The sequence below is a fragment of the Myxococcus faecalis genome (assembly GCF_050039385.1).
In the GTDB taxonomy this organism is placed as follows: Bacteria; Myxococcota; Myxococcia; order Myxococcales; family Myxococcaceae; genus Myxococcus; species Myxococcus fulvus.
The window spans coordinates 8,060,561-8,116,686 of the sequence record NZ_CP144336.1; the positions used below are offsets into that span (position 1 = coordinate 8,060,561).

Annotated in this window: 47 protein-coding genes and 1 pseudogene (2 of these 48 running past the window's edge); 32 read left to right on the forward strand and 16 right to left on the reverse strand. The window is 70.3% G+C overall.

Annotated features, from left to right (window positions below):
• Positions 1–570 carry the 5' portion of a hypothetical protein gene (locus tag VZQ01_RS32520; RefSeq protein ID WP_426745590.1) on the reverse strand. Its footprint begins 150 nt before the window's first position, so the window shows 570 of its 720 coding nt (coding positions 1–570); its start codon is at positions 568–570; its stop codon lies off the left edge, out of view.
• A 177-nt stretch (positions 571–747) separates the two neighbouring features.
• On the opposite strand from VZQ01_RS32520, the gene VZQ01_RS32525 reads away from it, so the two are divergent.
• Both VZQ01_RS32525 and VZQ01_RS32530 read left to right on the forward strand, forming a co-directional pair.
• Positions 748–1,422, forward strand: coding sequence for an SOS response-associated peptidase (locus tag VZQ01_RS32525; RefSeq protein WP_074955898.1), 675 nt, complete (start codon positions 748–750; stop codon positions 1,420–1,422).
• Positions 1,423–1,603: 181 nt separating this feature from the next.
• On the forward strand, positions 1,604–2,425 hold the full coding sequence (locus tag VZQ01_RS32530; protein WP_408889710.1) for an alpha/beta fold hydrolase: 822 nt from the start codon (positions 1,604–1,606) through the stop codon (positions 2,423–2,425).
• Positions 2,426–2,482: 57 nt separating this feature from the next.
• Here the strand turns inward: VZQ01_RS32530 and VZQ01_RS32535 are convergent, their stop codons facing one another.
• Positions 2,483–2,839, reverse strand: a complete 357-nt coding sequence (locus VZQ01_RS32535; protein ID WP_408889711.1) for a hypothetical protein — start codon at positions 2,837–2,839, stop codon at positions 2,483–2,485.
• A 438-nt stretch (positions 2,840–3,277) separates the two neighbouring features.
• On the opposite strand from VZQ01_RS32535, the gene VZQ01_RS32540 reads away from it, so the two are divergent.
• A complete protein-coding gene (locus VZQ01_RS32540) occupies positions 3,278–4,666 on the forward strand; it encodes a neprosin family prolyl endopeptidase (RefSeq protein ID WP_223745487.1) in 1,389 nt (462 codons plus the stop codon).
• A 57-nt stretch (positions 4,667–4,723) separates the two neighbouring features.
• On the opposite strand, the gene VZQ01_RS32545 is transcribed toward VZQ01_RS32540, so the two are convergent.
• Positions 4,724–6,238: an Hsp70 family protein gene (locus VZQ01_RS32545; RefSeq protein ID WP_223745488.1), complete on the reverse strand. Its 1,515-nt coding sequence runs from the start codon at positions 6,236–6,238 to the stop codon at positions 4,724–4,726.
• A gap of 77 nt (positions 6,239–6,315) precedes the next feature.
• On the reverse strand, positions 6,316–6,888 hold the full coding sequence (locus tag VZQ01_RS32550; RefSeq protein ID WP_223782011.1) for a helix-turn-helix domain-containing protein: 573 nt from the start codon (positions 6,886–6,888) through the stop codon (positions 6,316–6,318).
• A gap of 47 nt (positions 6,889–6,935) precedes the next feature.
• On the opposite strand from VZQ01_RS32550, the gene VZQ01_RS32555 reads away from it, so the two are divergent.
• The 3 genes from VZQ01_RS32555 to VZQ01_RS32565 all read left to right on the forward strand — a co-directional run bounded on the left by VZQ01_RS32555 (position 6,936) and on the right by VZQ01_RS32565 (position 9,588).
• Positions 6,936–7,628, forward strand: coding sequence for an AzlC family ABC transporter permease (locus tag VZQ01_RS32555; protein WP_223745490.1), 693 nt, complete (start codon positions 6,936–6,938; stop codon positions 7,626–7,628).
• On the forward strand, positions 7,625–7,933 hold the full coding sequence (locus VZQ01_RS32560) for an AzlD domain-containing protein (RefSeq protein ID WP_141330903.1): 309 nt from the start codon (positions 7,625–7,627) through the stop codon (positions 7,931–7,933). The genes VZQ01_RS32555 and VZQ01_RS32560 overlap by 4 nt, the downstream gene beginning before the upstream one ends.
• Positions 7,934–8,193: 260 nt before the next feature.
• Complete coding sequence (locus VZQ01_RS32565; protein WP_426745591.1) at positions 8,194–9,588, forward strand: hypothetical protein; 1,395 nt, start codon at positions 8,194–8,196, stop codon at positions 9,586–9,588.
• 4 nt (positions 9,589–9,592) lie between these two features.
• Here the strand turns inward: VZQ01_RS32565 and VZQ01_RS43485 are convergent, their stop codons facing one another.
• Positions 9,593–10,210 carry a DUF6289 family protein gene (locus tag VZQ01_RS43485; protein ID WP_267700127.1) on the reverse strand — a complete coding sequence of 206 codons (618 nt, stop codon included), beginning with the start codon at positions 10,208–10,210 and terminating at the stop codon, positions 9,593–9,595.
• A 240-nt stretch (positions 10,211–10,450) separates the two neighbouring features.
• Here VZQ01_RS43485 and VZQ01_RS32570 point away from each other — a divergent pair, with 240 nt between their 5' ends.
• Entirely contained in the window at positions 10,451–11,542 is a 1,092-nt protein-coding gene (locus tag VZQ01_RS32570) for a response regulator transcription factor (protein WP_223745494.1), read from the forward strand.
• Positions 11,543–11,607: 65 nt separating this feature from the next.
• On the opposite strand, the gene VZQ01_RS32575 is transcribed toward VZQ01_RS32570, so the two are convergent.
• Positions 11,608–13,101 (reverse strand): sigma-54-dependent transcriptional regulator, encoded by a 1,494-nt coding sequence (locus VZQ01_RS32575; RefSeq protein ID WP_408889713.1) that lies wholly within the window; start codon positions 13,099–13,101, stop codon positions 11,608–11,610.
• 219 nt (positions 13,102–13,320) lie between these two features.
• Between VZQ01_RS32575 and VZQ01_RS32580 the strand changes: the two genes are divergently transcribed.
• The 14 genes and pseudogenes from VZQ01_RS32580 to VZQ01_RS32645 all read left to right on the forward strand — a co-directional run bounded on the left by VZQ01_RS32580 (position 13,321) and on the right by VZQ01_RS32645 (position 27,412).
• Positions 13,321–14,073 (forward strand): OmpA family protein, encoded by a 753-nt coding sequence (locus VZQ01_RS32580; RefSeq protein ID WP_141332153.1) that lies wholly within the window; start codon positions 13,321–13,323, stop codon positions 14,071–14,073.
• Between the two features lie 27 nt (positions 14,074–14,100).
• Positions 14,101–14,535: a chemotaxis protein CheW gene (locus VZQ01_RS32585; RefSeq protein WP_046715198.1), complete on the forward strand. Its 435-nt coding sequence runs from the start codon at positions 14,101–14,103 to the stop codon at positions 14,533–14,535.
• Between the two features lie 3 nt (positions 14,536–14,538).
• The gene (locus VZQ01_RS32590) at positions 14,539–14,910 is read left to right on the forward strand and encodes a protein CrdC (RefSeq protein WP_223745496.1); all 372 of its coding nucleotides are present in this window, start codon (positions 14,539–14,541) and stop codon (positions 14,908–14,910) included.
• Complete coding sequence (locus tag VZQ01_RS32595; protein WP_223745497.1) at positions 14,907–16,697, forward strand: methyl-accepting chemotaxis protein; 1,791 nt, start codon at positions 14,907–14,909, stop codon at positions 16,695–16,697. The genes VZQ01_RS32590 and VZQ01_RS32595 overlap by 4 nt, the downstream gene beginning before the upstream one ends.
• On the forward strand, positions 16,694–18,514 hold the full coding sequence (locus VZQ01_RS32600) for a methyl-accepting chemotaxis protein (RefSeq protein WP_267700129.1): 1,821 nt from the start codon (positions 16,694–16,696) through the stop codon (positions 18,512–18,514). The genes VZQ01_RS32595 and VZQ01_RS32600 overlap by 4 nt, the downstream gene beginning before the upstream one ends.
• A gap of 44 nt (positions 18,515–18,558) precedes the next feature.
• Positions 18,559–18,729 (forward strand): annotated as a pseudogene (locus VZQ01_RS32605) (Hpt domain-containing protein); the annotation flags it as partial.
• A 1,071-nt stretch (positions 18,730–19,800) separates the two neighbouring features.
• Positions 19,801–21,483, forward strand: coding sequence for a hybrid sensor histidine kinase/response regulator (locus VZQ01_RS32610; RefSeq protein WP_223745858.1), 1,683 nt, complete (start codon positions 19,801–19,803; stop codon positions 21,481–21,483).
• A gap of 79 nt (positions 21,484–21,562) precedes the next feature.
• Positions 21,563–22,618, forward strand: coding sequence for a chemotaxis-specific protein-glutamate methyltransferase CheB (gene cheB / locus VZQ01_RS32615; RefSeq protein WP_141332148.1), 1,056 nt, complete (start codon positions 21,563–21,565; stop codon positions 22,616–22,618).
• 67 nt (positions 22,619–22,685) lie between these two features.
• The gene (locus tag VZQ01_RS32620) at positions 22,686–23,885 is read left to right on the forward strand and encodes a CheR family methyltransferase (RefSeq protein WP_223784131.1); all 1,200 of its coding nucleotides are present in this window, start codon (positions 22,686–22,688) and stop codon (positions 23,883–23,885) included.
• Positions 23,886–23,944: 59 nt separating this feature from the next.
• The gene (locus VZQ01_RS32625) at positions 23,945–24,793 is read left to right on the forward strand and encodes a tetratricopeptide repeat protein (RefSeq protein WP_426745592.1); all 849 of its coding nucleotides are present in this window, start codon (positions 23,945–23,947) and stop codon (positions 24,791–24,793) included.
• The gene (locus VZQ01_RS32630; RefSeq protein ID WP_255316141.1) at positions 24,790–24,921 is read left to right on the forward strand and encodes a hypothetical protein; all 132 of its coding nucleotides are present in this window, start codon (positions 24,790–24,792) and stop codon (positions 24,919–24,921) included. Before VZQ01_RS32625 ends, VZQ01_RS32630 begins: the two co-directional genes overlap by 4 nt.
• 66 nt (positions 24,922–24,987) lie before the next feature.
• Positions 24,988–25,932 (forward strand): bifunctional UDP-sugar hydrolase/5'-nucleotidase, encoded by a 945-nt coding sequence (locus VZQ01_RS32635; RefSeq protein ID WP_426745593.1) that lies wholly within the window; start codon positions 24,988–24,990, stop codon positions 25,930–25,932.
• A gap of 109 nt (positions 25,933–26,041) precedes the next feature.
• Positions 26,042–26,311, forward strand: a complete 270-nt coding sequence (gene rpmE / locus VZQ01_RS32640; protein ID WP_141323673.1) for a 50S ribosomal protein L31 — start codon at positions 26,042–26,044, stop codon at positions 26,309–26,311.
• A gap of 219 nt (positions 26,312–26,530) precedes the next feature.
• Positions 26,531–27,412, forward strand: a complete 882-nt coding sequence (locus VZQ01_RS32645) for a DNA-methyltransferase (RefSeq protein WP_223784132.1) — start codon at positions 26,531–26,533, stop codon at positions 27,410–27,412.
• Positions 27,413–27,442: 30 nt separating this feature from the next.
• On the opposite strand, the gene VZQ01_RS32650 is transcribed toward VZQ01_RS32645, so the two are convergent.
• Positions 27,443–29,197 carry a M1 family metallopeptidase gene (locus VZQ01_RS32650; protein WP_426745594.1) on the reverse strand — a complete coding sequence of 585 codons (1,755 nt, stop codon included), beginning with the start codon at positions 29,195–29,197 and terminating at the stop codon, positions 27,443–27,445.
• A gap of 132 nt (positions 29,198–29,329) precedes the next feature.
• On the opposite strand from VZQ01_RS32650, the gene VZQ01_RS32655 reads away from it, so the two are divergent.
• Both VZQ01_RS32655 and VZQ01_RS32660 read left to right on the forward strand, forming a co-directional pair.
• On the forward strand, positions 29,330–31,720 hold the full coding sequence (locus tag VZQ01_RS32655; RefSeq protein ID WP_426745595.1) for a 3-hydroxyacyl-CoA dehydrogenase/enoyl-CoA hydratase family protein: 2,391 nt from the start codon (positions 29,330–29,332) through the stop codon (positions 31,718–31,720).
• A 77-nt stretch (positions 31,721–31,797) separates the two neighbouring features.
• Positions 31,798–32,970 (forward strand): thiolase family protein, encoded by a 1,173-nt coding sequence (locus VZQ01_RS32660; RefSeq protein ID WP_141323678.1) that lies wholly within the window; start codon positions 31,798–31,800, stop codon positions 32,968–32,970.
• Positions 32,971–33,041: 71 nt separating this feature from the next.
• On the opposite strand, the gene VZQ01_RS32665 is transcribed toward VZQ01_RS32660, so the two are convergent.
• The 4 genes from VZQ01_RS32665 to dgcN all read right to left on the reverse strand — a co-directional run bounded on the left by VZQ01_RS32665 (position 33,042) and on the right by dgcN (position 37,748).
• On the reverse strand, positions 33,042–33,578 hold the full coding sequence (locus VZQ01_RS32665; protein ID WP_141323680.1) for a hypothetical protein: 537 nt from the start codon (positions 33,576–33,578) through the stop codon (positions 33,042–33,044).
• Between the two features lie 221 nt (positions 33,579–33,799).
• Positions 33,800–35,647 (reverse strand): MutS-related protein, encoded by a 1,848-nt coding sequence (locus VZQ01_RS32670; RefSeq protein ID WP_426745596.1) that lies wholly within the window; start codon positions 35,645–35,647, stop codon positions 33,800–33,802.
• 91 nt (positions 35,648–35,738) lie between these two features.
• Positions 35,739–36,725, reverse strand: a complete 987-nt coding sequence (gene dgcA / locus VZQ01_RS32675; protein ID WP_426745597.1) for an N-acetyl-D-Glu racemase DgcA — start codon at positions 36,723–36,725, stop codon at positions 35,739–35,741.
• Between the two features lie 6 nt (positions 36,726–36,731).
• Positions 36,732–37,748, reverse strand: a complete 1,017-nt coding sequence (gene dgcN, locus VZQ01_RS32680) for an N-acetyltransferase DgcN (RefSeq protein WP_426745598.1) — start codon at positions 37,746–37,748, stop codon at positions 36,732–36,734.
• Between the two features lie 269 nt (positions 37,749–38,017).
• Here dgcN and VZQ01_RS32685 point away from each other — a divergent pair, with 269 nt between their 5' ends.
• The 3 genes from VZQ01_RS32685 to VZQ01_RS32695 all read left to right on the forward strand — a co-directional run bounded on the left by VZQ01_RS32685 (position 38,018) and on the right by VZQ01_RS32695 (position 40,593).
• Positions 38,018–39,049 (forward strand): vWA domain-containing protein, encoded by a 1,032-nt coding sequence (locus tag VZQ01_RS32685; protein WP_426745599.1) that lies wholly within the window; start codon positions 38,018–38,020, stop codon positions 39,047–39,049.
• Positions 39,050–39,202: 153 nt separating this feature from the next.
• Positions 39,203–39,976: a metallophosphoesterase family protein gene (locus VZQ01_RS32690; protein ID WP_426745600.1), complete on the forward strand. Its 774-nt coding sequence runs from the start codon at positions 39,203–39,205 to the stop codon at positions 39,974–39,976.
• Positions 39,976–40,593, forward strand: coding sequence for a hypothetical protein (locus tag VZQ01_RS32695; RefSeq protein ID WP_223745510.1), 618 nt, complete (start codon positions 39,976–39,978; stop codon positions 40,591–40,593). Before VZQ01_RS32690 ends, VZQ01_RS32695 begins: the two co-directional genes overlap by 1 nt.
• A 16-nt stretch (positions 40,594–40,609) precedes the next feature.
• Here the strand turns inward: VZQ01_RS32695 and VZQ01_RS32700 are convergent, their stop codons facing one another.
• A complete protein-coding gene (locus VZQ01_RS32700) occupies positions 40,610–42,544 on the reverse strand; it encodes a sulfatase-like hydrolase/transferase (protein WP_426745601.1) in 1,935 nt (644 codons plus the stop codon).
• A gap of 135 nt (positions 42,545–42,679) precedes the next feature.
• Here VZQ01_RS32700 and VZQ01_RS32705 point away from each other — a divergent pair, with 135 nt between their 5' ends.
• Both VZQ01_RS32705 and VZQ01_RS32710 read left to right on the forward strand, forming a co-directional pair.
• Positions 42,680–43,588 carry a LysR family transcriptional regulator gene (locus VZQ01_RS32705; protein WP_223745512.1) on the forward strand — a complete coding sequence of 303 codons (909 nt, stop codon included), beginning with the start codon at positions 42,680–42,682 and terminating at the stop codon, positions 43,586–43,588.
• A gap of 107 nt (positions 43,589–43,695) precedes the next feature.
• The gene (locus tag VZQ01_RS32710; RefSeq protein ID WP_426745602.1) at positions 43,696–45,270 is read left to right on the forward strand and encodes an aromatic amino acid hydroxylase; all 1,575 of its coding nucleotides are present in this window, start codon (positions 43,696–43,698) and stop codon (positions 45,268–45,270) included.
• 614 nt (positions 45,271–45,884) lie between these two features.
• On the opposite strand, the gene mrpC is transcribed toward VZQ01_RS32710, so the two are convergent.
• From mrpC to VZQ01_RS32725, 3 genes are all read right to left on the reverse strand, one after another.
• A complete protein-coding gene (mrpC, locus tag VZQ01_RS32715) occupies positions 45,885–46,631 on the reverse strand; it encodes a Crp/Fnr family transcriptional regulator MrpC (protein ID WP_015351149.1) in 747 nt (248 codons plus the stop codon).
• A gap of 264 nt (positions 46,632–46,895) precedes the next feature.
• Entirely contained in the window at positions 46,896–48,347 is a 1,452-nt protein-coding gene (locus VZQ01_RS32720) for a sigma-54-dependent transcriptional regulator (protein ID WP_426745603.1), read from the reverse strand.
• A gap of 10 nt (positions 48,348–48,357) precedes the next feature.
• Positions 48,358–49,332, reverse strand: coding sequence for a sensor histidine kinase (locus VZQ01_RS32725; protein WP_426745604.1), 975 nt, complete (start codon positions 49,330–49,332; stop codon positions 48,358–48,360).
• A gap of 78 nt (positions 49,333–49,410) precedes the next feature.
• On the opposite strand from VZQ01_RS32725, the gene VZQ01_RS32730 reads away from it, so the two are divergent.
• The 4 genes from VZQ01_RS32730 to VZQ01_RS32745 all read left to right on the forward strand — a co-directional run bounded on the left by VZQ01_RS32730 (position 49,411) and on the right by VZQ01_RS32745 (position 54,579).
• Entirely contained in the window at positions 49,411–52,248 is a 2,838-nt protein-coding gene (locus VZQ01_RS32730) for a fused MFS/spermidine synthase (protein ID WP_491630666.1), read from the forward strand.
• Between the two features lie 162 nt (positions 52,249–52,410).
• A complete protein-coding gene (locus VZQ01_RS32735) occupies positions 52,411–52,668 on the forward strand; it encodes a hypothetical protein (RefSeq protein ID WP_046715176.1) in 258 nt (85 codons plus the stop codon).
• A gap of 151 nt (positions 52,669–52,819) precedes the next feature.
• Entirely contained in the window at positions 52,820–53,713 is an 894-nt protein-coding gene (locus VZQ01_RS32740) for a hypothetical protein (RefSeq protein WP_426745606.1), read from the forward strand.
• Between the two features lie 98 nt (positions 53,714–53,811).
• Positions 53,812–54,579, forward strand: coding sequence for a MerR family transcriptional regulator (locus VZQ01_RS32745; RefSeq protein WP_223783989.1), 768 nt, complete (start codon positions 53,812–53,814; stop codon positions 54,577–54,579).
• Positions 54,580–54,585: 6 nt separating this feature from the next.
• On the opposite strand, the gene VZQ01_RS32750 is transcribed toward VZQ01_RS32745, so the two are convergent.
• Positions 54,586–56,126, reverse strand: the 3' portion of a protein-coding gene (locus tag VZQ01_RS32750) for a YfhO family protein (protein ID WP_426745607.1). The gene runs 28 nt beyond the window's last position; 1,541 of the gene's 1,569 nt are visible here — the last part of the coding sequence; the start codon falls outside the window, past its right edge; the stop codon is at positions 54,586–54,588.

The window sequence follows — 56,126 nt, forward strand, 5'->3', positions numbered from 1 at the left end:
GCCGGTGATGTGCACGGAGGGCCAGTAGTAGAGGTCTCCCTCCTGGGCGTAGGGCAGCTCCAGCACCTGGACGATGCGCGCGAGGGTGGGCTCGCCCTTCGTCTCCTCCTGCTTCCAGAACGCCACCGCGTCCTCGTCGGGGCCGAAGCTGAAGCGCACGCTCTTGCCCTTCTCGTCCACCAGCCTGCCCAGCTCCGCGTAGTCACACGCCCGCGCGGCGGCGATGATGCGGGTGCGCATGCTCTCCACCGCGGGAGGCAGGGGCGGCTTCGGCGCGGCCTTCGTGGAGGCCTTCAGCTTCGCCGCGGAGCAGTCCGTGCCACCCGAGGCCCGCGCGAGCTCTCCTGCGTCACCCGGGCCCGCGTCAGGCGTGCCCGCGTCGGCCAGGTCCACCGCGTCCCCCGCCGTACCGGGAGCGACGGGAGGGGAGTCGGGGACGACAGGCTGGGAGGGGGCCACCGCCGAGGCGGGAGCCCCCGCGTCCACGGGCCCGGCGGGGGTGGCGGTGCGCTCGGTGCAGGCGACGAGCGAGGCGGCGACGCAGACGGACAGGCGGGTCAGGCGGGTCATGGCCCGCGTATGTAGTTCAAGCCCCCCGGCCCGTGTCGCCCCGATGCGCTTCTTCTGGTGACTCGAGGACGAACGTTCATTCCCGGGCCCCGCGCGCACCGCCGGACGGCGACCGAGCGCCGGTGCCACGCATGAGTTGCTTGGGTCCGCCTCCGGACGAGGTGATACTCCCCACCCATGTGCGGCCGTGTCACCGTTCGGACCTCTCCTGATCAGCTCGTGGTGGAGCTGGGCCTCGCCGGCATTCGCATGGCGGTGGACCGCCCCCGCTTCAACCTGGCGCCCACGCAGCTGATGCCCGTGGTGCCCAATGACGGAGCGCGGATGCTGGACGCCTTCCGCTGGGGGCTCATCCCCTCGTGGGCGAAGGACGCGAGCATCGGCAACAAGCTCATCAACGCGCGCGGGGAGACGGTGGCGGAGAAGCCCAGCTTCCGCAGCGCGCTCAAGCGTCGTCGGTGCCTGGTGCTGGTGGACGGCTGGTTCGAGTGGAAGCAGTCCACGAAGCCGAAGACGCCCTTCTACTTCCACCGCGCGGACGGCAAGCCCCTGGCGCTCGCGGGGCTGTGGGAGGAGTGGACGGCGCAGGACACCGGCGAGGTGCTGCGCACCTGCACCATCATCACCACCAGCCCCAACGCGTTGATGGCGCCCATCCACGACCGGATGCCCGTCATCCTGCCGCCCCCGGCCCAGGAGGTGTGGCTGCGCCCCGAGCCCCAGGAGTCCTCCGTCCTGCTGCCCCTGCTGGTGCCCGTGGCGGACGACGGCCTGGACGCCTACGAGGTGGCGCGCGTGGTCAACTCCCCCACGAACGACGTGCCGGCCTGCGTGGAGCGGGTGGCCGCGTAGCCGCGGGAAAATAAATCCCCTGTCGAAATGCGCGGGCCCCGTTCGTTCGCCTCCTGAAGTCGAACACATCGGAGGATTCGCGATGAAGGACCGGGGTCGGGAAGGTCTCAGCCGCCGTTTCATCCTGGGGGCCGGGGCCGCGTGTGTCGCGAGTCTTGGACTCTCTTGCCGGGGACACGCCATGAACACGAAGCCGCAGCAGGGTGGCTACGCCACCGTCGACGACCTGAAGGTCTATTTCGAGGTCCACGGAGGCTCGCTCGAAGGAGGCAAGACGCCCCTCGTCCTGCTGCCGGGCGGCATGCTGGCCATCGAGACGGCCTTCACGAAGGACCTGCTCCCGCGCTTCGCCCGGAGCCGCCCCGTCATCGCCATGGAGATGCAGGGGCATGGCCACACGGGAGACAGGCCGGGCCCCATCCAGCTGGAGCGCATGGTGAAGGACGTCGTGGGCGTGCTCGCGCACCTCGGCGTGAAGCGGGCCCACCTGCTGGGCCACAGCCTGGGCGGGATGATCGCCACGGGCGTGTGCGTCCACCATCCCGAGGTCGTGGCCAGCGCCACGCTCCTGAGCGTCACGTACACGCTCGAGGGCATGCTGCCCGAGCTGGTGAAGATGCAGCGAGACCCGACGCACGTGCCCTCGCCCGAGCTGATTCCGCTCCTTCCCACCGAGGCGGACTTCGTGTCGTGGAAGACGAACTTCGACAAGTACAACCCGGACCCGTCCAGCTTCGAGTCCGTGCTGGCCCGACTGAACACCCTGCTGACCGAGTGGAAGGGCTGGAGCACGGCGCAGCTCAACGGCATCCGCGCGCCGGTGCTGCTCGCGCTCGGCGACAACGACTTCACCCGCCTGGAGCACGCGGCGGAGATGTACCGCCTCATCCCCGGCTCGAAGCTGGCCGTGCTGCCCAACACCACGCACATGAACATCATCGAGCGCGGTGCCTGGCTGGAGCCCATGGTCCAGGAGCTCATTTCGCGCGCGGAAGGCGCCTGAGCGGAGGCGTCCGCCCGCGCCGCGCCGTCCCTGTCGACGCGCGGCGCGAGCCTGCGACTACTGGAGGTTCGGCGGCCCCGCGTCCGGAGTGCCCGAGTCCGACGCTCCCGCATCGGAGGTGCCGGCATCGGACGGGATGAAGATCGTCGTCTTGGAGCAGCCCCCGTCGCAGAAGCCGCAGTTGAGCTGCGAGCATCCCGTCGGAACGGCGACGCAACCCGTGGGAGGAGGGCACCCGTTCCCGCCCGTGCAGGTCCCCGTGCAGATGATGGTCCCCTCGCCTCCGGGAATCACGACGGGCGGCACGTTCGATGCCGAGTGCGAGGCGGTGGGAAACTCCACGCGGACGGAGAGGGTGGAGATTCTCTTCCCGTCCTCCTCGTGGTTTCGCGCGGCCCCGAGCGGCGTCAGCACCGCGCCCTCCAACTGCCGGGCGACGTCGGGCGGCGTGTTGTCGACGAAGGCGCACGCCGGTGCATCCGTGGACGCGGCGGCGTCTATTCGAGACGCCGCCTTGGGCTCGTCACCACAGGCCCAGAGTGCCGCCACCGCCAGGACCACCGCCACCACGACACGATGCAAGGGATTGAGAGAGGTCATGGTCCCGAGTCTGGCTGGGACGCCCCGTGCGGGCTGACGTCCTCGGGACGGATGTCCAAGCCCCGACACTCAGCCCCGGCTCGGACTCCAGTCCCGCGCCAATCTTCCCATCCCGCCGTTCCTCCTCCTGCGTGTCCGCACCTCCCCTCGTGAGACATGAAAGGCTCCAAACGAAGGATTCCATGACAGGCGTTCATTCCATGCCTCGCCACGAAACAGGCCGGGCATTGCACCAACCAAGAGGGGCATTGCATGAACGAGCAGCGAAGGTCGTCGCGTGGCTGGCGTCTGGGCTCGGTGTCGGGAGTGATGCTGGGCGCGCTGGCGTGCGGAGGTGTCGCGGAGCCCGAGGTCGCCGCCCCCGAGGCCACGGGAAGCACGGCGCTGGTTGAGCGCGTGCGGGACACGGCGGAGCTGGCCCGGATGAAGGCCTACGCCGAGTCGCTCTATGACGAGAAGGACGTGGTGCATCGCTTCACCAGTCGCGGCGGCGAGGCCATCGACTGCGTGCCGCTGTACGCGCAGCCCGCGCTGCGTCAGCCGGGCATGGAGAACCACCGAATCCAGCTGGCGCCGGGCACCGAGCCCATCGCGCGTCCGGAGCGGCCGGTGGCGCCGGGGGACTCGCTCGCGGCGAAGTGGCGCGCCGAGCCCGCGACGCTGGAGGGCCGCGCGGACGAGCTGGACGCCACGGGCGCGCGCAGGCGCTGCCCGGAAGGCAGCGTGCCCATCGTCAAGCTGACGCTCGACACGCTCAAGCGCTTCGAGTCGCTGGACGACTTCCGCCGCAAGATTCCCAGCCACCTGACGGGCAACGTCTCCGTGGAGACGGGCAAGCGGCGCTCCGAGCAGGCGCCCACGCCGTCCCTGCGCGCGGGCCCCACGGACCTGCACCAGTACGCGCACACGTCCCAGTGGGTGAACAACATGGGCGCGGAGGCCATCTTCAACCTGTGGAGCCCGTACACGGAGCTGAGCAGCGAGTTCAGCCTGTCGCAGATGTGGGTGGTGCGCGGCTCGGGCGCATCGCTGGAGACGGTGGAGGTCGGCTGGCAGCGCTACCGCGACCTCTACGGCGATGACCGCTCGCGCCTCTTCATCTACTTCACGCCGGACAACTACGGCAGCGGGGGTTGCTACAACCTGAGCTGTGGCGCGTTCGTGCAGACGAACACGTCCGTCTTCATCGGCGGAGGCTTCGACAACTACAGCGTCGCCGGCGGCGCCCAGTACGAGTTCAAGTTGATGTGGTTCAAGGACGGCACCACGGGCGCCTGGTGGCTGAAGTTCCAGGACACGTGGGTGGGCTACTACCCGCGCGCGCGCTTCGACGCGGCGGGCCTGGCGGACCGGGCGGACGTCATCGATTTCGGCGGCGAAATCATCGACAACCGCAACCTCAACCTCCACACGTCCACGGACATGGGCAGCGGCGCGTACCCGGGCGCGGGCTGGAGCCACGCCGCGTACACCCGCAACATCCTCTATGTGGACACGGGCAATGTCTATCGTGAGCCCACCTCGCTGAGCGCGTGGCGCAACGACAGCAACTGCTACGACATCAGCCAGTCCAGCAACCCGGGCGGCTGGGGCCGGTACTTCTACTTCGGCGGCCCCGGCTACAACGGCAACTGCACGTAGCCCACGTCGTCAGCGCCGGGTGGGAGGCGGGGACAGCTGCTCCCCGCCCGGGCTGGCTCAGGACGCGCGCTTGGGGGCGCGCAAATCGGTAATCGGCAGCGGGTGGCGGGTGCCCTGGGGCGAGACGAGGGCCGCGGCGAGGACGAAGTCCTGACCCATGCGCAGCTCCAGGGTGGTGGGCCCCTTGTGCGTGGTGCGCCAGTCCAGGTCGATGCGCACGGTGCCGAGCAGCTCTCGGTCCACGGTGGTGGTGTCGAGCGACTCGAACAGGGCGACGGAGATGGGGCCGGGGATGAGGGGCAGCTCCAGCGTCACGGACTTCGTCGCGGGCACGGGGGTGTTGGCGGGGATGACCTCGTGCTGGGCGCCGCCGGGCACCATGATGCCGATGGGCATGGGCACCACGTCCGACAGGCCCGTGATTCCGCGCGCCAGGTTGCGCCCGAGGATGGCCGCGCCCACCGCCACGCCCAGCTCCGGGTTGACCTCCTTGTCGGAGGACAGCCGCTTGAAGTGGGAGAAGCGCTGCCGGATGACGGGCATGCGCGTCTGGCCGCCCACCAGCACCAGCTCGTCGATGTGCTCCGCCTTGAGCCTGGCGCGCTCCAGCACGTCGTCGCACGCGGACGCGGTGCGCTCGATGAGCTGGAACACCATCTCCTCCAACTGCTTGCGCGTCAGCGTGTAGTCGAAGTCGATGAAGCCGCCGTCCTTCTGCGCGATGCAGGGGACGCGGAGCACCGTGGACTCGCGCGTGCTGAGCGCCATCTTCGCGGACTCGGCGGCGAAGACCAGCCGCTGCATCACCACCTGGTTGCCGCGCAGGTCCAACCCGTGCTGGCGCTGGAAGTCCGCCACCAGCAGCTCCACGATGCGCTCGTCGAAGTTGGCGCCGCCCAGGAACGCGTCGCCGCCCGTCGCGAGCACCTTCACCACCCGGTTCTGCACCGCCAGCAGCGTGGCGTCGAACGTGCCGCCGCCCAGGTCGAACACCATCACCGTCTGCTCGGGGTTGCGCAGGTTGGCGTAGTAGAGCGCCGCCGCCGTCGGCTCGTTGATGATGGCGCGCACGTTGAGGCCGCACATCTCGGCGGCCTGCCGCACCGCCTCGCGCTGGCGGATGCTCGCGTGCGCGGGCACCGTGAGCACGCACTCCTTGAAGGGCTCGCCGGCCGCGTGCGTGGCCAGGGTGAGGATCTGCTTGATGACCAGGTGGGTGACGTCCGTCAGCGACGTCTGCTTGCCGTACATCGTCACCGCGGTGTACCCGTCCGGCGCCTCCACCAGCTCGAAGGCGTACTTGTCCTTGTGCTGGGTGACGTACTCGGATTGGTAGCGTCGGCCCAGGAAGCGCTTGGCGCCGAACACGGTGTGCCGCGGGTCGTCGATGATCTGCCGCCGGGCCGCGTGGCCGACGATGGCCTTGTCCGCCGCGTGGAACCACACCACCGAGGGCAGCGTGAAGCTCTTGTCCGTCACCGGCACCAGCCGCAGCTTGCCCGCCTTGTCGAAGAAGGCCGCCGACGTGTTGGTGGTCCCGAAGTCGATTCCGAGGATGGGGGCCGTACTCATGCGCCCCGGAGTCTCCCATGTCTGGCCCGGCGGTTCAGCTCCGAGATTCCAGGGATTCGGAGTCGCGGTTCACCCGCCTACACGTGCTCCATCACCATGACGGCGACGGTGTGGGGGGCGAGGGCCTCGTAGAGGTGGGGCACGTCGCCGGGGAAGGTGGCGTAGTCGCCCGGGGCCAGCTCCACCGGGTGGTCCGAGGGGCCCGCGCGCAGCCGACCCTTGCTGACGATGAGGTGCTCGACGCTGCCGGGGATGTGGGCCTGGGCGTGGCGGGCGGAGCCGGGCTCCAGGGTGATGACGTAGAGGTCCCGTCGTGCGCCGGGCGGGCAGGCGGACAGCATGATGCCGGTGAAGTGGGCCTGCTCGGAGCGGATGGCGGCGCCCTCGCCCGCGCGGATGACGCGCACCTCGCGAGCGGGCGGGTCCACCAGCCGGCTGAAGGGCACCCCCAGCGCCACGGCCAGGGCCCAGAGCGTCTCGATGCTCGGGTTGCCGGCGCCCGACTCCAGCTGCGACAGCGTGGACTTGGAGATGTCCGCGCGGCGCGCGAGCTCCGACAGGGACATGTCCGCGCGCTCACGCTCCCGGCGCAGGGCGACGGCGATGGCGTCCAGCGGACGAGGGGGCTTGGGTGTTCGTTTTACCGGCATGGTCGTTCTTATTGACGAACGGGTGGCTTCTGTCCAGATTGAGATGCATGGCGAACGTGGACCGGGTGTTGGTGCGGGACGTGGGGGCGGTGGCGCTGGCGTCGGGCGTGGTGGGGGTGTCGTTCGGGGCGCTGGCGGTGGCGGCGGGGATGTCGGTGTGGATGGCGCTGTTCATGTCGGTGGTGGTGTTCGCGGGCGGCGCGCAGTTCGTGGTGGTGGGGATGGTGGCGGCGGGGGGCAGTCCGGCGGCGGCGGTGGTCGCGGGGCTGTTGCTCAACGCGCGGCATCTTCCCTTCGGGTTGGCGGTGGCGGACCTGTTGGGGAAGCGGTGGTCCACGCGGCTGCTGGGCGCGCACCTGATGGTGGACGAGTCGGTGGCCTTCGCCCTGTCCCAGCGGGAGCCGGGACGGCGTCGGGCGGCCTACTGGTTGTGCGGTGGCATGTTGTTCGTGGGGTGGAACACGGGCGTGGTGCTGGGCGGCTGGGCGGGGCGCGTGGTGGGCAGCTCCGAGTCGCTGGGGCTCGACGCGGCGTTCCCCGCGTGCATGGTCGCGCTGCTGTTGCCATCGCTGTTGCCGCCCCGGGAGCAGGACGCGGAGGCGGGCGCGAGGGAGCGGGCGGCGAAGGCGCGCCAGGTGGCGCTGGTGGGCGCGCTCATCGCGTTGGTGCTGACGCCGTGGCTGCCCATGGGGCTGCCGGTGATTCTGTCGATTCTCGCCGTGGGAGTGGCGCTGCGATGACCTTGCTGCCGATTCTGGTGCTGGCCCTGGGGACGTATGGCTTTCGCGTGGCGGGGCCGCTGTTGAGCGAGCGGCTGAAGCTGTCGGCGCGGGTGCAGGAGCGGATGGCGCTGGCGACCATCGCGATGCTGGCGGCGCTCGTGGCCACGTCGACGCTGCTGGCACAGGGAGGCCTCGCCGGGTGGGCCCGGCCGACGGGGGTGCTCGTCGGCGCGGTGCTCGCGTGTCTGCGGCTGCCCTTCATCGCGGTGGTGGTGGCCGCGGCGGCGACCGCGGCGGGGCTGCGCCTGCTCGGCGTGCCGTGAGCACGTCGAGCAGGGCCGAGGTCAGCCGTGCTCGAAGCGCGTGAGGTTCAGGGACAGGTGCTCTGGTTGTAGGTCTTGGGGTAGGGCGTCAGGCTGCCCTCGAAGACGGGCGCCGCGCCACAGACACTGTCTGGATGAAGGAGCGCGGCGCCGCGCGCAACGTCGAGGGCGGGATTCCTTCGGGCGCTGCGTGTATTTCTTCACGTCCCGGTCGGCGGATGTCGACGCACCGTGAGGCGTGATAACCGCGACGGATGCGAATGAATCAGCGGTGGCTCGAGGTGACGCTCCTGGCGACGGCGCTGTGTCTGTGTGCCTGCGGCTCCAGTGACTCGAAGGACGATGCGGGCAGCCCGGATGCCGGCGGTGGTGACGCGGGGACGCCGGACGCGGGCACCCCGGACGCGGGGCCCGAGGTGCCCGCCTTCGAGCAGGGGGACGGTGTCTCTCGCGAGTCCGCCGTGGTGGGGGGCGTCGACGTGGACCGCTACACGTGGACGGACTCGAAGGGGCGCCCGAGGACGTTGTCGCTGAAGCGGCAGACCGCCGCGGGCAATGGCGGGTACGCGGTCCAGATGACCTATCAGGTCGCCGCGGGCGCCGACTGGCGCACGGTGACGGTGGATGGCACGGGCGGCGGCGAGCGCGGCTTCGGCTACTTCGTGGGCCATGAGCTGTACCGCCAGTTCGACAACGGCGCGTCCGGCACCATCGCGGGGCTGAACGGCGAGGACGACTCGCCGCTCGGGTATGGCTTCGCGGTGCGGGGTGTCCCCTCGTCCATCCTCCCGGCGAGCACCTCCGCCAGCCACACCTTCACGACGACCTATCCGAAGTGGGGCACCCGGGTGGCCATGGCGGACGTCACCGCGGCGACGCCGGCCGCCACCGCGTCCCACCAGAAGTTCCTGGTGCCGCTCACCCTGCGCTGGGTCTTCCAGAAGGGCGTCGACTTCCCGCGCCTGGACATCCGGCTGGACCTGGGCGAGGCGACGGCGGGGCAGCTCTCGTTCGACATGCGAGGCCCCTACGGTGTCGTCGAGTTCGCGGACGCCGACCCGCAGGCGCCGCTGAGCAACGTGCAGTGGGGCGACACGCGCAACCACTTCACCACGCAGGCACCGGTGGCGGGTGTGCTGACCACCCAGGCGAACTGGACGTGGAACGAGCCCATCGGCGCCACGCGCAAGTACCACGCGCTGCTCGCGCGCCACTCGGGCACGGGCGTGTTGTACGAGCTGGGCCTGGTCGAGCTGAAGCTGGGCCAGGACGCGGGGCTGGTCTACGGCGGCTACAGCACCAACAACGGCGCGACGAAGGCCGCCACGGGGCGGGCGCTGCTGAGCGACGGCTTCTCCGCGGGCGAGTGGCCGTTCCAGTCCGCGCAGTACAGCGGGCTCAACGCGGCCACGGGCGTGACGGGCAAGAAGTTCGCCTGGGGCTCCAGCCCGTTCTACGGCTCGGCGTTCACCTCGGTGTACTTCAACAACGACTTCAGCACGGCCATCGACGCCTTCCCCGCGAGCAAGGCGCTGCTCTACCGGACGTGTCTGGTGATGGGCGTGTCCCCGTTCACCGACGCGAGCCGCAAGTCCTTGACGCGTCAGGTGGCGGAGAGCGCGTCGCCGAGCTGCGCGACGGCCGACCCGCTCTGAGCCGTCACTCCAGGGCCCCTGCCTCGCGCGGGCAGGGGGCCGTCACGCGCGTCTCATGGGGGGACGACACGCCCCAGGACGTCTGGGCACCGAGGCAATCCCTGCCGCGCCATCCCACCAGGAGGGTGCGGCCCTCGTCCGCGTAGAACTGGAGGCGCTCGCTCTGGCCGGACGCCAGGAGTGCTCGTCGCGGGGCGCGGGGGGCCTCGGGGGGCGCTTCCACGAGGAGCCGCTCGAACACCGAGCGATGGACGTTCCATTGCTGCGAGGGGTGCGGCTGACATTCCGGATGGAGGCGGATGCGCGCCCCTCCCACGGGCTCCGGCGCCCCCTCCACGCATTCCCCCGTCGCGGCGCTCTTCAGCTGGATGCCCCGGAACCCCGGAGGCGGAGGGGCGCCGGGTGTCTCGAACGGGGTGATGACCCATTGCTGCTCGAGACTGTCATCACAGCGCGCGGAGACCAGACGTCGCCCGCGAGCACCCAGACAGAAACTTCCATTCCGGATGCGCTCCCGGTGGGCCTGGGTTCCCCGCACCGGCTCGAATTCCCAGTCGAGCCCCGAGGCATGACAAGGCGCGGCGCTGACATTGCCGCCGGGAGTCCCGATGGCTGGCTTCATGCAGTATTGCTGTTGTTGTTGATGCAGGACTGTCAGGGGGCTCACATCCGCGGGGACAGACGCGCAGAGCGCCAAGGTCGCACTCCGGGCGACAACGCGAATCGTCACGCGACCACGGGGGTGATTGCGCACGGCTCCTCCACGAGGGACAGGGATTGCCGACAGGGTGCGTTGGCCCCGTCGGGCGCGTCTATCCCAGAAAAGTGGGGAATTCTTGTCTGGGCTGGATATTGTCAGGGAATGGTGACGCGTTCCCGGATGGAGCGAGAGTTGTTGGGCGCCTTGCGTGAGCTGTCCGAAGCGGAGCTCCCCTTGGGGGAGTTGTTCACGCGGCTGAATGTCTTGCTTCGCGAGCCCCTGGGAGTGGATGCGAGTTGTTGGCATGGCACGGACCCGGCGACGGGGCTGGTGACGTCGACGGTGATGGAGAACCTGGACCCGCGGGGGTTCGAGCGGGCGGCGTATCTGGAGTTGTGGGCGCCGGAGCCCTTGACGTTCGCGGGGCTGCGGGCGTCCGGGCAGCGGGTGGGCTCGTTGCGGAGGGCGGCGGGGGAGAAGCTCGACGAGAGCGCGCGCTACCGCGAGCTCATCGCGCCCTTCGGCTTCGGGGACGAGCTTCGGGTGAACTTCGACTTGCCCTCGGGGTGTTGGGGCGCGGCGACGTTCCTCCGCGCGACGGACCGGGGGCCCTACACGGAGCGGGAGCTGGGGATGATGGAGCGCTTCTCCGCGCACATCGGGCAGATGTTGTGGCGTTCGTACCAGGGCACGGTGCCGAAGGGGGAGGGGCAGCCGCTGCCGGGCATCGCGGTGCTGGGGCCCCGGGGGCAGTTGATGTCGGCGGACCCGAGGGCGGAGGCGGTGCTGGCGGAGCTCGCGGAGACGTCACCGTCGTCGACGGGGGTGCCGTCCGGGGTCATCACCGTGGCCGAGCATGCCCGGGGCCTGGGCGCGGCGGGGCGCAGGGACGTGCCGTCGCGCTCCAGGGTGAGGACGCGCACGGGGCAGTGGCTCACGCTGCATGCGTCCCTGCTGGAGGGGCGTCCGGACGGGCAGGTCGCCATCGTCGTGGCGCCCGCCACGCCCGCGGAGGTGTTGCCCATGGCCCTGATGAGCCTGGGGCTGACGGCCCGTGAGCAGGACGTGGCCATCCTGGTGGCCCAGGGGCACACCACGGACACCATCGCCCGGACGCTGGCCATCACCCCGGCGACGGTGCAGGACCACCTGAAGGCCATCTTCACCAAGGCCAGGGTCCGCAGCCGCCGCGAGTTCATCGCCCAGTTGGTGGGCATGTCCGCGGGGCCCCAAGGCGTCGCGCGAGGGGCTTGAGACAACAGTGTGTTTGAAAATGTTTCAGCATGGTGGCGCTGAAACATTTGTGACGACGCTTGGGGTTACGTCTCGGATTGGCCGCGCCGGAGGCCCAGGGCCTTCATCTTCTTGTAGAAGTGGCCCCGCTCCAGGTCCAGGAGCCGGGCGGCCTCCGTGACGTTGTCGTGGGTATGGGCCAGCACGTAGAGGATGATCTCCCGCTCGGCGTCCTCCACCTGCTCGCGGAAGGTCTTGTCCGCGCGAGGTCGGAAGCCCACCACGGTGGCCGGTGCCGACGTCGGGGGAGGGGGCGCCACCAGCGCGTGCGCGGGCGTGCTCGCCGCGGCCACCACGGCCGAGTCCAGCGTGGGCGCCGGCGCGGCCACCGTCTCCATCGGAGGCGGCACGACGCCGCGTCCCCGGGGCAGCAGCTCCAGCGCGTCCGCGCGCGTGACGACGGGGCCCTCGCACAGGATGGCCAGCCGCTCGACTAGGTTGCGCAGCTCGCGCACGTTGCCGGGGTAGTCGTAGGCGCTCATCACCGCCAGCGCGTCCGGGGACAGCGTCAACGGCCGCCGCCCGTTCTTCGCGCAGGCCTCGCGCAGGAAGGTGCCGATGAGGTCCGGCAGGTCCTCGCGCCGCTCACGCAGGGGCGGCGAGTGAATCTGCACGACGTTGATGCGGTAGTACAAGTCCTCGCGGAAGCGCCCCGCGCCAATCTCCTGCTCCAGGTTCTTGTTCGTCGCGGCGATGACGCGCACGTCCACCTTGAGCGTCTCCGCGCCGCCCACCCGCTCCAGCTCCCCCTCCTGGAGGACCCTGAGCAGCTTGGCCTGCATGGCCGGCGGCATGTCGCCAATCTCGTCGAGGAACAAGGTCCCCTCGTGCGCCAGCTCGAACTTGCCGCGGCGCACGCTCACCGCCCCCGTGAACGCGCCCTTCTCGTGGCCGAACAGCTCGCTCTCGATGAGCTCGTGCGGCACCGCCGCGCAGTTGAGCTTCACGAACGGCGACGCCTTGCGCCGCGAGTTCTGGTGCAGCGCCCGGGCGATGAGCTCCTTGCCCGTGCCGTTCTCACCGGTGATGAGCACCCGCCCCTCGGACGGCGCCGTGCGCTGGATGAGCGAGAAGATGCGCTGCATGGCCGGGCCGCTGCCCACCATGTCGTAGCGCCCCAGCTGCTCGCGCAGCTCGCGCAGCTCCTCCATCGCCGCCTGGTGCTTGAGCACGTTGCGCAGCGCGACCAGCAGCCGCTCCCGCGCGATGGGCTTCTCCAGGAAGTCGCGCGCCCCCAGCTGCGTCGCCTTCACCGCCGTGTCGATGGTGCCGTGCCCCGACATCATGATGACGGGCAGCTCGGGCCGCAGCTCCGTGAGCCGGGCGAGCGCCGTCAGCCCATCCATGTCCGGCATCTTCACGTCCATCAACACCGCGTCCACCGGCCGCGCGCTCACCACGTCGAGCGCCACCTGCCCGCTGGCCGCCAGATGTGTCTGATATCCCGCAAGCTGCAACGACTGGCTCAGGGTCAGCAGGATGTTCTTCTCGTCATCGACGATGAGCACGGATGCGGGCATGCGGGGCGCTCCCGGCCCGGGGACCACGTCACGCGGCCGCTCCCGGGCAACAGCGACAATCTCACGGAAAATATTTGGACATTCAAGGGTTTCGGGGCGCGGAGGGGTGTCTCGAAAGGGACAAAAGCTTTGACTCACCCCGGCGACTGAGACTACACGCGACCCGACTACCCGTCCCCTGCGGGTGCTTCTTTCGTTTCAATGATTTCGGGAGGAATGATGCGTCGGATTTCTCTGTGGGCGGGTCTCGGCCTCGCCATGGCCGTGCTGACCGGCTGCCCCCCCAGCTACCCCAACTGCAAGGACGACTCGACCTGCTCCGAGAAGGGCGAGGTCTGTGTCCAGGGCACGTGCCAGGAGTGCGCGACCGACGCCAACTGCAAGGAGGGCTTCTCCTGCCAGGGCAACAAGTGCGCGCCCAAGCCGCCCGAGTGCACCGTCGACAACCAGTGCGGTGACGGCCGCATCTGCGAGGCCGGCAAGTGCGCCGAGGCCCAGTGCAAGGACGACTCCTCGTGCCCGTCCGGTGGCAAGTGCCAGGGCGGCCGCTGCCAGGTCCCCACGGACACGTGCGCGTCCAACTCCGACTGCGGTGACGGCCAGGAGTGCAGCGCCGGCCGCTGCGTGACGGCCTCCGCGGACAAGTGCGACTGGAGCCCCATCCGCTTCGGCTTCAACGAGTCCTCGCTGGACTCCGAGGCCCAGCAGCGCCTGTCGGACCTGGCCAACTGCCTGAAGACGGGCCAGGCGGGCAAGCTGACCCTGGCGGGCCACGCCGACGAGCGCGGCACGGAGGAGTACAACCTCCAGCTCTCCAACCGCCGCGCGGCGGCCGTCAAGCGCTACCTGACGGACCTGGGCATCAAGTCCAACACCGTCACGACGGTGGGCTACGGTGAGACGCGCCCGGTGAACAACGCCTCCTCCGAAGAGGCGTGGAGCGAGAACCGCCGGGTCGAGTTCCAGCGCTAGTGGAGGCTGAGGTAGGCTTGGCGCCACATGGCCGTCCACGAGCCGGAAGCGCGTCAGTCCTATCTCGTCTTCGCCTGCGGTAGCAGCTGGTACGCGGTACCCGCGGACAGCGCGGCGGAGGTCGTCACCTTCCCCGAGCTCACGCGGGTACCGGGGGCTCCAGCCCACCTGCTGGGTGTGTTCGCCCACCGGGGAGAGGTCATCCCGGTGGTGGACATGGGCCTGCTGGTGGGCGGCGCCAGCCAGTCCTCGCGGCGGGCCGTCCTCGTGCGCCTGCCGCGCGGCACCCTCGCCCTGACGGCGACCACGGTGGCCGGCGTCTCCCCGGTGACGGGAGCGCTCGAGCCCCTGGGCTCCGCGGGCGTCCAGGTCCACCTGAGAGGCCCCGCCAAGAGCGGCCCCCGGGATGTGGCCGTCATCGACCCCGAAGGGCTCTTCGACCACCTCAGCCAGGGCGCCTGAGTCATGGCCCCGGCAGGCCCCGTGCGGGGCATGTTGTTGTGTCACGCGGGCCCGCATCGGCTCGCGTTCCTGGCCCATGAGGTGCTCTCCATCACCTCGCCGGGGGAGGAGGACGCGGCCTCGGCCCGGCTGGCCTTCCAGGCGTCCGCGGGCGCCCAGCGCGTGCTGGTGGCGACGTCGGGCGGGGCGGTGGGCGTGGACGCGCTCGAAATCGAGGCGGAGGCGCACCCGGTGCTGACCGCGCCGCCGGTGGCGGTGAGCGCGTCGGGTGGTTGTCTGCGCGGCTTCGTGCTGGCGCGCGGGGTGCTCTGGCCCTTGTTGGGGCTGGCGGACTTCGAGCGGTTCCTCCGGCGGCGGATGGGGGGCGCGGCGTGACGGGGCCTTCGGACGTGCGGGGGCTGGCGCTCTGGGTGGCGAGGCCGGTGATGCCGGCGAGCACGGTGGGCATCTGCCTGGCGCTCTTGCACGGGTTGCTGACGGATGCGCTGCCCCGGGAGGCGTGGCTGCGCTTCCTGGGGCTGGTGGTGGTGGTGACGGCGCTGTCCTTGTGGCTGGTGCGGCTCAACGCGCGGCGCTCGCTGCGGGTGCTGCACGCGGTGGGGGAGGGGGCGCTGCCCGCCTCCGCCGAGCACCTGCGCCAGGCGCTGCTGGAGGCCCGGGCCTTCCCCGACAGGGTCTTCTCCTTCGCGCTGCGCAGTTGGTTGTTGGGCGCGCTGGTGGTGGCGTTCATCTTCATCCCCTGGACGGACGCGTCGCTGGGGCTCGCGCCGCGAATCGTCCTGGTGGGCGCGTGTCTGGGCTCGCTGACGGCGCTGCTCATCTACCTGCTGGTGATTCGGCGCTGTCGTCGGGCGGTGGAGCTGGTGGCGGCCCGGGGGCTGTCCCCGCTGGACGTGGTGGCGGCGGCGCCCCCCCGGCGGCTGCACATGCGCCGGCACATGGTGCTCTTCACCGCCATCGCGGTGCTCACCCCCTCGCTCTTCATCCTCGACGCCACCGTCACCGGCACCTCGCGGGCCATGGACGAGGTGGTGCGCGCGAAGTCGCCCCAGGAGCGGGACATGGCGGTGCGGCGGGTGGACGACGAGCGGGGGTTGGCCGTCGCGGGGCTGGTGGCGGTGCTGGTGCTGTTGACGGCGCACCTGGGCGGCACCGTCATCGCGGGGCCCCTGCGCGCCATCACCGAGGAGGCCACCCGCATCGCCCAGGGAGACCTGCGGCCTCCGCGCGTCATCCCCGCGGAGGACGAGGTGTGGGCCACCTCGGCGGCCTTCGCGCAGATGCAGGCGCAGCTCGGCCAGGCACTCACCCAGCTGCGCCGCGCGGGCCTTCAGATATCCACCACCACCGAGCAGCTGGTGGCGACGTCCGGTGAGCAGGAGGCGGGCGCCGACGAGCAGGCCAGCTCGCTCAACGTGACGAGCGCGACGACGGAGGAGCTGGCGCGCTCGGCGCAGCAGATCGCCGGCAACGCGGAGTCGGTGTCCACCATCGCCGAGTCGACGTTCTCCGCCGCGCAGACGGGCCAGCGCGGCGCGGCGGCGTTCCTGGGCGCCATGCAGCGCATGAAGCAGGACAACCAGGCCATCGCGGACGCGGTGGTGCGGCTCAACAAGCGCGTGCAGCAGATTGGCAAGGTGGTGGAGTTCATCAACGAGATCGCCGACAAGTCGGACCTGCTGGCGCTCAACGCGGAGCTGGAGGGGACGAAGGCGGGCGAGGTGGGGCGGGGCTTCTCGCTGGTGGCCGCGGAGATGCGCAGGCTCGCGGAGAACGTCATCCGCTCCACGAAGGAGATTGAGGGCCTCATCGAGGAGATCCGCGACGCGACGAACGCGGCGGTGATGGCGACGGAAGCGGGGCTGAAGGCCATGGACGCGGGCACGGTGCTGGCGGCCGAGGTGGACGAGAGCCTGAGCCTCATCCTGGAACTGGCGCGGCAGACGTCCCACGCGGTGCGCAGCATCTCGCTGGCCACGCAGCAGCAGCAGACGGGCACCGACCAGCTCGCCGCGGCGATGGGGGACATCCTGCGCGTCACCGAGCAGAACTCGGCGGCCACCAAGCAGATGGCGGTGGCCAACGCGGACCTGTCCACGCTGGCGAGGGATTTGAAGCGCGTGGTGGAGCGCTTCCACGTGGTGGCCGGGGAGGACGCATGAGCCCGCGTGCGAGCTCCAGGCGGACGTCCTTCACCCGTCATCTGATGCTGCCCGTGCCGCTGACCAACCTGGTCGGCGTGGTGTTCGGGCTGCACTACGCGTGGCTCACGCTCTCCGACGCGCCGGGGATGGCGGGCCGGATGGAGCTGTTCGTCCGGTGGGCGTGCGGGATGGGGGCGGTGGCCATCATCCTGGGCGCGTGGGTGTCGCTCGCGCGGCTGCGCACGGTGCGGGCGCTGGAGCTCGGGCGGGTGGCTCCGACGCCGGAGGTCTTGAAGGCCGCGGTGACGGAGGTGACGCGCTGGCCGGACGAGGCGTTCCTGCGCTCGCTGGGGCTGTGGCTGTTCACCACGCCCCTGTTGGGCTTCGCGGTGTGGTGGACGGCGGGCGTGGACGCGGACGCGGCGCGGCGCATCGCCGGGTTGGGGCTCTTGTTCGGTCCGCTGACGGCGCTGCTGGTGCACTGCCTGGTCATCCTGCGCTCGCGCAAGGTGGTGCTGTGGCTGGCGGAGCTGGGCATGACGCACGGCCAGCTCATCGCGGCGATGCCGAGGCGGGCGGAGATTCGCGCGCGGCTGGTGGCGTTCGCCTTCATCTCCGTGGTGACGCCGGCGGTGTTGTCCGTGCAGCTCTCCTCTGCGCTGGGAGAGCGTGCGCTGCGGCAGCTCATGGCGCATGCTGCGCCGAGCGCGGAGCTGGCCTCGCGGCTTCGCGTGGAGGCGCTCGTGTCGGGCGGGCCGCTGGTGCTGCTCGTCTTCGCGCTGGCGCTGACCACCGCGTACCTGGGCGGCACGCTGCTGGGGCGGCCCCTGCGGGAGCTGTCGAGCGAGGCGCGGCGCATCGCCGAGGGAGACCTGGCCAGCCCTCGCGTGGTGCCGACGGAGGATGAAATCTGGGACGTGTCCGCGGCCTTCACCACCATGCGGACGCACCTGGCGGACGTGATGTCCCAGCTCCAGCGCGCCGGGGCGCAGATTTCGGCGACGACGGAGGAGATCCTCACCACCTCCGGACGCTACGAGGTGGGTGCGACGGAGCAGGCCAGCTCCCTGGACCAGACGAGCGCGACGACGGAGGAGCTGGCGCGCTCGGCGCGGCAGATCGCCGAGAACGCGGGCTCGGTGGCGCAGATTGCCCAGCGCACGCTGGGCGCGGCGCAGCAGGGCCAGCGCAGCGCGGAGTCCTTCCTGGGCTCGATGGAGCGCATGAAGCAGGACAACGTCGCCATCGCCTCCTCGGTGGTGCGGCTGAACAAGCGCGTGCAGCAGATCGGCAAGATTGTCGAGTTCATCAACGGCGTGGCGGACAAGTCCGACCTGCTGGCGCTGAACGCGGAGCTGGAGGGGACGAAGGCGGCGGAGGTGGGGCGGGGCTTCTCGCTGGTGGCCGCGGAGATGCGAAGGCTCGCGGAGAACGTGCTCGAGTCCACGAAGGAGATTGAAGGGCTCATCGAGGAGGTGCGCGAGGCCTCGGCCGCGGCGGTGTCCGCGACGGAGGGCGGCGTGCGCGCGGTGGAGTCCGGGACCACGCTGGCGCAGCAGGTGTCGGAGTCGCTGCGGCAGATCACGAAGCTGGCGGGGAAGACGTCGGACGCGGTGCGGAGCATCTCGCTGGCCACGCAGCAGCAGCAGACGGGCACCGACCAGCTCGCGGAGACGATGGCGGACATCCTGCGCATCACCCAGCAGAGCCTCAACGCCACCAAGCAGGTGAGCACCGCGAACACGGACCTGCTCGTGCTGGCGAGGGACCTGAGTGAGGTGGTGGAGCGCTTCCAGATTGGACAGGAGACGCTGCGAGGGGAGGAGGGCGGGTGAACCCGAGCGAGCGCCTGCTCAGGCAGTTCCGGGACCTGGTGACGGTGCGCCTGGAGCGCATCAACCGGGCACTCATGGAGCTGGAAGCAGGGGCGAGCCCGGATGCGGGACGGGGTGCGCTGCGCGAGCTGCACGGGCTCAAGGGCGAGGCCCGGATGATGGGCTTCGACGACATCAACGTGCTGGTGCACGAGATGGAGGAGCTCGTCCGCTGCGTGGAGCCCCGGCGCTATGCCTTGTCCGCGGACTCCGCGGATGCGCTCCTGAGCGCCGCTGACGCGGTGCTGTTGCTCTCGGGGGCGCAGCCGGGCGCGGCGTCCTCGCCCGAGGTGGTGCGGCTGGTGGGCTGGCTCCAGGCCTGTACCCGCGCGGAGACCCGGGACGGTCCGACGGGAGAGGGCGCGGGGGAGTCCTCGAGCGCGAGGGTCGATGGGGCCGAGTCGTTGGCGCGGACCGTCGCCGCCGCGTCGGGGGGCGGGGCGCCGCGTGGTGCGACTGGCGACGTCGGTGGTGAGGCCTCGGGTCCCCACTCCTCGTCTCGAAGTGACGATGACTCACGGAGCTGGGGGCACGCGGCCGACTCTTCCTCGCGAAGCGATGGGAGGGGGAGGAGTGGGGCAACTGCTGCCGACGCCGCGTCCCGAAATGACGGGAGCGGGAAGGAAGTGGCCGCTGCGGCCGATGCCGCAACCCGAAGTGACGGGCGAGAAAGAAGCGGGAGCTACGCTTCTGATGCCGCATCCCGAAGCGAAGGCGATGCGAGGAGCCATGCTCCTGCCGCCGATGCCGCGTCCCGAAGGGATGCCGATGCGCGGAGCCTAGCCCCGGCTTTCACCGTCGCGCCTCGCGGCGAGGCGCATGCTCTCGATGGGACCTCGCACGGCGAGGCGCGCGTTTCCGACGTCCCGTCCCGAAGCGGAGGCGCCGTCCCCGATGCGCCCCTCTGGCTGGAGGGCGGTGTCGCCGAAGGGCCTGCTCGCAGCGGGGTGCGCACGGCTCCCGGTGGCAATCCGCTCTGGCGGGTCTCAGGGACGGGGATGACCCGCGTGTCCACGGTGGCACCCTCCGAGCCTCCACTGCGCGGTGGCGCCCCACCTCCCACGGGAGGCATCTCGACCGTCGCGCAGAATCGCGGTTGGCCCTCCGCGCCACGTCCCGAGACGAGCCCCGCCCGCCCCTCAACAGGAGCGACTGGCGCGAGTCCCTCGCCCACGCCTGCCCCGGGCCCTCGCGTGGCCGCGCCAGGGCAGGGGACCTCGACGTCGCCCCGTCTGCCCGAGACGCGCATGGACGCGGTCCGCATCGACGTGGCCAGCCTGGACCTGTTGACCAGCGCGGTGACGAACCTGGCCCAGGTCGCCCGTCGCCGCGAGCGCGCCAACGCCCGCCGCCTGGCCCTGGCCCGGGAGCTGGGAAAGCTGGCCCGCGAGGCCGAGGACCTGGGCCCCGCCGCCGCCGCGCTGGTGGCCCGGCTGGGCACCGCCAAGGAGCTGGCCGCGGACCTCCATCGCGAGTCCAAGCTGCTCTCCAACGAAGAGCTCCGCGACCTGGGAATGGTCGTCGAGGAGGTCCAGGGCCTGCGCATGCTCCCCCTGTCCGTCCTCTTCGAGCCCTATCCGCGCATGGTGCGAGACCTGTCGCGCACGCTGGGCAAGGAGGTGGAGCTCGTCGTCGACGGCGAGGACACCCGCGCGGACCGGGCGGTGGTGGAGGCCTTGCGCGAGCCGCTGATGCACCTGGTGCGCAACGCCCTGGACCACGGCCTGGAGACGCGCGTGGACCGCGTCACCTCCGGCAAGCATCCCCGGGGCTGTCTCACCCTGCGCGCCGCGCGCGAGGGCAGCCGCATCATCCTGCGCGTCGAGGACGACGGCATGGGGCTGGACCCCGTGGAGCTGCGCCGCGTGGCCGTGCGCCGGGGTGTCCTGGACGAGAGCGCCGCCAACGCGCTGTCCGACGCCGCCACCCGCGAGCTCATCTTCCTGCCGGGCTTCACCTCCCGGGAGGTCGTCACGGACCTGTCGGGTCGGGGCGTGGGCCTGGACGCCGTGCGCGCCTCCATCCAGGGCCTGGGGGGCGACGTGGGCGTCGAGTCCGCGCCCGGCTGGGGCACCATCTTCGAGCTGCGCGTCCCCGTGTCCCTCACCGTCGCGCCGCTGCTCTTCGTCCAGGTGGGCACGGAGACGCTCGCCTTGAGCGCCACCCACGTCTCGCGCGCCCTCAAGGTGGAGCCCCTGCACCTGTGCGAGGTGGCGGGCCGGCCCGCGCTGCTTGTGGAGGGCCGCGTGCTGCCGCTGGCGTCCCTGGGCTCGCTGCTCGGCCTGTCCCCGGAGCGCGAGGTCCGGGAGGGGGAGCTCGTCCTGGTGGTCCGCAGCCAGAGCGGCGCCGCCGCCGTCGTCGTGGACCGCGTGCTCGAGGAGCGCGTCCAGGCCATCCTCCCCCTGCGCGGCGTGCTGGCCCGCTTCGGCCACCTCACGGGCGCGACCTCCCTGGCGGACGGCCGGCTCGCCATGGTGCTGTCGGCGGCCTACCTCACCGCCAGCGCCCACGGGACGTCCCCGCTGAAGCTGCCCCGCTCGTCGGCCCCGGAGACGGAGTCACGGCGCCGGCGCATCCTCGTCGTGGACGACTCCCCCCTCACCCGGGAGCTCATCTCCAACCTCCTGGAGGCGGTGGGATATGACACCGTCATGGCCGCCGACGGGGCGGACGCGCTGGACGTCCTGGAGGGCACCCCGGTGGACCTGGTGGTGACCGACCTGGAGATGCCGGGCATGGACGGCCTGGCGCTGACCCGCCGGCTGAAGGAACTTTCCGCCCGGCCCAGGCTGCCCGTCGTCATCCTCACCACCCGTGGTGGAGAGGAGGACCGGCGGCGTGGGCTGGCGGCGGGGGCGGACGCCTACGTCACCAAGGGGGACCTGGTGCGCCAGGACCTGGTGGATGTGGTGGGGCGACTGTTGTCCTGAGGGCCCCCGCTCAACCTCCTGAGGACAGGACGGAGCATTGGCTATACTCGGCGCCTCGCGCACGGGGTATGGACAGGGCATGGGCAAGAAAGTGTCGGTGCTGGTGGTCGATGACTCACTCATCTGCCGACAGCTCATCTGCGAGGCGTTGAGCAAGGACCCCGACATCGAGGTGGTCGGCTCGTGCGCGGACGGCAAGCAGGCCGTGGAGATGACCAAGGAGCTGCGGCCCCACGTCATCACCATGGACGTGGACATGCCCGTCATGGATGGGTTGACGGCCACCGAGCACATCATGGCCGAGTGCCCCACGCCCATCCTGGTGCTGACGGCGGACCCGCGCTCGCAGGCGCCGGAGCTGACGTACCGGGCGCTGGAGCTGGGCGCGCTCGCGCTGCAGATCAAGCCCGCCATCGACGCCGGCCCCGAGGCCTGGAACCTGGTGCGGGAGATCAAGCTGCTCTCCTCGGTGCGCGTCATCCGCCACCTGCGTCGTCCCCAGAAGGGCATCACCCCGCCCCGCGTGACGACGTCGGTGCTGCCCGCCGTGTCCATGGGCGTGGTGGTGGTGGCCGCGAGCACGGGCGGGCCGCAGGTGCTGTGCCGGATGCTGTCGGAGCTGCCGGCGGACTTCCCCGCGCCCATCGTCATCGTCCAGCACATCAACGCCGCCTTCGCCGAGTCGCTGGCGGGGTGGCTGGGCAACACCAGCCGACTCAAGGTGCGGCTGGCGCAGGACGGCGAGCCGTTGATGCCGGGCCACGTGCTCATCGCGCCGCCGGGGCAGCACACCATGATTCCCTTCCGGGGACGGGTGGCGCTCAAGGCGGGCGTGGAGCGCGACGGGCACATGCCCTCCGGGACGACGCTGCTGGAGAGCGCGGCCCGGACCTACGGCCGGCGCGCGGTGGGCCTGGTGCTGACGGGCATGGGCGCGGACGGCGCGGAGGGGCTCCTGGCCATCCGTCAGGCCGGAGGGCTGACGCTGGCGCAGAACGAGGAGTCCTGCGTGGTGTTCGGCATGCCGGGCGCGGCGGTGGAGCGCAAGGCGGTGGACCACCTCATCCACGGCGACGAGGTCGCGGCGACGCTGTCGCGGCTGGCGCGGGGTGAGTCGTTGGCCGTGGGGCGCTGAGCTGGCGGTGCGTGCTCCGAGCGCGCCATGGGCTTTCGTGCGCGCCTTCCTCACGGCGCGTACGGGCATGGCCTTGAGCGGGCCCCAGATTCGTCGGCTGGATGACCGGCTGGCGGAGCGGTGTCGCGGGCTGACGCCGCACCAGTACCTGGCGTTCCTCAAGTCGCCCACGGGCGCCGCGGAGCTGGAGGGGCTCATCTCCGCGGTGGTGGTGAACAAGACGGACCTCTTCCGGGACGAGGTGCAGCTCACCGACTTCCGCGAGCACGTGCTCGGGCCGCTGGTGGAGCGGGCGAGGGGAGGGCCCCTGCGGGTGTGGAGCGCGGGGTGCTCGACGGGCGAGGAGGTGGCCACGCTGCTCGTCCTGCTGGCCGAGGCGGGCGCGAGCCCCGGGAGCACCGTGCTGGGCACGGACATCTCGGAGGCGGCGCTGCGGCGCGCGCGTGGGCTCTCCTTCTCCGCGGAGCAGCTGCGTCGGGTGCCGCCCGCGCTCCGGGAGCGCTACTTCGTGTCGACGGGCTCGCGCCAGGCGCTGGTGGGCGGGCTTCGCGAGCGGGCCAGCTTCCAGGTCCACAACCTGATGGACGTGCCCTATCCCCGGGCCCCGGCCGAGCGCGGCTTCGACGTCATCTTCTGCCGCAACGTCCTCATCTACTTCACGGTGGAGTCCTTCCACCGGACCGTCGCCACGCTGGCGGAGAGCCTCGCGCCCGGGGGCACGCTGGTGCTGTCGTCCTCGGAGCCGCTGCTCCAGGTGCCGCCCACCCTGCGCGTGGTCCGCACGGAGTCGGCGTTCTTCCACGTCCGGAGCGACGCCGAGCGCCTGGCGCTCGTGGAGCCGACGCGAGGCCCGCCCGCCTCCGTCCCGACGGGACCTTCCAAGGGGCCCTCCCGGGGCACGGCGCCGTCCTCCTCGGCGACCCCGCTCGAGGCCCCTGCGCTGGCGCCCGCCTTCGCCGAGGCGGACCTGCTCTTCGCGTGCGTGCTGGACGGCGCCGCGTCGGGCGTGTCGGACGCGGTGGCGGAGCGGGACCTGCGCCAGTGCCTCCAGCTGGACCCCGACCATGCGGCCGCCCGCTACCTGCTGGCCCTGCTCTTGGAGCAGTGCCGCCGCCCCCTCGAGGCGGCCTCCGAGTACCGCCGCGCCCTGGTCGCCCTGGAGGAGGGCCGCGCCCGGCCGGTGCCCTTCTTCCTCAACCCCAGCCGCCTGCGGGTGGCGTGCGCGCACGCGGCCGGCCGCCTGGAGCCCCTGGGCGGGCCCCGCTAGCCGCCCCCTTGGCGAGAAGTCCGGACGACGCGCCGATTTGGCCCTAAGATGCCGGCCCCATGCGAAGGCTCGTCCTGTTCGCGCTGCTGGTAGCGCTCCCTGGCTGTTTCTATCCCGCGGACCGCGGCCGCGCCCTCGAGGCGAAGGTCGACCGGCTCGGCACCGACTCCGCGCAGATGCAGACGGAGTTGAAGGAGGCGCGCGCGCAGCTCGCCATCGTCCTGCCGAAGATCGACGAGAAGGTCGCCGAGGTCACCAAGGCCCTGGACGGCCTGGACACCGCCGCGCGCCGCAAGGACGCGGACATCGGCATCCAGCTCCAGAAGACGATGGAGGACCTGTCCCAGCTGCGCGGCCAGGTGGAGACCTACCTCCATAAAATCACCGAGCTGGAGACGGCGCTCGGCGCCCAGGACCAGAAGCTGCTCGCCATGCAGGGCGCCGCCGCCGTGAAGGAGGCCGAGGCCAAGAAGAAGGCCGAGGAGCTCCAGCGCCCCACCAACCCCAAGGACTTCCTCGCGCTCGCGCAGGAGCGCGCCAAGGCCGGCGAGCTGCTCGTGGCGCGCCAGCTCTTCAACGAGCTGATGAAGAAGTGGGCCAAGGACGCGCTCGTGGGCGAGGCCCACTACGGCCTGGGCGAGACGTACTTCTCCGAGTCCAAGTGCCGCGAGGCCCTCTTCGAGTACGGCAAGGTGGTGCAGGACCACCCGAAGACGCCCTCCGCGCCGGATGCGTACCTGCGCTCCTCCGAGTGCTTCGCCCAGCTCAAGATGAAGGACGAGTCGCGCCTGGCGCTCGAGGAGCTGGTGAAGAGCTACCCCAAGTCCGGCGCCGCCAAGACGGCCAAGGAGCGCATCGCCGAGCTGGACAAGGCGAAGGCGCCCGCGAAGAAGGGGGGCAAGAAGTGAGCCTCCGCCTGCCCGGGCTCGCCCTGCTGGCCGCGCTGCTGTTCCCGCTCGTCGCGGGGGCCGCGCCCAAGCAGCTCGTGCTCCTCTTCACCGGAGACAACGGGGGCGAAGTCGCCCCCTGTGGTTGACGACACAACCCGTCTGGCGGTCTGGCCAGAAGAAAAGTCACGATAGAGAAGGAGCGCGCGAAGGGCGTGCCGGTCCTCGTGTTGGACGCGGGCAACGCGCTCTTCAAGAGCCGGGACAGCGGTGAGGCCCCGGATGCCCGCGCGCGCGCCGAGCTGGTGTTCGCGCAGATGAACGCGCAGGGCACCACCGCCATGGCCGTGGGCACGCGCGATTTGTCGCTGGGCGTGGACTTCCTGCTCAAGCAGTCGCGCAAGTCGAAGCTGAAGCTTTTGTCCGCGAACCTCGCGGACGCGCAGGGCAAGCTGCTGTTCCCCGCGTCGATGGTGACGCAGGTGGGCGGCCTCAAGGTGGGCCTCGTGGGCGCCTCGCCCGCCACCGAGCGCCCGGAGCCCATGGAGCCCTTCGCCCAGGGCAAGGCCGCCTCGGTCCAGCGCCAGGGGCTGCCCGTGCTCCCCGCCGTCACCGCCGAGGTGAAGCGCCTGCGCGAGCAGAAGGTGGACCTGGTCATCCTGCTGGCCGCCGTGCCCTACAACGACCTGCTCCAACTCGCCGGTGAGCTGGAGGGCGTGGACTTCGTGATGCAGTCGCACGAGGGGCGGGGCTCCGGCATCGCCCAGCGCGTGGGGCTGACCACCGTGGTGCCTCCGGGGGAGCGGGGCCACCAGGTGGCGAAGCTGGAGCTGTCCATCGACGGCCCCGGTCGCTTCGTGGACGTCTCCGAGCGCGAGCGCACCCGCGACAGCCTGCGCATCGTCGAGACGAACCTCGCCCGGGCGAAGGAGCGGCTGGGACAGATGAAGGACGAGGCGCAGAAGCGGGCGCTCGAGGCCTCGGTCGCCAGCCTGGAGACCCGGCGCCAGTCCCTGGAGAAGACGTTGGCGGGCGGCGCAACGCCCTCGGCCCGGACGCATCTATTGTCGTACATCCAGCTCGGCAGCGACGTACCGGCGGACCCGGTCGTCCAGAAGGCGGTGGAACGTGTCGAGCCCCCGGGCTCGGCGGCCCACTGAGCCGCGCTGGTCTTGTGCCCCGGTCGGCGCGCCGTTATAAGCGCCGGCCATTACAGTGCCGGACCTCCCTGCCGTGGGCGGCTGGGGGCAAGGCACCCTGGAGAGCGTCATGAAGCCGGAAGTGCATCCCGTCTATCCGCCGTCCCGCATCACCTGCGCGTGCGGCAACATCGTCGAGACCCACTCCACCCGCGGCTCGTTCTCGGTGGAAATCTGCTCGAACTGCCACCCCTTCTTCACGGGCAAGTACAAGCTCGTGGACACGGCCGGCCGTATCGACCGCTTCCGCAAGAAGTACGCGGCGAACCCCACGGAGACCGCCGCCGCCGAGGGCGCCATCGCCGTCCCGGCCGCCAAGGGCAAGAAGGCCAAGGCCTGATTCCAGCCGTCGCGCGCTCGCCGCGTGACAGCCATTCGCAGCACCGTCGAGCAGGGTGTCGGAGGGCCTCACTGGAGGCGCTCCCGCCCTGCTCGAGTCGTTTCCACGGCAAGCCCCCCGGGTCAAATTTCAGGGTGCTACAGGCCAGAAATTAGACGTAGCACTCAAGTCACCGCACATTCCGCCGCGTCCCACGACGAAGAGTCCGACGGAGGCGTGATGTTGGCTGAAGCTGCTGCCCCTGACCTGAAGATTGTCCGGCGCTCCCTCAACGAGAGCGTGCACGCGAAGGGCGACGCCTGGACGCTCCTGCACGGGGACAGCCTGGAGCTCCTGAACCGGTTCGAGCCCCAGACGTTCGACATGATCTTCGCCGACCCGCCGTACTTCCTCTCCAACGGCGGCACCACCTGCAAGGGTGGCAAGCGCGTCTCGGTGAAGAAGGGCAACTGGGACGTGTCGCGCGGGGTGGAGGAGGACCACGCCTTCACCACGGCGTGGCTCGAGGCCTGCCAGCGGCTGCTCAAGCCCACCGGCACGCTCTGGGTCAGCGGCACCCAGCACGTCATCTTCAACGCCGGCTTCGCCATGCAGAAGCTCGGCTACAAGCTGCTCAACACCGTCACCTGGTTCAAGCCCAACGCCAGCCCGAACCTGGCCTGCCGCTACTTCACCCACTCGACGGAGCTGCTCATCTGGGCCTCGCCGAAGTCGGGCGGCAAGCTGCAGCACGTCTTCAACTACAAGAAGATGAAGTCGGACAACGGCGGCAAGCAGATGCGCGACGCGTGGGTGCTGCCGCCCTCCGGCGACGCGGAAGTCACGGACGACGGCGAGGGCCGGCTGTGGACGCTCACCGTCCCGCGCGGCGGTGAGGAGAAGGCCCACGGCAGCCACCCCACGCAGAAGCCGGTGGCCCTGCTGGAGCGCATCATCGAGGCGAGCACCCCCGAGGACGCGCTGATTCTCGACCCCTTCAACGGCAGCGGCACCACGGGCGTGGCGGCCCTCAAGCTGGGCCGCCGCTACGTGGGCATCGACATGGACGAGAAGTACCTGGACCTCTCCGAGAAGCGCCTGAAGGCGCAGTCGGCGAAGTAGTCCGTCGTCGTCCTCCTCCCCGCGCCTTCCTCAGGCGCGGGAGAGGATGAGCTCCACGCCCTGCCGGGCGATGGGGTGGTAGCGCTCCTGGTGCTGCTGGAAGAGCGAGCGCGCCAGCGACTTGTGCTCGCGCGACGCGCTGAGCACGCCGTACAGGGGCTTGAGGTACTTCATGCGGCCCACCTCGCCCAGGAAGACCTCGGTGCGCGCCACCGCCGGCTCCCAGCCCGCGCGCAGGGCCGCCACCAGCCACGCCACCAGCACCTCCGAGTTGCGGCTCTTCGTCAGCTCGAAGCGCTCGTCCAGCTGGCGGAACAAGTCCCGCGGCGCGTCCGACGGCAGCCACTCCAGGAAGAGCTGCCACTCCGCGGGCGTCCAGTCCTTCACCTCGTCCTTCGACGGCACGGTGCCGCGCAGGCGCAGGAGCGTCTCCAGCCGGCTGGAGCGAGGGGAGGGCGCGCCGCCGGGGATGCCGGGCCGCTGCAGGTACGCGTCCGCGTCCACCTTGGCCAGGGCCCCGGGCAGCTCGCGCTCGGTGAAGGCGATGAACTCCTCGGTGGTGAGCGCGCGGAAGCGGTACGTGGCCAGGTAGCGGCGCAGGAAGCCGTCGAACGTCTCGCGGCCCACCGCGTCCTCCAGCGCGCGCAGGAACAGGTAGCCCTTCTCGTACGGAATCTGGGAGAAGGCCTCGTCCGGGTCCACGCCCGTCAGGTGCGTGCGCAGCGCCGTCAGGTGCGGGTGCTCGCGGAAGTGGTGCATCGCCTCTTCCAGCGCGCGGCGCCCCAGCGCCCCGTGCAGCGCGGCCACCTCCTTGCCCGCCAGCGCCTCCAGGATGCGGCGCTCGGCGAACACGGTGAAGCCCTCGTTGAGCCAGAAGTGCTCCGCGGACGCGTTCGTCACGAGGTTGCCCGTCCACGAGTGCGCGAGCTCATGCGCCACCACGTTGACCAGGCTCTTGTCGCCGGCAATCAGCGTGGGCGTGAGGAACGTCAGCCTCGGGTTCTCCATGCCGCCGTACGGGAACGACGGAGGCATGGTGAGCAGGTCGAAGCGCTCCCAGTCGTACGGCCCGAAGAGCGACTCGGCGGCGCGCAGCATGTCGTCCACGCCGGAGAACTCCTCCGCCGCGTCCTCGAGCAGCTCCGGCTCCGCCCACACCCGCGAGCGCGGCCCCAGCTCCTTCGGCGCGAGGCTGCCCACCGCGAAGGCGAGCAGGTACGGGGGCACCGGCTGCGGCATCTCGTAGTGCTCCTCCGCCTCCACGCCGTGCTCCTCGCGGCCGACGAAGCTGGCGGCCATCACCGCCTTGAGCGCCTTGGGCACGCGCAGCGACGCGCGGTAGCGGATGCGGATGCGCGGCGTGTCCTGCAGCGGCACCAGGCTGCGCGCGTGGATGGCCTGGCACTGGCTGTAGAGGAACGGGTGCTGCCCGCCCGCCGTCTGCGAGGGCGTCAGCCACTGCAGCGCGCTCGCGGTGGGGGACGTGCGGTAGTGCACCGTGAGCTGGCGCACGCCCTGGGGCAGCTCCACGCGGAGCCTGCTCCCCAGGATCGGCTCGGGCGGCGCGAGCATGTAGGGCAAGGGGCGACCATTGCCGTCTACGACTCTGAGAATCTCCAGGTCCCGGGTGTCCAGGTCGAGGGGACCGGCGGACGCTTCCTTCAGCGTCAAGGTGGCCTCGGCGTGCAGCCTTCGCGTGCGGAAGTCGACGCGGGCCCTCCAGTCCAGGGTTTCCGTCTCGGGCTGCGTGCTGTCGTTGTACGAGTGCGGGTCGGGGCGAGCCATGGAGGTCCGGTTTGTAGTCCCTGGCGCGCCGGGTGGCGAGTGCTCCCACCCGCTGAACCGATTGACTTTCGGGTCAATCGCCTACATTTGTGCAGTCCCCTCCTTCCCACAAGAGCAAGGGAGCCTTCCCCAATGACGACGCGGATCCGCAAGGTAGCTGTGCTGGGCGCCGGAGTGATGGGCAGCGGCATCGCCGCCCATCTGGCCAACTCGGGCGTGCGCGCGCTCCTCCTGGACATCGTTCCGCCGAAGGCCGCACCGGGCGAGGACACCTCGACCAAGGCCTTCCGCAACAAGTTCGCCCTCGGGGCGCTGGCCAACATGCGCAAGCAGAAGCCCAGCCCCATCATGTCCGAGCAGGTGTTCACCGCCATCGAGGTGGGCAACTTCGAGGACGACCTGTCGCGCATCTCCGAGTGCGACTGGGTCATCGAGGTGGTGAAGGAGGACCTGGCCGTCAAGCAGGCGCTCTTCGCCAAGGTGGAGCAGCACGCCCGCAAGGACGCCATCATCTCCTCGAACACCTCCGGCATGTCGATTGTCGGGATGACCGAGGGCCGGGGCGAGGCCTTCAAGAAGAACTTCCTCGTCACGCACTTCTTCAACCCGGTCCGCTACATGAAGCTCCTGGAGCTCGTGGCGGGCAAGGACACGGACCCGGCCGTGATGAAGGCCATCCACCGCTTTGGCGAAGAGGTGCTCGGCAAGGGCATCGTCTACGGCAAGGACACCACCAACTTCATCGCGAACCGCATCGGCGTGTACGGGATGATGCGCACCATCGCGGCCATGGGCCCCGCGGAGCTGTCCATCGAGGAGGTGGACAAGATCTTCGGCCCGGCGATGGGGCGCCCCAAGTCGGCCGTGTTCCGCACCGCGGACATCGTCGGCCTGGACACCTTCGTCCACGTGTCGAAGAACTGTTACGACACGCTGACGCAGGACGAGGAGCGTGAGGTCTTCGCCATCCCCGGCTTCCTCCAGAAGATGGTGGAGAAGGGGATGCTGGGCGACAAGAGCGGCGGCGGCTTCTACAAGAAGGACAAGAGCTCCGGCGGGAAGGAGATCCTCGCGCTCGACCTGAAGACGCTCGAGTACCGCCCGCAGGGCAAGGTGCGCTTCGAGTCGCTGGGCGCCGCCCGCGAGGTGGAGAACGTCAAGGAGCGCGTCGCCGTCGTCATGAACGGCACGGACAAGGCCGCGAAGTTCGCCGAGCAGGTGACGCTGGACGTGCTGGCGTACACCAGCCGCCGCATCCCCGAGATCGCCGACGACGTGGTCAACGTGGACCGCGGCGTGCGCTGGGGCTTCGGGTGGGACCTGGGCCCCTTCGAGGTCTGGGACGCGTACGGCGTGAAGAAGGGCGTCGCGCGGATGAAGGAACTGGGCCTGAAGCCCGCGAAGTGGGTGGAGGACATGCTGGCCACGGGCCGCGAGTCCTTCTACGGCGTGGAGGGCGGCAAGGACACGTACTGGGACATCCCCACGAAGTCCGTGAAGGTGGTGCCGGAGAACGCGCGCACCCAGCGCGTGGAGTACCTCAAGCGCGGCAACAAGAAGGTCGCCGGCAACGACTCCGCCACCCTGTGGGACCTGGGCGACGGCGCCACGCTGCTGGAGTTCCACACGAAGATGAACTCCATCGATGACCAGATCATCGAGATGATGCACACGGCGCTGGACGAGACCGAGAAGAACTTCAAGGGTCTCGTCATCGGCAACGACGGCGCGAACTTCTCCGCGGGCGCGAACATCGTCGCGCTGGTGTGGGCGGCGAAGAGCGGCCAGTACGAGGACATCCGCAAGCTGGTGACGTCGTTCCAGGCGGCCAACCAGCGCATGCGCTACAGCCCGGTGCCGGTGGTGACGGCGCCCTTCAACCTCACGCTCGGCGGCGGCGCCGAGGTGACCATGGGCGGCAACGCGGTGCAGGCGAGCGCCGAGCTGTACATGGGCCTCGTCGAGGTGGGCGTGGGCCTCATCCCCGGCGGCGGCGGCAACATGCAGCTGCTCCGCAACGTCTACGGCGCGTACTCCACGGACAAGGACTTCGATCCGTTCCCCTTCCTCAAGAAGGTGTTCCTGTCCATCGGCACGGCGAAGGTCGCCACCAGCGCCGAGGAGGCGCGCGATGCGGGCTTCCTCTCGCAGGCGGACGGCATCAGCGCCAACCGCGACTTCCTCCTGTCGGACGCGAAGGCGCGCGTGCTGGGCATGGCGGACGCGGGCTTCCGCGCGCCGCGTCCCTCGCGCTTCCGGCTGGGCGGCCCCAGCGGCTACGCCACCATCGACATGATGCTGTACGACATGGAGATGAACGGGCAGGTCAGCGCGCACGACCGCAAGATCGGCCAGAAGCTGGCGCGCGTGCTCACCGGCGGCGACACCAGCACCTCGGCGCTGGTCACCGAGGAGAAGCTGCTCGAGTTGGAGGCCGAGGCCTTCCTGAGCCTGTGCGGCGAGGAGAAGACCCAGGACCGCCTGACGCACATGATCGAAAAGGGCAAGCCGCTGCGGAATTGACGGCCGGCCGGTACTCATTGGCGACGACATAAATTTCGCTGCATGCCCGGGTGTTACCCGGGCAAGGAGACATCAAGATGCCTGGTCGAGTCGTGATTGCCAGCGCGGTCCGCACGCCGTTCACCCGCGCGCACAAGGGAGAGTTCAAGGACACGCGGCCGGATACCCTGGCGGCCGTCGCCATCAAGGAGGCCGTGGCGCAGGTCCCCGGCCTGAAGCCGTCGGACGTCGAGGACGTCGTCCTGGGCTGTGCCATGCCGGAGGCTGAGCAGGGCATGAACGTGGCGCGTCAGGCCACGCTGCTGGCGGGTCTGCCGGTCGACGTCCCGGCGATGACCATCAACCGCTTCTGTTCGTCCGGGACGCAGGCCATCGCGCAGATTGCGGCGGCCATCCAGGCGGGCCACATCCAGGTGGGCATCGGTGGTGGCACCGAGTCCATGACGATGGTGCCCATGGGCGGCAACAAGGTCAGCGCCAACCCGGACATCATGGCGAACCACCCGGAGATCTACAGCTCCATGGGTGTGACGGCGGAGAACATCGCCTCGCGTCACAACGTGTCGCGTGCGGACTCCGACAAGTTCGCCGCCGAGAGCCAGCGCCGCGCGGCGACGGCGCGGGAGACGGGGAAGTTCAAGGAGGAGATTGTTCCGGTCACCACCACCGTCTACGACGAGGAGGGCAACGCGCAGACGGTGACGGTGTCGGTGGACACCATCCTGCGTCCGGAGACGACGGCCGAGGGCCTGGGCAAGCTGCGCCCGGCGTTCAACGCCAAGGGCGTGGTGACGGCCGGCAACGCGTCGCCGCTGACGGACGGCGCGGCGGCGGCGGTGGTGATGAGCGAGGAGAAGGCGAAGGAGCTGGGCGTCAAGCCGCTGGGCTACTTCGTGGACTTCGCCGTCGCGGGCGTGCCTCCGGAGGTCATGGGCATCGGCCCCGTGCCCGCGGTGCGCAAGCTCCTGGCGAAGAACAAGCTTGAGGTGAAGGACATCGACGTCTTCGAGCTGAACGAGGCCTTCGCTCCGCAGGCGCTGTACTGCATCCGTGAGCTAGGCATCCCGGAGGACAAGGTGAACCCGAACGGCGGCGCCATCGCCCTGGGTCACCCGCTGGGCGTGTCCGGTGCGCGGCTGGTCGCGACGATTCTGCGCGAGCTCAAGCGCCGCAACGGCCGCTACGGCGTCGTCACCATGTGCATCGGTGGCGGCATGGGCGCCGCGGCGCTCATCGAACTGGCGAAGTAATCGCCGCACGCTCCTGAAAGTTCACGGGCCCCGGGGAAGCGCTTCCCGGGGCCCGTTTTCGTTCGGAGACCTCAGAAGAGGCGGGTGATGACGAGGACGGACGGGCCCGCGACGGAGGTGACGCCCTGGGGCGTCGAGCATGCGAGAAAGTCCGTCTGGAGCAGGGTGGAGGTGACGACCACCGTGGCGCCCACGAAGCGGCCCTCGGTCACCGTGGACTCCGTTGCGATGACAACCTCTCCCAGGGGCGCGGCGCGCAGGAGGGCTCGACCCTGCCCCGTGCTGTAGGTCCCGTCGTTCCACTTCAGCGTGAGGGACAGGTTTCCGTTCTCGAGCAGGCCACACGAAAGTGGTGTCTGCGCGAACGTATCGAGACTCGCGGACACGAGCCCCAGGGGGAGCCCCGTGCAGGGGCCGTAGAGCGCCTTCGAGTCGACGGTGATGAGCCGAGGGGTGTTCGAGAGCCCGGGCGCGTAGTTGACCCTCAAGGTGCCCGGGCAGGTGAGGGCCACGGGCTGCGCACGGCTGGCCGGGGCCAGCAAGAGGGTCGCCATGAACAGGGTGGACAGGACCGCGTGGAGCGCGTGGTTCATCATCAGTTCCTCCATGGACCGTGGCTCGAGCGCCACGTGAGCCGATGATGGTCGGGCGCGGGAGCGGTCGTGCGATGGGCACGCGGAGGCGGAGCTCGTCCGACATGATTCGCGCCAGTGGGTGCTCAGCACCTCACGAAGGGATTGGACTCGAAGACAGGGGCCGGACGCAGGGCAGGCGGTGATGGCGAGCAGGGGCTGCGCGCCCGGAGAACGGGCGGCGGGGTGGAGCGGGCCTACTCCCGACGCTCGGGCGCCTCGGGGTCGTCCACGGGGACACCGGCGAGTCGCAGCACGCGCAGCGCGTTGGTGGTGTCCACCACGCCTTCCCGCAGCGTGTAGTCGAACACCATCTGTCCCTCCTCCAGGTGGTCCCTGAAGTGGACGTTGCGGACCTTCGCGTTCGTGGTCTCCTCGGCGAGCGAGGTGAGCGACAGGTCATGCGTCGTCACCGCGCCGCTGGCGCCCGTGGCGAGCAGCAGGCGCAGCACCTCGCGCGAGGCGAGCTGGCGCTCTCGCGTGTTGGTGCCCAGCAGGATTTCGTCGAGCAGGAACAGGGCCTGGCCGTTCGCCGCGCGCGCCGCGTCCAGCACGGCCTTGATGCGCTGCACCTCCGCGTAGAAGTACGAGACGCCGCGCTCCAGCGAGTCCTTCACCCGCATGCTGGTGAGCACATGCAGCGGTGACAGGCGGAACGACGCGGCGGACACGGGCGCTCCGGCGAGCGCCAGCACCACGTTGGCGCCCACAGCGCGCATCAGCGTCGTCTTCCCGCTCATGTTGGAGCCGGTGATGATCAACGCGTGCGCGGGGCCGGGGAGGGACACGTCGTTGGGCACGGGCGCGTCCAGCAGCGGGTGTCCCAGCTTCGTCGCCTCGACGATGGGGCCCTCCTTCACCAGCGTGGGCCAGGCGAATGCGGGGCGGTCATGCGCGAGCCCGGCGACACAGGACAGGGCCTCCAGCTCCGCGAGCGCCTCGAACCAGTGCCGCACGCGGGTGCCGTGCTTCTCGCGCCAGTTCTCCAGCGCGAACAGCGCGTGGATGTCCCAGAGGGTGAGCCAGTGCACGATGGGGTGGAACTGGTGCCGCTTGAACTCGATGAGCGAGAAGAGCTGGCTGAAGCGACGGAAGTGCGAGGACACCGGCGGCTCGCCCTGCTGTTGGAGGCCCGCCTGGAGCTGGCGCAGCAGGGGATGCTCGAAGCGCTGGCTCTCGATGCGCTCGAAGAGAGGGGCATACCGCGCGAAGCCCCGCTCGCCCTTCTCCACGTTGTCGTCCATCCGCTTGAGCGTCTTACGGGTGGCGGCGGCCAGCGCGAGCTGTGCGATGAGGCCCGCCCAGACGGATGCGCCGGGAATCACGCCCACCTCGCCCAGGATGAAGAGCGCGAGCGTCACGAAGGGCAGCACCACCGCCAGCGGGCGGGACCAGCGGATGGAGTCGAGCGAGGAGCCGGCTTCCGCCCACTGGATGAAGAGCGCGGGGTCCGCCTTCTCCTTGGCCACCGTGCGCGCGTCCACGCAGAGGTCCTGGCGGAAGTCCACGCGAGGGGCCAGCTCTTGAGCCGCGCCCTGACGGGCCTCGACGACCTCCAGCGGGGCGGGGGACGACAGCCACGCGGCGAGCCGCTCCTCGCCGGCGCGGGTGGCCGTCTCGTTGAGGAGCTGGAACAAGCTGCCCTGGCCGAAGACGTCCAGGTCCGGCGTGTAGAGGTGGGCGGGGGAGGCGAAGCGCTCACCCTGCTCGGTGAACTCGTGCCAGCCATGTCCCAGGCGCGCCAGACCCCGCTCGTTGAGCGTCACGTAGAGCCGCTGGCGCTCCTCGCGACGGAACACCTGGTGGTGCATGACGGCGAGGATGATGAAGACGACGACGAAGCCGAGCGCCCCCCACCACCACGTCTTCGGCAGGCGTCCGGTGAGGATGAGGCCCGAGATGATGGCCGCGGCGAGGACGGCCACGGTGCGCAGGTTGGCGTAGCGGGCGCTGATGCGGTCCAGGACGGACAGCTCCGCCTGGGCGGCGGCGCGGCGCTCGGTATACGTGTGGTGGGGACTCGGGCGGGTGGCGTTCACGGACACGGTGGCCGCGCATGCTGTGCTTCCGGCCCGCCCAGGGCAAGAGGCCCTTGTCGTCGGGTGCCATCGGGACGACGAAGCCCCACCCGGGCCTTCAGCCCCACAACTCCCGGGGCGGCCAGAACAGGGTGTTGCCCTCGAAGTGCAGGCCCGGCTCGCGGTCCTTGGCGAGCAGCAAGGGACCGTCCAGGTCCACCACCTCCGCGTCCTGGGCCACCAGGGCCGCGGGGGCCATGGAGAGGGACGTGGCCACCATGCAGCCCACCATGAGCTGCAGCCCGTGCCCTCGCGCGTCCCGGGCCAGGGCCAGTGCCTCGGTGAGCCCTCCCGTCTTGTCGAGCTTGATGTTGAGCGCGTCGTACTTGCCCACGAGCGCCGCCAGCCCGTGCCGGTCATGCGCGGACTCGTCAGCGCACACGGCCACCGGGCGCCTCAGGCCCCGCAGGGCCTCGTCGTCCGAGGCGGGCAGGGGCTGCTCCACCATCACCACCCCCAGCTTCGCGCACGCATCCAGCAGGCCGGGCAGCTCCGCGGGGCTCCAGCCCTCGTTGGCGTCCACGATGAGCCGGCTGGTCGGGGCTCCCTCGCGGATGGCCCTCAGACGCTCCAGGTCCTCGGTGCTCCCGCGTCCCAGCTTCACCTTGAGCAGCGGTCGGTGCGCGGACTTCACCGCGGCCCGGCCCATGGCCTCCGCCGTGTCCAGGCTCAGCGTGTACGCGGTGACGAGCGGCCGGGGCTCGGGCATCCCCAGCAGCGCCCAGACGGGCCTGCCGGTCCGCTTCGCCTCCAAGTCCCACAGGGCGCAGTCCAGCGCGTTGCGCGCGGCCTTGGGCTCGAGCACCTCGGAAACCTCCTCCCGGGACAGCCCTCCCTCGATGCGCGCCCGCGCGGCCTCCAGCGCCTTCAGGACACCCGGCACCGTTTCGCCATAGCGCGCATAGGGCACACACTCGCCGCGCCCCACGGCGCCGCCTTCCTCCAGCGTGACGACCACCACCTCGGCGCTCGTCTTCGAGCCCCGGGAGATGGTGAAGCTGCCGGCGATGGGCCAGCTCTCGTGTCGGACGGTGAGCTTGCGCATGGGCCTTCAGCTCCGAACGGGGAAGCGGCGAGAGAGCTCGTCGACGAGCAGCCCGACACCGGTGCGGATGGGGTCCACGCAGGGCAGCCCGTGCTCGCGCCCGGTGCGCTCCAGCAGCGCCAGGGCCTCGGCTTCGTCCAGGTGCTCGGTGTTGATGGCCAGCCCCGTGCACTGGATGGCGGGGTTGGTGAGCTGTCCCTCCAGCACGGTGCGCTCGATGACGGCTTGAATCGAGGGCAGCGCGTGCTGGACGCCACGCATCTTGGTGCGCGTGGGCTCGTGACAGACGATGAAGGCATCCGGCTGCGCGCCATGCAGCAGCCCCAGCGTCACGCCCGCGAACGAGGGATGGAACAGCGAACCCTGTCCCTCCACCAGGTCCCAGTGGTCCGCGTCGTTGGCGGGGGACAGCCACTCGGCCGCGCCCGCGACGAAGTCGGACACCACCGCGTCGATGGCCACGCCCCGACCCGAGATGAAGATGCCCGTCTGTCCCGTGGCCCGGAAGTCCGCCTTCAGGCCACGCGCCCGCATCTCCTTCTCCAGCGCGAGCACGGTGTATTTCTTTCCCACCGAGCAGTCCGTGCCCACCGTCAACAGGCGCAATCCCTGACGCTTGGTGCCCTTGCCCGTGGCGAAGTCCTGGTCGGGGATGCGCACGTCGTGCAGCGCGCGGCCGTTGCGTCGGGCCGCCTCGGCGACGGCGGGGAACGAGGACAGCCGCTTGTGCAACCCCGTGGCGACGTCCATCCCCGCGTCCAGTGCCTCCACCAGCTTGCTCACCCAGTGCTCCGGCAGCACTCCGCCCGCGTTGGCCACGCCGACGATGAGCGTCCGGGCGCCCTTGGCCTTCGCCTGCGCGATGTCCAGGTCCTCGAGGCCACAGTCCGCCTTGCAGCCCGGCAGCCGCAGCTGCCCCACGCACCAGTCCGGCCGCCAGTCGACGATGCCATGCGCCGTCTTCGCCGCGAGCTGGTCGGGGACATCCCCCAGGAACAACAGGTAGGGCTTCTGGATCTCCACCAAGGTCCTCCCCGGGCCCCAGGCAGGGGCTGTGGCGCGCTTTTCAGCACGGCCCCTCGAAGCCCGCAAGGACAACGCGGACCCCACCAGGATTGGCGTCGGAAAGGGCCCGGAACCACCCCTCACGTAGGCCCTTGCGGCGCCCCGAAAATGTCAGACCCACCCCGTATTCTTCCTCTCGTCACGGCACACGAGGGGAGCCAAGAATGAGCAAGTCCGTCGTCGATAATCGCGTCGAGATTGTCTTCAGCTTCGATACCACCGGCAGCATGTATCCCTGTCTCGCGCAGGTCCGAAAGAAGCTGCACGGCACGGTGTCCCGGCTGATGAAGGAGATTCCGGGCATCCGCATCGGCGTCATCGCGCACGGCGACTACTGCGACGCGCGCTCGACGTACGTGACGAAGATCCTCGACCTCACGGACGACGTGAACGCGGTGGTGCGGTTCGTGGACAAGGTGGGGCAGACGGGCGGCGGCGACGCGCCGGAGTGTTACGAGCTGGTGCTGCACGAGGCGCAATCCCTCTCATGGACCGCGGGCTACAAGCACGCCTTCGTGTTGATTGGCGATGACGTGCCGCACGCGCCCTCGGACAATCCGAAGCGGCTGGACTGGCGCAAGGAAGTGGACGCGCTGGGTAGGCTGGGCATCCCCGTGTACGGGGTCCAGGCCCTGGCGCGCCGCCACGCGACGCCGTTCTACCGGGAGCTTGCCCAGAAGTCGGGCGGCTTCCACCTGAGCCTGGACCAGTTCTCCCACGTCACCGACATGCTGCTGGCCGTCTGCTACAAGCAGGCGTCGGACGCCCAGCTCCAGGCCTACGAGGCGGAGGTCTCCCGCGAGGGTCGCATGAGCCGGAGCCTGAGCGGCCTGTTCAGCACCATGCTCGGGCGCGCGCCCACGTCCGTCTACGGCGAGGCGGACCTGCGCGCCGTGCCTCCCGGCCGCTTCCAGTCGCTGGAGGTGGACGCGGACATGCCCATCAAGACCTTCGTCCAGGAGAACGGCCTGGGCTTCAAGACGGGCCGGGGCTTCTACGAGTTCACCAAGACGGAGACCATCCAGGGCCACAAGGAGGTCATCCTCATGGACCGCAAGACGGGGGACTTCTTCAGCGGAGAGCGGGCGCGGGAGATGCTGGGCCTGCCGCCGGGAGAGACGGTGCGCATCCGCCCCGCGAGCCTGGAGAAGTACGTCGTCTTCGTGCAGAGCACCTCCGCCAACCGCAAGCTCGTGAAGGGCTCGCGCTTCCTCTACGAGGTGGAGGACTGGGACGGCGCCAAGGCGCTCGCGGCCTGAGTCCCGACGACAGGGGCAACGGCCCGGAGTGCGTGTTGCGATGACGGTGACTGTCGGTCAGGTGATGGTCGACATGAGCCATTGTGTCTTGGGGGCGGCCCGGGCGAATCCAAGGGTTGAAGAGGTGGCATCGGGTCGTTAGTTCCGAGGGTCGTGAGACCCTGGCTCCCATCGCTGCTGCTGCTCCTCTCGGGCTGTGGCGCGTTCGAGATGCACCCGTACGAGGTTCGCGGGGGCGAGCGGGACTCGAATGCGCGGGCCGTGGAGCGGCTCCAGCAGCGGATGAGCTCGGGGCCCTTCCGCTTCGCGGTGATTGGGGACATCGGCATCTTCCAGGGCTCCTCGGAAGCGGCGGTGCGGGACCTGGCGCGGCGGGACGTGGACTTCGCCGTGCAGATGGGGGACCTGACGGAGTTCGGCTCGGCGGACGAGTACAAGTGGGTGTCGAAGCTGCTCAGCGACGCGTCGGTCCCCACGATGGCGGTCATCGGCAACCACGACATGGTGGGTAAGGGGACGGAGCTGTTCCTGGCCCGCTTCGGTCCGACGTTCCTGTCCTTCGAACATGGCGGCAGCCGGTTCGTCCTCTTCGACTCGAACTCCCGCGAGTACGACTTCCCCGGCGACGTGCCTGACCTGGCCAGGCTCGGGCAGGCGCTCGCCGATGCTCCGCCGGACGGCCACCTCTTCACCTTCTCGCATGTGGCGCCCGGGCATCCGGACTTCGACCCGGTGCTGACCGGGCCCCTGGAGGAGCTCCAGTCGGAGCGGGGCGTGACGGTGTCCTTCCACGGCCACGCCCACCGCTTCCAGAGCGATGAGCGACAGGGCGTGCGCTACTTCGTCACCGACGCGCTCGACATCCGCAGCTACCTGCTGGTCTCCGTCGAGGGGCCGTCGGTGGATGTCGAACAGGTCTTCTTCTGATGTCGCGCTCCGGGCTCGCGGGAGGACTGCTGGCGTCGCTGCTCCTGGCGGCGTCCTCGGCGCGCGCGGAGGAGCAGGAGCTGCACGAGGACGTCTCCGAGTCGAAGGGGGCGCCGTGGTACGTGCCGGACCATGCGGCCGTGCAGTTCGCGGGCTCCATCGGGATGCTCGCGGCGGGGCCCGGGTGGGCGTTCCTGGACGAGCAGGTGGACCTGGAGGTGCTCGTGGGCTGGGCGCCGCAGGCGGTGGCGGGCTCGGACTTCGTGACGCTGACGCTCAAGGCGCAGTGGCATCCGTTCCGGGTGCGCCATGGGGAGTGGGACCTCCGTCCGCTCACCCTGGGCGCGGCGTTCAGCTACACGTTCGGCGATGACTTCTACCTGACGCTGCCGGACCGGTACGAGTCGGGCTACTACTGGTTCAAGACGGCGCTGCGTCCGGCGTTCCTGCTCGGAGGGGGCGTGGGGCGGCCGGCGAAGGTGCTCGGGTTCGAGCGGCTCGAGGGGTACTACGAGCTGGTCGCCACGGACTACCGCATCGTCCAGTTCCTCCGGAACCCGGACACCGTGAAGCTGGGCCTGTTCTCGCTCGCGCTCGGCGCCCGCGTCCGCTTCTGAGTCACGGACGCGTGCCTCAGCGTGGCGGCTGGGTCGCGGTTGCGGGAGCCCCCGTGGGGACGGGCCGGGGCGTGGGCTCGGAAGCTTCGCTCTGCGCGCCACCGCCGCGCAGCCTGCGGAGGATTCGCGGCGCCTCGGCCGCGAAGCGCTCCTGCGCATCTGGCAGCGGGCGGTCCCACAAGTCACTCAGCTCGGTGCCGGGCAGGCCCGCGCCGAAGCGCACCTTCAGCTCACGTCCGATGAGCGCGTAGCGAGGCTCCCAGCCGATGGTGGTGAGCAGGTAGCGCCGAGGGTCCGGACGGCTCATCGGAATCCCATCGCCCAGCTGCTCCGGCGCGTGCGTGTCCCCCAGCAGGTCGAACAGCGTGGGCACCAGGTCGATGTGGCCGGTGACGGCTTCGACCTTTCCGGGCGGCAGGCGCTCATCGAAGACGAGCATGGGCACATGCAGTTGCAGCTCGGTGACGTCGCTGGCGTGGCCCACGCGGCCGTGCTCGCGGAACTCCTCGCCATGGTCTCCGGTGAAGACGACCAGGGGGCGCGTGCCGCGCACGGCCTCCCACTGGGACAACAGCTCCTCCACCTTCGTGTCCACCTCGTAGGCGGAGTTCCACGCGCGGGCCTTGAGGTGCTCGGCGGGCACGCGCGCGGTGGCGAGGCCGCCCTTGCCGTCCCACGCGGGCGAGAACACCGCCGAGCGCGGCGGGTAGTCGTAGTCGAAGTGCGTGCCCGCGAAGAACACGAACGTGAACAGCGGCGTGTCCACGGGCGTGGAGCGCGCCAGGTCCAGCGCGTCCTTCACCATGGCCGCGTCGCGCAGGTGGCTCTTGCCCTCGTAGTCCGTGCGCAGGCCGCCCTGCACGTCGCGGAACACCGTGTCCTTCAGCCCCATCCAGTCCACCGAGGACGCGGCGAAGAAGGCCTGGCGATAGCCGTTCTCCCGCAGCGCGGGGAAGAGCAGGGGCGCGCGGCCCGCGCCCACCACCGCGTCACGGCGCTGGGCCTCCAGGCCGAAGAAGAGGCTGAAGACCGAGTAGTCCGTGGAGCTCGCCGCGCTGTGGTGGTGCAGGAAGCGCGTGCCGTGCTCCGCGCGCTTCCACAGGTGGGGCATGACGTCCGGACGGAAGAAGTCGTCGCGCAGGCTCTCGACGAGGATGAGCAGGATGTCGGGCTTGCGCGTGAAGCGCACGGTGGCGGGGTCGATGGTCGACGCGGGCACGCCGGCCTCGGGGCTCACGCCCAGGCGCAGGCCCGACGCGGGAGGCCGGCTCGTCAGCCGCATCAGCAGCGTGTTCATCCGCACGGGCGGCTGGAGGGGCAGGGTGGTGGCCGCGTGCAGCACCGCGCCACCATGGGCGAACACGAGCCACGCGCTCGTCAGGCGCTCCACCGCGGTGGTCAGCACGAGGACGGCGACCAGCCTCGCCACGTGCCGGGGCCGATGGACGCGGCGCAGGAACTGGACGCCCACCCAGACATCGAGCGACAGCACGGCCAGGGTGCCGACCGCGAGGAGCGCGAGTTCGTGCGGCGCGAGCCCCGTCTCCGCGAGCGCGCGAGGCTGCATGGCCACCGCGAGCACCAGGCCGTTGATGTGGAAGCCCAGCGAGGACAGCACGAGCGCGTCCACGCCCAGCATCGCCACGCCGAGCGCCACGGCGATGGGCAGGGCCACCGCGTAGCGCCGCCCGAGCAACATCAGCGGCAGCGTGGCGACGAAGGTGAGCAGCCCCAGGAACAGGGCCTGGATGACGCCGCCCGCCAGCAGCACGGGGCGCAGCGAGGCGGCCAGCCGCTCCACGGAGGCGAGCAGGGGGGCACCGAAGAACGCCAGCGCGAGCAACCCGTGCAGCGTGCACCACAGCAGCGCGGGGCCCAGCAGGGGCGTGGCGCCGGCCAGACGCTGGCGGAGCCCCTGGGCGGGGAGGGTGTCGGAAGGCGTCCGGGACATCGCGCCTTCTGCTAGCCCGCCCCCGGCGCATGTTCAAGCAGCGACGCGCGCCCGACTGCTTCCTCGCAGTGGAAGCGCGCCCGGCGTCTCCAGAGTCCTCGTGCCGCGTGTGGGAGGGGTGCCAGGATGGGGAGCATGCCGCCACGCAAGCTGGTGCGACATCTCGTCTGGCTGGAGTCCTTCACCGCCGCCGTGGAGGCGGGCAGCATCGAGTCCGCCGCCGAGCACCTGGGCGTGGCGCGCTCCGTGGTGAGCGAGCACATCCGCGCGCTGGAGATGGCGCTGGCGGACGGCGCCACGCTGCTCGAGCGCGGCCCCGGGCGTCGACTCCAGCTCACCGCCCGGGGGGAGCGGCTCTTCGCCGGCACCCAGACGCCCCTGCACCAGCTCGACATGAAGCGCCTGAAGGACCTCGCCAGCGCCGAGCCCGTGGTGCGCCTGGGGCTCAATCCCACGCTGTCCCTCTCGCTGCTCGGCAAGGTCGCCCAGAACGCGGCGGCCACGGGGCTCAAGCTGGTGCTCAGCTTCGGCGGGCCGCACGAGCTGACGCGCCAGGTGCAGACGCGCCAGCTGGACCTGGCCCTGGACTTCACGCCCCTGCCGCCACACGAGGGCGTGGAGTCGGAGTCGCTGCTGCGCATGCCCTTCGTCGTGCTCGCGGGCCCCGGGAGTTCGCTCGCGACAGCATCCACGGCCCGGCGCACGCTGCATGTGAGGGACCTGGCGGGCCAGCCCTTCGTCGACTGGCTGCGCGACGACCCCTACGGTGGCGCGAACAGCGCGCGCTTCGCGGAGCACGGTGTCGCGGTGCAGGAGGTCGCCCGTGTCGAGAGCTTCCTGCTCCTCTACGAGCTGCTGCGCGCGTTTCGCGCCTGCGCGATCACCCCCGACCTGCGCCCCATGCACCCGTTCCCAGAGGACATCCACGCCTGGCCCCTGAAGGAGGAGGAGCCCCAGGCCGTGGAGGTCGTGGCCCTCTGGCCCTCCGGCTCCCTCAGTCCCGGGGCCGCCAGCGTCCTCGACGGACTGCGTCAGCGCGTGTGAGTTCTCGTCGATAAAACGACGAAGGCGTCGGATTCTGTCGGTTTTCCGGAGCCGACTGCCGTCAGTATCCTCTCCTGATTGGAAGTTTTCACCAGGAGTACTCGGATATGACGCCAACGGAACTGACGATATCCCGCCTGCCCGCGCATCTGCGGCGCTACGTGGTGAGCCAGGACTACGACGCGTACACGCCGAGGGACCACGCGGTGTGGCGGCACATCCTGGGCAAGCTGCGCGGACATCTCTCCGAGCGGGCGCATCCGGTGTACCTGGAGGGCCTGTCGGCGACGGGCATCAACCTGGAGGCGATTCCCAGCCTCGACGAGATGAACGAGCGGCTGTCGCGGCTGGGCTGGGCGTGCGTGGGCGTGCGCGGGTTCATCCCGCCGGCGGTGTTCACGGAGCTCCAGTCGATGGGTGTGCTGGCCATCGCGTCGGACATCCGCACGCACGAGCACATCGGCTACACGCCCGCGCCGGACATCGTGCACGAGAGCGCGGGGCATGCGCCCATCATCGCGAACCGGCGCTACTCGGAGTACCTCAAGGCCTGCGGCCTGGTGGGGTTCAAGTCCATCGCGAGCCTGGAGGACCAGGCGGTGTTCGAGGCCATCCGGAACCTGTCGGTGGTGAAGGAGGACCCGGACGCGAGCGAGGACGAGGTGGCGCACGCGGAGGCGCGGCTGGCGGCGGCGAGCGCGAGCCGGCGCTACGTGAGCGAGAGCACGCGCGCCAGCCGCCTGTACTGGTGGACCGCGGAGTACGGCCTGGTGGGGGACCTGGAGCGGCCGCGAATCTACGGCGCGGGCATCCTGTCGAGCATCGGCGAGGCGGAGCATTGCCTGACGCCGGCGGTGCGCAAGCTGCCGCTCACGGTGGCGTGCGCGGACACGGAATACGACATCACGCGGATGCAGCCGCAGCTCTTCGTGGCGCGCGACTTCGAGCACCTGTTCGAGGTGCTCGCGGAGTTCGAGTCGACGCTGGCGTTCAAGCGCGGTGGGGACTTCGGGCTGGAGGTGGCGCGCGAGGCTCGCACGGTGAATCACCTGGTGCTGGCGGACGGGCGCGAGGTGACGGGGCGGGTGATGGAGTCGGTGCTCGCGCCGGGGCCGGTGGCGCCCGGGCTCACGTCCGCGCTGGTGCGGATGGAGGGGCCCATCATCGTCTCGCGCGGTGGCAAGGCGGCGGACGGGACGCGGCCGTGGAATGGCTCGGCGCTGGTGGCGTTCGGCGCGGGCGGGTTGCCGGAGCGCGGGCCGTTCAAGCTGTCGCTGTCGAGCGGGTTGGAACTGGAGGGCTTCGCCGCCGGTGGGGGCGAGGTGCTGGCGCTGCGCGCGCGGCTCGCGGGTCGGGTGTTGGAGGTGCCCGCGGTGACGAAGCTCTTCGTGAGCACGCACCTGCCCTCGGTGGCGGGTGGGCCCGCGGACCCGGCGACGTGGGACCGGTGGTTCGGCGAGCTGGAGGCGTTCGCGGAGGGCGACGGCGAGTCGAAGGCGCGCGAGCGCAAGTCGCTGGCGCTGCATCCGTCACTCGCGGCGCTCTACCGCGAGGTGCGCGGCTTGCGTGAGTCGGGGCGCGCGAAGCCGGAGCGTCTGGCGCAGATCGCCGCCGCCGCGACGGACTTCCAGGATGACTGGCTCCTGCGCGCCGAGGTCGAGGAGCTGAAGGCCCGCGCCTGAGTCGTGACGGGGCCGCAGGTGCAGAGGCGGTCCCGACGGACCCCCAGCACGCGCGTGGGGTTCGCGTGACGTGGCCTCTCGTGGCAGGCGCGAGTCCCACGCCGCAGGTCCCCTGTCGGCGGACGGTTCCGTGGGTCCACGCGGACAGACGGCTCGACTCGCGCGAGCGGCAAGTTTCTGGCCGCGCTCATCCCGTCGAGCGTTCGCTATCTCGCGCGGCGCGGGACGGATTGAACGAGTTGAACGGAGAGGTTCACTCGTCGGCGTTCGGTGGGCACCGGGCGTTTCGTCGAGTTCGTTCCCTCAGCCCCGCACCGGAGCGGGCTTCGTGGGTTCCACGACAGTGGAAATCACGCCCACATCGCGGCTTGTCTGATGGCCACGGACGTCCACTTTCGATCAACCCGGCCTCCGGATTGAACGAGTTGATCATCCGCGCATCCGGGAGCGCATGAAGTCGCCCGCACCGGAGAGCAGGGCCACGCCAGGCGAGCGCGCGGAGCGCATCAACCAGGGCACCCCAGAAAACGACGCGGGCCCGGCCACACGCGAAGCGCATGGTCAGGCCCGTCGTTGAACGCTGCTTCGTCACACCCGCGAGCGCGGGCCGTGGCTCACTTCTCCTTCGAGGCGATCTTGCGCAGGGCCTTCTGGTCGCGCACGCAGAGGATGCGGCCGACGTTGCCCAGTACGCCCTCGCGCTTCATCTCGTTGATGAGCGTGGACACGAACGAGCGCGAGGCGCCCACCAGGTCCGCCAGGTCCTGCTGCGTGATTCCGCGCAGGTCCGTCTCACCGCCGTGGGGGCAGCGCTCACCGTGCGCCTCCACCAGCGTCAGCAGGGTGTCCGCCAGACGCGCCGGGACCTCCTTGAAGGTCAGCCCCAGCACGCGCTTGCGCAGGGCACGCACGCGCTCGGCGTAGGCGCGAACCACGTCCACCGCCAGGGCCGGACGGGCCTCGAGCTGCGCGCGGAAGTCACGGCCCTCGATGCTCCACACCTCGGCCTCACCCGCCGCGATGGCCATCTCCTCGATGGGCGTCCCCTCGGGGCGGAACAGCTCGCCGAACAAGTCACCCGGGCGGAGGATGGACACCACCGAGCGGGTGCCGTTCTTCCCGATGCGCATCAGGCGCACGCGGCCGGACTTGAGCAGATAGACGCGGTCCGTGTTGTCGCCGGGGCGGTAGATGGTCGAGTTGTGCGGGAAGGACTCGACCTTGAAGTACCCCTTGAAGTCGATGGCCTCCTGCCCCGGAACGAGCTTGTTCGCGGTGACCATCATCCCGGAGCTGGTCGCCTGGAGCGGCGCCACGACGTTGGAACCGATAGGGCCGAGGGGGCGATTGAAACCGTGCATGGCATTCACTCCGTGGAAGGCAGTCGGGGGTAGAAGCGGCCGCCTGCTTCGGCGGCAACGGGGCTTTCCAGTTCCAAGAGACGTGCCAGCGGGGAATGAAGTGCTCCAGGGGGAACACATCCAAGAATGCCGGGTACTTAGCGCTAGAGGTCCGTAGCACCCACCCTTCTGTGTCCAAAACCTGAAACAGAACGTTCAAACAGTCTGATCAAGTTGAACGAAACGTTAAATCCACCAGGGCCTCTGTCGCGGCCCGGACAGTGTTCACGGGTCATCTTTCACGGGGAACCCCGGCCCTGAAGGGTTCTGTCCCTGTGAAAGATTGTACTTCTGCAGTTTGCGCTCGAGGGTCGGGCGACTGATTCCAAGAATCTGGCAGGTGCGACCCTTGTGCCCCTTGGTGACGGCCATCGCACGGGCGATCAGCATCCGCTCCGCCTCATCGAGCGTCGGAATCTGGCTGGCGTCGTCCACCGCGGGCGCGGCGAACATGAGGCTGTTGCTCGGGGGCCGTCCGTTGTCCGGTGAGGGCTGGGTGTCGAGTGACGGGAGATCATCCCCGCGGAGCACATCCCCTGGCGCGAGGACGACAGCGCGCGTGAGCACGTTCTCCAACTCGCGCACGTTGCCCCGCCACGGCAGCCGGGTGAGGCGCTCCATCACCTCGGTGGGCACGCGCGTGACGCGCTTGTGGACCTTCTCGTTGATGCGCTCGAGCAGGTGCTTGACGAGCAGCGGGATGTCCTCGCGCCGCTCGCGCAGCGGGGGAATCAGGAGGGTGATGACCTTGAGGCGCTGGTAGAGGTCCTCGCGGAAGCGCGTGGCCTCCACCTCCTCGGCGAGCGTGCGGTGCGTCGCGGCGATGACGCGGGCGCGCAGCTTGATGCGCTTGACGCCGCCCACGCGCTCGAACTCGCGCTCCTGCAGCACGCGCAACAGCTTCGCCTGGAGCATCAGCGACATGTCGCCAATCTCGTCGAGGAAGACGGTGCCGTCCTCGGCCAGCTCGAACTTGCCGGGCTTGCCCGCGGTGGCGCCGGTGAAGGCGCCCTTCTCGTGGCCGAACAGCTCGCTCTCCAGCAGCGTGTCGACAATGGCCGAGCAGTTGATGCCGATGAAGGGCCGGGGCTCGTCGTAGGAGTAGTTGTGGATGACGCGGGCGATGAGCTCCTTGCCGGTGCCGCTCTCGCCCGTAATCAGCACGGTGGCGTGGCTGCCGGTCACCTTGCCGATCTCCTTCACCAACTGCTGCATCAGGGGACTGGTGCCCACGATGTCGCCCAGGCGCACCGCGGCGTTCTCGCGGTTGACCTCGTCCGCGCGGCGCGACAGCTGGCGGTACTCCAGCGCGCGCTCGACGACGAGGTCCAGCGCGGCCGGGTCCGGGAAGGGCTTGTGGATGTAGTCGAAGGCTCCGGCCTTCATGGCCCGGATGGTCGTCTCCATGTCGTGGTACGCGGTGACGAGGATGATGCGGGCGTCGCCGCACAGCCCCTTCATCTCCTCGATGATCTCCAGGCCCGTGCGGTCCGGGAGCATCATGTCGAGGATGACCACGCTGGGCATGGTCTCCTGGGCCGCGCGCAGGCCCGCCGCGGCGCTGGTGGCGGTGGCTACCTGGTAGCGCGGCTGGTTGTCGTGCTCGATCTCCTCGAAGTGCATCTTCAAGGTCTCGAGGAGCGACACGTCGTCGTCGACGATGAGGAGGGTCTCCATGGCGTCCCTCTCAGGTGGCGAACGTCAGCGTGAACACCATGCCGGGCTCCGCGCTGCCCTCGGCGGCCACGTCTCCCCCTTGCCCCATCATCACCCGGCGCAGGGCCGCCAGCGACAGGCCCGCCCCCCGGGCCAGCCGCGAGCCGAAGGGCTCGAACAGGGTGCCGCTCTCCTCGGGAGGCAGGGCGGCGGCGGGGTCCTTGAGCACCATGAGCACGCGGCCCGGTCCGCCCCGCTTCAGGGCGACCTCCACCGGGCTGTCCTCGGGGCGGCCCATGGCCACGTTGAGCAGCACCTGTGCCAGCACGGGCCGCAGCCGGTTGAGGTCCACGCGCACGCGCGGCAGCTCCGCCTCCTCGTCCACGCGCACCTCGATGCGCCGCTCGGCCAATTCCAGCGCGACCATGCCCTGGGCCTCCTGGAGCACCGAGCGCAGCGCGTGCGCGTCCAGGTTGGGCGTGGTGTCGCGGCCGTACTCGGACAGGAGCCACAGCATGCGCTCCATGGTGCGGATCTCCCGGTTGGCGATGGTCAGCCGCCGCTTGTCCCGGTCCGACAGCGCGGTGTTCCGCGCGAGCGTCTGCACCGCCATCTTCACCGAGGACAGGGGGTTGCGGATCTCATGGCTGAGCGACGAGGACAGCCGGGAGATCTGCACCGGCGGCGCGCCCTCCAGCAGCACGTTGAGGTCCTGGACGCACGCGCAGGCCTCGCCGTCCTCCTGACCGAGCGTGAGCCTCAAGGGCGTGGCGTCCTCTCCGCCCAGGTGCGCGGAGACGAACTCCACGGCGCGGCGGTCCTCGCGCGCGACGCGGTCCAACTCGCGGGCGCGCTCCTGGGAGACCCCGAGGGCCAGGTGGAGCGGGCGGTCCACGAGTGACTCGGCGGGGTGCTGGAGTATGGCGGCGCAGTCTCCCTGCGCGCGGGTCACCCGCAGGCCTGGAGACCAGGCGAGCAATGCGGCTTGCAGGAGGTGGGCGTTCATTGGTGGGTCCCGAACATAACGAGTAAGGTTCCGCGCTGTCCCCTTATGTCCCTCATCGCGCGTTTCCCGAAGAACCTTGTGTCGGCCCTCCTCTTCCTGTCGGGAGGCACCGCGCTGGTCTACGAGCTGGTCTGGTCCAAGTATCTCGGGAACGTCCTGGGCAACAGTGGTCAGGCGCATGCCGTGGTGCTCGCCACCTTCATGGGCGGCCTGGCGCTGGGCGCATCTGTCTTCGGGCGGACAGCGGACCGGGTGAAGAGCCCGCTGGCCCTGTACGGCGTGCTGGAGCTGGGCGTGGCGCTGTACGCGCTGGCCTTCCCCTACGTCCTCGACGCCCTGGGGGCCCTGTGGCTGGCGGTGGCGCCCAGCGTGCCGGACGGGTGGCGGGTGGGGCCCCGGCTGCTGGTGGCCGCGCTGTCCCTGGTGGTGCCCACATTGCTGATGGGCGGCACGCTGCCGGCGCTGGTTCGTCATTTCGCGGACAGTCTGTCGGGGGTGCAGCGGGAGCTGGCGCGGCTGTACGCGGTCAACAGCCTGGGCGCGGCGCTGGGCGTGTTCATCGCGGGCACGCGACTGGTGCCGGTGCTGGGGCTGTCGGCCTCCGCGAAGCTGGCGGCGGGGCTGAACATCCTGTTGGCGGTGGCGGCGTTGCTGCTCGCGCGCAGGCACCCTCCGGCGCTCGCGCCCGGACAGGCGGCGCCGGTGGCGGAAGGGGCCCAGGACGTGGCCTATCCCCGCGTGGCGGTGCGCGCGGCGCTGGTGGGCGTGCTGCTGTCGGGCTTCACGTCCATGCTCTACCAGGTGACGTGGATCCGCCTGCTGTCCATCGTCCTGGGCGCGTCCACGTACGCCTTCACGCTCATCCTGACGGCGTTCATCCTGGGCATCGGCCTGGGCAGCTTCTGGCTGATGACGCGCGCGCAGAAGGTGGACTCGCTGCGCGTGTACGGATTCACGCAGCTGGCACTGGTGGCGAGCCTCTGCGTGGCGCTGCCGTTGTACGTGCGGCTGCCGCACCTGTTCCGCACGGCGCAGTGGATGATGACGCGCTCGGTGGACACCTGGCCGCTGTTCCAGTTGCTGACGTTCGGCTTCTGCTGCCTCGTGCTGCTGGTGCCCACGTTCTTCATGGGCGCGGCCTTCCCGGCGGCGGCGCGCGTGGCGACGGCGAAGGTGTCCGAGGTGGGGCGCGAGCTGGGCAGCGTGTACCTGTGGAACACGGTGGGCACCATCACCGGCTCGGCGCTGGGCGGTCTGGTGCTGATGCCGTGGTGGGGCATGGAGGGCAACTTCGTGGCGGGTGTGGTGGCGAACCTCGCCGCCGCGGCGCTGGCCTTCCACGCGCTGTCGGGCCGTCCGCAGAGCCCCGTGCGCGCGCTGTGGCCGGTGGGCGCGGCGGCGCTGTTGGCCGTGGTGGTGCTGGGCAGCATGAGCGGCTGGTCCGTGCGGCTGTCGGGCATCGCCTCCATCCGCTCGCACCAGAAGCCGCCGGACAGCTACGCGAAGCTGGTGGCGGACACGGAGAAGAACTTCCAGCCCGTGTTCTACCGGGACGACACCTTCGCGACGGTGCTGGTGGCCGACTACCCGAAGGACCACCTGCGCTTCATGAAGCTCAACGGCAAGATTGACGCCTCCAACGGCAGCGACGTGGAGACGCAGGTGATGGCCGGCCACCTGGGCGCGCTGCTCCACGCGCGCGAGCCGAAGAACGTGCTCCTGGTGGGCGCGGGCGCGGCGATTACGGCGGGCAGCGTGCTGGCGCATCCGGTGGAGCGGCTGGACATGGTGGAGATCGCCCCGGCGGTCATCGACGCCGCGCGCCTGTTCAAGGATGACAACCGCAACGCGGTGGATGACCCGCGCACGCGCGTGCACATCGACGACGCCAAGACGTTCATGGCGCTGGCGGACCGCAAGTACGACCTGGTCGTGAGCGTGCCCTCCAACCCGTGGGTGGCGGGCGTGTCCGGCCTCTTCACGCGGGACTTCTTCCAGACGGTGGACCGGCACCTCACCGACGACGGCGTGCTGGTTCAGTGGATCCACACCTACGAGAGCAACGACGAGCTCATCCGGCTGGTGGTCCGCACCATGCGCGACACCTTCCCGCACGCCACCACGTGGCTGGGGCCGCAGGACCTGGTCATGGTGGCGAGCCGCAAGCCGCTGGCCCTCGATGTCGAGCGGCTGGCCCGGCGCATGGCGCTGCCCGAGGTGCGCAAGGACCTGGAGCGGGTGGGGCTCACGGACGTGTTCTCGCTGCTGTCCAAGCAGGTGCACAGCGAGGAGGGGCAGCTCGCCTTCGCGGGCCCGGGGCCCATCAACACGGACGACCACAACCTGCTCGAGTACGCCTCGCCCATCGCCTTCTTCGTGGCGAACCTGGATGTGCGCGTGAAGGACGAGCGGCGCTCCCCGGACGGAAGCTCACGGCTGTTCATCGAGGACTACCTGCGCCAGCACCCGCCCACCCCCGAGCAGGCGGAGCGGCTCTACCGGAACATGGAGCGCTACCACGCCGCGAATGACCCCCTGGTCCGGGGCGTGGCCTCGCTGTGGCGACAGGTGGCGCCCGACAGCCGCGGGGCCGCCGTGGCCCTGGCCCGCGCCGCCCTGGCCCAGAAGGACTTGTCGCTGGCCGCCTCCCTCCTGGAGCCCGAGGTGCGAAAAGGTGGGCGTGAGCCGGAGCTGATCGCCGCGTACCTGAAGCTCGTGGCCGAGCAGGCCTGGGCCACGCGCACGGTCTGGACGCCGGTGGATGCCCGGGAGGCGCTCGCCCTGGGACGGCAGGCCGCCGCCGAGCACCCCCAGGACGAGGAGCTGTCACGGGCGGTACGGAACCTGTGCGATGCTCTCCCTGCCTCCGCGTGCACCCGGGATTCTCCGCCCGTTGCGGCCCCGGTCGGCCCCTGAGCGGGCCTCCAATTCTCAAGAAGTGAGCTATTCGCCCGGAATCACAGGAGATTACCCCCATCCTCCCGATGACGGATGGAGGTGCAGGTGGGATCTCCTTTAGGGTGCGTTTCAACCCCGAGTAACAGGGTGTCTTTCCCGTCTGAACCCCAGGAGACTTCCATGAAGGCGATCTCGAAGAAGAACCAGCTCCGCAAGGCTCGTGGTCAGGGCATGACCGAGTACATCATCATCGTGGCCCTCATCGCGATCGCCGCCATCGGCGTTGTGACGCTGTTCGGTGACAACATCCGCAAGCTGTTCGGCGCCTCCGCGGCCGCCCTCGCCGGCAACTCCGACGTGGACAACGACGGTCAGTCGTCCAACGTCGCGCTGAACAAGAAGACGATGAAGGACTTCGGCAAGAACAACGCCTACTGAGTCCCTCGGGTCTCGTGAGGAGTCGCCTCGCGGCGCTTCCTCCGAATCATGTGGCGGGTGTCCTCCTCACGGAGGGCCCCGCCATGTTTCTTTTTGCAGTCGGGCTCGGCTGTGGTGCGAGGAGCCCGGCGTGACGTCCAGGATGCCCTCCTTGAGCGAGCCCATCTCGGTTGAGTCCGCCACGCTGCGACGTCGGGTGGTGTTGTACCGGACGCTGTCGCTGGTGCTGACGGTGTTCCTGGTGGCGGTGCTGTTCGCGGTGAAGCGCGCGATGACGGTGCCCGAGGACCCGGAGGTCGAGGTCTTCGACGTGCCCGCCGTCTTCGAGTCGCTGGCGAAGAAGAACCCCGACGCGGCGGACATCTCGGACACGTTCTTCTTCGCCGACGGCGCGACGGTGCACCTGCACGTCATGGGGCGGGGACAGGCGTGCCCGCTGCACATCCACCGCCGGACGCACGAGGCCACGGTCATCGTCGCGGGGCAGGCGGAGGTGCAGCAGATCTGGGGGCAGGAGGGGGCGCTGACGGAGCGACGCGGGACGCATCCTCCCGGGGACTTGATTGCCTCCGAGCCCTTCACCGGGCACGCGTGGTTCAACCGCGCGGAGGACCAGATGCTGGGCAACCTGGTGTTCGCCGCGCCGCGCTTCGATGGGAATCTCTACATCGACGCGGAGGACGCGCGGATGCAGCGGGGGCCGGAGCCCTTCACGTTCACGCCGTTGCAGGCGCTCGCGGAACTGGCCGAGGCGGGCGGGGAGGAGGCCATCGTGAAGCTGCCCGCGTTGGAGGGGCGGATGTCCAGCGTGGTGCTCGCGCGGGGGGCGCATTCGCTGGAGGCGACACGGGCGGAGCCGGTCATCGTCTACGTGGCGGAGGGCTCGGGTGTCCTCACCGCGGACGAGGAGAAGCCCGTGAAGGTGGGGCAGTTGTGGGTGCTGCGTCGGGGCGCCTCGGTGCGCGTGACGGAGGGCTCGCCGCTGATGCTCTACGTCTTCCGTCCGCCGATGGACGCTCCCGCGAGCGTGGCGCGCGGCGACTGAAGCAGGGGCTTGCTCGAGGCGCCGGTAGCTTCGTGCACGCCCGGGGTTGACCCTCACGCGACGTGAGGCCTTAGTCATCTCATCCGAGGTGGAGAGAGATGGCCCTTACAGTCAGCCAGGTGGCCCGTCTGGCGAAGGTCAGCGTCCGGGCGTTGCATCACTATGACGACCTGGGCTTGTTGAGTCCCTCGGGGCGCAGCGAGGCCGGTTACCGGCTGTACACGCAGGTGGACCTGCGGCGGTTGCAGCAGGTGCTCTTCTTCCGGGAGCTCGGCTTCCCGTTGGAGGAGATCCGCCGCATCCTGGGCGACCCTCACTTCGACCTCCGCGCGGCCTTGCTCATGCAGCGGCAGTTGCTGTCCGAGCGGGCCTCGCGACTGGACGCCCTCCGGCGCACGGTGGACCAGGCGCTGGAGGCACTCGAGCAGGGGAAGCACATGGACAGCGAGAAGATGTTCGAGGCGTTTGGGGACTTCGACCCGTCGAAGTACGAGGCGGAGGTGAAGGAGCGCTGGGGTGACACCGAGGCGTACCGGGAGTCGTCCCGACGGACCTCGCGCTACAAGAAGGAGGACTGGAGTGCCATCAAGGCGGAGCAGGACGGCCTCCTCGGGGCACTCGCGGAACAGCTCGAAGCGGGGCGCGTGGCGACGGACCCCGAGGTGCTGACGCTGGCGGAGGCGTATCGCCAGTTCATCTCGAAGTGGTTCTACCCATGCTCACACGTGATGCAGCGGGGGCTCGGAGAGATGTACGTGGGGGACTCGCGCTTCACGGAGAACCTGGACCGCGTGAAGCCGGGGCTCGCGCGGTACCTGCGGGATGCCTTCGTGGCGAACGCGGAGCGGCACGGCGTGACGTCATGAGACGCGTCACGCGCGGCGTCTCGCCCTGAGCCACACGAAGCCGAGCCCCGCCCAGCCGAGCAGTGACAGGGCGAGTCCCAGCCGGAAGCTCGTGGGCGCGTAGTCGAAGTGGACGCGGTGGGCGCCGGGAGTCAGGCGCACGGCGCGCAGGGCGTGATTGGCGCGGTGGATGGGGGTGTCCTTCCCGTCCACCGTCGCGCGCCACCCGGGGTAGTAGCTGTCCGAGACGACGAGGTAGCTGTCGTCACACGCGCTGACGTCGAGCTCCAGGTGCTGGGCGGTGCTCTTCTCGATTCGCACGGAGCCTCCGGCGCACTCGGGCTGGTCCAGGGGCTCGCCGGTGGCGAGGAAGGCGATCTCCCGGAAGGGGTGGTCCTCGTCGAGGACGGCCTCCAGGGCTTCTTCGTCGGAGACGACGCGGGCGCGCTGGACGAGGAACGCGCGAGGCAGCGCGGTGCGCGAGCGGGACAGCGTGGTGCCGTCCTCGGCCTGATGGAGCAACTCGAGGTCCTCGAAGGGGGGCGGCCCCTTGCGGATGTAGTGTGTGACGCCCGCGAGGTCGTAGGCGCCGCGCTCTCCCGCGAGGTGGAAGACGTCCGAGCGCAGCGGCTCGGGGGCGCCATAGCCCTCGAGGGCGGGGAGGCGTTCCTCGACGAAGCGGTTGGGGATGAGGCGGTCGAGGCTGCGCTCGATGGTGTTGGTGATGCCGACGCGCGTCGGGTCCTCGGGTCCCTCGATGTCCGCGCTGATGCGTCCCTGGAAGGGCTCGGGCAGGAAGGCGCGCAGGGAGAAGGGCTGCTTCAAGGCCTCCCAGGGCGTGTACCTGGGAACGCCGAGCAACGAGTGCGCGGCCGCGAGCTCCAGCACGGCGAGTGCCGCGAGTCCGTGTCGCACGCGGCGCGGGCGGGCGAAGGACCACGGCAGAAGGAGCACGGTGACCACGGCGAGACCGAGCGCGAAGGGCACCCAGGGGGCACCGGCTTCAGCGGAGGCGCGCATGGGGAGCATGCGGACCACGGGTCCGCTCGCGGCGATGGCACCGCCCATGAGGACGAAGGCCACGGCGGCCTTCACGCGCGAGGGAGGCAGCTTCCGCGCGAGCCGGCCCAGTGCATCCAGCCCGAAGGCCGCGAGCACGGAGAGACAGAAGGCGGTGCCGACGAAGTACTTCGCGGGGTAGCGGAAGAGGGAGAACGGCGGCACGGACTGGAGGACCCAGGCCGCGGGAGGGAAGTGCCGCCCCAGGCTCAGCAGCACCAGGGCGAGTGCTCCGATGAGGAAGGGACGAGCGCGCCGTGGACCGTGGAGCCCACCGACGATGGCGAGCGTGCAGGGCAGGGTGCCCAGGAACAGGTTGAGGATGAACCACTGGTCCTTGCCCCAGTACCTGTCACGAGGCCAGTCCGCGAGCGGCCACACCGACGAGAGCACCTGCGGCCACGACACGGACCACGCGAGCTGCTCCGACCAGCCACCCTGCGCGCGCAGCGAGTTGAGCGCGAACTCGGCCGTGGGCACCAGGACCACGGACGCGAGGATGGCGGAGA

What these genes read in the sequence shown, in the direction of transcription:
- VZQ01_RS32525 (WP_074955898.1), top strand. Translation starts at nt 748, where the DNA reads ATGTGCGGCCGTGTCACCGTTCGGACCTCTCCTGATCAGCTCGTGGTG.
- VZQ01_RS32530 (WP_408889710.1), top strand. Translation starts at nt 1,604, where the DNA reads ATGAACACGAAGCCGCAGCAGGGTGGCTACGCCACCGTCGACGACCTG.
- VZQ01_RS32540 (WP_223745487.1), top strand. Translation starts at nt 3,278, where the DNA reads ATGAACGAGCAGCGAAGGTCGTCGCGTGGCTGGCGTCTGGGCTCGGTG.
- VZQ01_RS32545 (WP_223745488.1), bottom strand. Translation starts at nt 6,238, where the DNA reads ATGAGTACGGCCCCCATCCTCGGAATCGACTTCGGGACCACCAACACG.
- VZQ01_RS32550 (WP_223782011.1), bottom strand. Translation starts at nt 6,888, where the DNA reads ATGCCGGTAAAACGAACACCCAAGCCCCCTCGTCCGCTGGACGCCATC.
- VZQ01_RS32555 (WP_223745490.1), top strand. Translation starts at nt 6,936, where the DNA reads ATGGCGAACGTGGACCGGGTGTTGGTGCGGGACGTGGGGGCGGTGGCG.
- VZQ01_RS32560 (WP_141330903.1), top strand. Translation starts at nt 7,625, where the DNA reads ATGACCTTGCTGCCGATTCTGGTGCTGGCCCTGGGGACGTATGGCTTT.
- VZQ01_RS32565 (WP_426745591.1), top strand. Translation starts at nt 8,194, where the DNA reads ATGAATCAGCGGTGGCTCGAGGTGACGCTCCTGGCGACGGCGCTGTGT.
- VZQ01_RS43485 (WP_267700127.1), bottom strand. Translation starts at nt 10,210, where the DNA reads ATGAAGCCAGCCATCGGGACTCCCGGCGGCAATGTCAGCGCCGCGCCT.
- VZQ01_RS32570 (WP_223745494.1), top strand. Translation starts at nt 10,451, where the DNA reads ATGGTGACGCGTTCCCGGATGGAGCGAGAGTTGTTGGGCGCCTTGCGT.
- VZQ01_RS32575 (WP_408889713.1), bottom strand. Translation starts at nt 13,101, where the DNA reads ATGCCCGCATCCGTGCTCATCGTCGATGACGAGAAGAACATCCTGCTG.
- VZQ01_RS32580 (WP_141332153.1), top strand. Translation starts at nt 13,321, where the DNA reads ATGCGTCGGATTTCTCTGTGGGCGGGTCTCGGCCTCGCCATGGCCGTG.
- VZQ01_RS32585 (WP_046715198.1), top strand. Translation starts at nt 14,101, where the DNA reads ATGGCCGTCCACGAGCCGGAAGCGCGTCAGTCCTATCTCGTCTTCGCC.
- VZQ01_RS32590 (WP_223745496.1), top strand. Translation starts at nt 14,539, where the DNA reads ATGGCCCCGGCAGGCCCCGTGCGGGGCATGTTGTTGTGTCACGCGGGC.
- VZQ01_RS32600 (WP_267700129.1), top strand. Translation starts at nt 16,694, where the DNA reads ATGAGCCCGCGTGCGAGCTCCAGGCGGACGTCCTTCACCCGTCATCTG.
- VZQ01_RS32610 (WP_223745858.1), top strand. Translation starts at nt 19,801, where the DNA reads ATGGACGCGGTCCGCATCGACGTGGCCAGCCTGGACCTGTTGACCAGC.
- cheB (WP_141332148.1), top strand. Translation starts at nt 21,563, where the DNA reads ATGGGCAAGAAAGTGTCGGTGCTGGTGGTCGATGACTCACTCATCTGC.
- VZQ01_RS32620 (WP_223784131.1), top strand. Translation starts at nt 22,686, where the DNA reads ATGGCCTTGAGCGGGCCCCAGATTCGTCGGCTGGATGACCGGCTGGCG.
- VZQ01_RS32625 (WP_426745592.1), top strand. Translation starts at nt 23,945, where the DNA reads ATGCGAAGGCTCGTCCTGTTCGCGCTGCTGGTAGCGCTCCCTGGCTGT.
- rpmE (WP_141323673.1), top strand. Translation starts at nt 26,042, where the DNA reads ATGAAGCCGGAAGTGCATCCCGTCTATCCGCCGTCCCGCATCACCTGC.
- VZQ01_RS32645 (WP_223784132.1), top strand. Translation starts at nt 26,531, where the DNA reads ATGTTGGCTGAAGCTGCTGCCCCTGACCTGAAGATTGTCCGGCGCTCC.
- VZQ01_RS32650 (WP_426745594.1), bottom strand. Translation starts at nt 29,197, where the DNA reads ATGGCTCGCCCCGACCCGCACTCGTACAACGACAGCACGCAGCCCGAG.
- VZQ01_RS32655 (WP_426745595.1), top strand. Translation starts at nt 29,330, where the DNA reads ATGACGACGCGGATCCGCAAGGTAGCTGTGCTGGGCGCCGGAGTGATG.
- VZQ01_RS32660 (WP_141323678.1), top strand. Translation starts at nt 31,798, where the DNA reads ATGCCTGGTCGAGTCGTGATTGCCAGCGCGGTCCGCACGCCGTTCACC.
- VZQ01_RS32665 (WP_141323680.1), bottom strand. Translation starts at nt 33,578, where the DNA reads ATGGAGGAACTGATGATGAACCACGCGCTCCACGCGGTCCTGTCCACC.
- dgcA (WP_426745597.1), bottom strand. Translation starts at nt 36,725, where the DNA reads ATGCGCAAGCTCACCGTCCGACACGAGAGCTGGCCCATCGCCGGCAGC.
- VZQ01_RS32685 (WP_426745599.1), top strand. Translation starts at nt 38,018, where the DNA reads ATGTATCCCTGTCTCGCGCAGGTCCGAAAGAAGCTGCACGGCACGGTG.
- VZQ01_RS32695 (WP_223745510.1), top strand. Translation starts at nt 39,976, where the DNA reads ATGTCGCGCTCCGGGCTCGCGGGAGGACTGCTGGCGTCGCTGCTCCTG.
- VZQ01_RS32700 (WP_426745601.1), bottom strand. Translation starts at nt 42,544, where the DNA reads ATGTCCCGGACGCCTTCCGACACCCTCCCCGCCCAGGGGCTCCGCCAG.
- VZQ01_RS32705 (WP_223745512.1), top strand. Translation starts at nt 42,680, where the DNA reads ATGCCGCCACGCAAGCTGGTGCGACATCTCGTCTGGCTGGAGTCCTTC.
- VZQ01_RS32710 (WP_426745602.1), top strand. Translation starts at nt 43,696, where the DNA reads ATGACGCCAACGGAACTGACGATATCCCGCCTGCCCGCGCATCTGCGG.
- mrpC (WP_015351149.1), bottom strand. Translation starts at nt 46,631, where the DNA reads ATGCACGGTTTCAATCGCCCCCTCGGCCCTATCGGTTCCAACGTCGTG.
- VZQ01_RS32720 (WP_426745603.1), bottom strand. Translation starts at nt 48,347, where the DNA reads ATGGAGACCCTCCTCATCGTCGACGACGACGTGTCGCTCCTCGAGACC.
- VZQ01_RS32725 (WP_426745604.1), bottom strand. Translation starts at nt 49,332, where the DNA reads ATGAACGCCCACCTCCTGCAAGCCGCATTGCTCGCCTGGTCTCCAGGC.
- VZQ01_RS32735 (WP_046715176.1), top strand. Translation starts at nt 52,411, where the DNA reads ATGAAGGCGATCTCGAAGAAGAACCAGCTCCGCAAGGCTCGTGGTCAG.
- VZQ01_RS32745 (WP_223783989.1), top strand. Translation starts at nt 53,812, where the DNA reads ATGGCCCTTACAGTCAGCCAGGTGGCCCGTCTGGCGAAGGTCAGCGTC.